The organism is Kitasatospora sp. P5_F3, from assembly GCF_054049135.1.
In genome coordinates, this window is the sequence record NZ_JBFUMY010000005.1 from 1 (window position 1) to 56,173 (window position 56,173).

At 73.0% G+C, this 56,173-nt stretch carries 49 protein-coding genes (1 of these 49 cut by a window edge); 26 read left to right on the forward strand and 23 right to left on the reverse strand.

The window, feature by feature from the left end; translation table 11 throughout:
- Together ACXJMZ_RS03325 and ACXJMZ_RS03330 are read right to left on the reverse strand one after the other, a co-directional pair.
- On the reverse strand, nt 1-896 hold an 896-nt coding region (locus ACXJMZ_RS03325; protein WP_457028652.1), incomplete at its 3' end, for a tetratricopeptide repeat protein.
- A 297-nt stretch (nt 897-1,193) separates the two neighbouring features.
- Nucleotides 1,194-1,787, reverse strand: a complete 594-nt coding sequence (locus ACXJMZ_RS03330) for a uridine kinase family protein (protein ID WP_457028451.1) — start codon at nt 1,785-1,787, stop codon at nt 1,194-1,196.
- Between the two features lie 218 nt (nt 1,788-2,005).
- Here ACXJMZ_RS03330 and ACXJMZ_RS03335 point away from each other — a divergent pair, with 218 nt between their 5' ends.
- The 5 genes from ACXJMZ_RS03335 (at nt 2,006) to fxsA (ending at nt 8,140) form a co-directional block, all read left to right on the forward strand.
- The gene (locus ACXJMZ_RS03335; RefSeq protein ID WP_057238174.1) at nt 2,006-3,169 is read left to right on the forward strand and encodes an acyl-CoA dehydrogenase family protein; all 1,164 of its coding nucleotides are present in this window, start codon (nt 2,006-2,008) and stop codon (nt 3,167-3,169) included.
- A gap of 509 nt (nt 3,170-3,678) precedes the next feature.
- A complete protein-coding gene (locus tag ACXJMZ_RS03340; RefSeq protein ID WP_457028452.1) occupies nt 3,679-4,119 on the forward strand; it encodes an Lrp/AsnC family transcriptional regulator in 441 nt (146 codons plus the stop codon).
- 52 nt (nt 4,120-4,171) lie between these two features.
- Nucleotides 4,172-5,779, forward strand: a complete 1,608-nt coding sequence (locus tag ACXJMZ_RS03345) for an amidohydrolase (RefSeq protein WP_457028453.1) — start codon at nt 4,172-4,174, stop codon at nt 5,777-5,779.
- A 94-nt stretch (nt 5,780-5,873) separates the two neighbouring features.
- Nucleotides 5,874-7,487, forward strand: coding sequence for an apolipoprotein N-acyltransferase (gene lnt, locus ACXJMZ_RS03350; RefSeq protein ID WP_457028454.1), 1,614 nt, complete (start codon nt 5,874-5,876; stop codon nt 7,485-7,487).
- An 86-nt stretch (nt 7,488-7,573) separates the two neighbouring features.
- Complete coding sequence (gene fxsA, locus ACXJMZ_RS03355; protein WP_457028455.1) at nt 7,574-8,140, forward strand: FxsA family membrane protein; 567 nt, start codon at nt 7,574-7,576, stop codon at nt 8,138-8,140.
- Between the two features lie 109 nt (nt 8,141-8,249).
- On the opposite strand, the gene ACXJMZ_RS03360 is transcribed toward fxsA, so the two are convergent.
- The 3 genes from ACXJMZ_RS03360 to ACXJMZ_RS03370 all read right to left on the reverse strand — a co-directional run bounded on the left by ACXJMZ_RS03360 (nt 8,250) and on the right by ACXJMZ_RS03370 (nt 10,777).
- Nucleotides 8,250-8,624: an RNA polymerase-binding protein RbpA gene (locus ACXJMZ_RS03360; protein ID WP_057238166.1), complete on the reverse strand. Its 375-nt coding sequence runs from the start codon at nt 8,622-8,624 to the stop codon at nt 8,250-8,252.
- 242 nt (nt 8,625-8,866) lie between these two features.
- Entirely contained in the window at nt 8,867-10,474 is a 1,608-nt protein-coding gene (locus ACXJMZ_RS03365) for an FtsK/SpoIIIE domain-containing protein (RefSeq protein WP_457028456.1), read from the reverse strand.
- Between the two features lie 108 nt (nt 10,475-10,582).
- Complete coding sequence (locus ACXJMZ_RS03370) at nt 10,583-10,777, reverse strand: hypothetical protein (RefSeq protein ID WP_057238163.1); 195 nt, start codon at nt 10,775-10,777, stop codon at nt 10,583-10,585.
- Nucleotides 10,778-11,024: 247 nt separating this feature from the next.
- Between ACXJMZ_RS03370 and ACXJMZ_RS03375 the strand changes: the two genes are divergently transcribed.
- The 3 genes from ACXJMZ_RS03375 (at nt 11,025) to ACXJMZ_RS03385 (ending at nt 12,822) form a co-directional block, all read left to right on the forward strand.
- Entirely contained in the window at nt 11,025-11,429 is a 405-nt protein-coding gene (locus tag ACXJMZ_RS03375; RefSeq protein ID WP_457028457.1) for an ankyrin repeat domain-containing protein, read from the forward strand.
- Nucleotides 11,430-11,453: 24 nt separating this feature from the next.
- Nucleotides 11,454-11,927, forward strand: a complete 474-nt coding sequence (locus ACXJMZ_RS03380) for a GNAT family N-acetyltransferase (RefSeq protein ID WP_457028458.1) — start codon at nt 11,454-11,456, stop codon at nt 11,925-11,927.
- Nucleotides 11,928-12,027: 100 nt separating this feature from the next.
- Nucleotides 12,028-12,822, forward strand: a complete 795-nt coding sequence (locus ACXJMZ_RS03385; RefSeq protein WP_457028459.1) for a CHAD domain-containing protein — start codon at nt 12,028-12,030, stop codon at nt 12,820-12,822.
- Nucleotides 12,823-12,826: 4 nt separating this feature from the next.
- Here ACXJMZ_RS03385 and ACXJMZ_RS03390 read toward each other — a convergent pair whose 3' ends face one another.
- Nucleotides 12,827-13,552, reverse strand: coding sequence for a uracil-DNA glycosylase (locus ACXJMZ_RS03390; protein WP_457028460.1), 726 nt, complete (start codon nt 13,550-13,552; stop codon nt 12,827-12,829).
- A gap of 79 nt (nt 13,553-13,631) precedes the next feature.
- On the opposite strand from ACXJMZ_RS03390, the gene ACXJMZ_RS03395 reads away from it, so the two are divergent.
- A complete protein-coding gene (locus ACXJMZ_RS03395) occupies nt 13,632-14,516 on the forward strand; it encodes an SPFH domain-containing protein (RefSeq protein ID WP_457028461.1) in 885 nt (294 codons plus the stop codon).
- A 29-nt stretch (nt 14,517-14,545) separates the two neighbouring features.
- Nucleotides 14,546-14,968: a CBS domain-containing protein gene (locus ACXJMZ_RS03400; protein WP_457028462.1), complete on the forward strand. Its 423-nt coding sequence runs from the start codon at nt 14,546-14,548 to the stop codon at nt 14,966-14,968.
- Between the two features lie 346 nt (nt 14,969-15,314).
- Here the strand turns inward: ACXJMZ_RS03400 and ACXJMZ_RS03405 are convergent, their stop codons facing one another.
- The 4 genes from ACXJMZ_RS03405 to ACXJMZ_RS03420 all read right to left on the reverse strand — a co-directional run bounded on the left by ACXJMZ_RS03405 (nt 15,315) and on the right by ACXJMZ_RS03420 (nt 21,525).
- Nucleotides 15,315-15,728, reverse strand: coding sequence for a PaaI family thioesterase (locus ACXJMZ_RS03405; protein WP_457028463.1), 414 nt, complete (start codon nt 15,726-15,728; stop codon nt 15,315-15,317).
- Nucleotides 15,729-15,782: 54 nt separating this feature from the next.
- Nucleotides 15,783-17,045 carry a hypothetical protein gene (locus ACXJMZ_RS03410; protein ID WP_457028464.1) on the reverse strand — a complete coding sequence of 421 codons (1,263 nt, stop codon included), beginning with the start codon at nt 17,043-17,045 and terminating at the stop codon, nt 15,783-15,785.
- A gap of 20 nt (nt 17,046-17,065) precedes the next feature.
- A complete protein-coding gene (locus ACXJMZ_RS03415; RefSeq protein ID WP_457028465.1) occupies nt 17,066-18,604 on the reverse strand; it encodes a S8 family peptidase in 1,539 nt (512 codons plus the stop codon).
- 62 nt (nt 18,605-18,666) lie between these two features.
- Nucleotides 18,667-21,525: an FAD-binding and (Fe-S)-binding domain-containing protein gene (locus ACXJMZ_RS03420; RefSeq protein WP_457028466.1), complete on the reverse strand. Its 2,859-nt coding sequence runs from the start codon at nt 21,523-21,525 to the stop codon at nt 18,667-18,669.
- 73 nt (nt 21,526-21,598) lie between these two features.
- On the opposite strand from ACXJMZ_RS03420, the gene ACXJMZ_RS03425 reads away from it, so the two are divergent.
- Complete coding sequence (locus ACXJMZ_RS03425; protein ID WP_457028467.1) at nt 21,599-22,204, forward strand: hypothetical protein; 606 nt, start codon at nt 21,599-21,601, stop codon at nt 22,202-22,204.
- A 30-nt stretch (nt 22,205-22,234) separates the two neighbouring features.
- Here the strand turns inward: ACXJMZ_RS03425 and ACXJMZ_RS03430 are convergent, their stop codons facing one another.
- On the reverse strand, nt 22,235-23,227 hold the full coding sequence (locus ACXJMZ_RS03430) for a glycosyltransferase family 2 protein (RefSeq protein WP_457028468.1): 993 nt from the start codon (nt 23,225-23,227) through the stop codon (nt 22,235-22,237).
- A gap of 195 nt (nt 23,228-23,422) precedes the next feature.
- Nucleotides 23,423-24,184: an aggregation-promoting factor C-terminal-like domain-containing protein gene (locus ACXJMZ_RS03435; RefSeq protein ID WP_457028469.1), complete on the reverse strand. Its 762-nt coding sequence runs from the start codon at nt 24,182-24,184 to the stop codon at nt 23,423-23,425.
- 536 nt (nt 24,185-24,720) lie between these two features.
- Between ACXJMZ_RS03435 and ACXJMZ_RS03440 the strand changes: the two genes are divergently transcribed.
- The 13 genes from ACXJMZ_RS03440 (at nt 24,721) to ACXJMZ_RS03500 (ending at nt 39,064) form a co-directional block, all read left to right on the forward strand.
- On the forward strand, nt 24,721-26,256 hold the full coding sequence (locus ACXJMZ_RS03440) for a hypothetical protein (RefSeq protein WP_457028470.1): 1,536 nt from the start codon (nt 24,721-24,723) through the stop codon (nt 26,254-26,256).
- On the forward strand, nt 26,253-26,444 hold the full coding sequence (locus ACXJMZ_RS03445) for a hypothetical protein (protein ID WP_457028653.1): 192 nt from the start codon (nt 26,253-26,255) through the stop codon (nt 26,442-26,444). The genes ACXJMZ_RS03440 and ACXJMZ_RS03445 overlap by 4 nt, the downstream gene beginning before the upstream one ends.
- Before the next feature lie 47 nt (nt 26,445-26,491).
- Entirely contained in the window at nt 26,492-27,652 is a 1,161-nt protein-coding gene (locus ACXJMZ_RS03450; protein WP_457028654.1) for a metallophosphoesterase, read from the forward strand.
- 200 nt (nt 27,653-27,852) lie between these two features.
- A complete protein-coding gene (locus ACXJMZ_RS03455; RefSeq protein WP_457028471.1) occupies nt 27,853-28,254 on the forward strand; it encodes a YegP family protein in 402 nt (133 codons plus the stop codon).
- Entirely contained in the window at nt 28,244-28,633 is a 390-nt protein-coding gene (locus ACXJMZ_RS03460; RefSeq protein ID WP_457028472.1) for a hypothetical protein, read from the forward strand. Before ACXJMZ_RS03455 ends, ACXJMZ_RS03460 begins: the two co-directional genes overlap by 11 nt.
- A gap of 316 nt (nt 28,634-28,949) precedes the next feature.
- The gene (locus ACXJMZ_RS03465; protein WP_457028473.1) at nt 28,950-29,978 is read left to right on the forward strand and encodes a substrate-binding domain-containing protein; all 1,029 of its coding nucleotides are present in this window, start codon (nt 28,950-28,952) and stop codon (nt 29,976-29,978) included.
- Nucleotides 29,979-30,080: 102 nt separating this feature from the next.
- Nucleotides 30,081-30,713, forward strand: a complete 633-nt coding sequence (locus ACXJMZ_RS03470) for a hypothetical protein (RefSeq protein ID WP_457028474.1) — start codon at nt 30,081-30,083, stop codon at nt 30,711-30,713.
- 134 nt (nt 30,714-30,847) lie between these two features.
- Complete coding sequence (locus ACXJMZ_RS03475) at nt 30,848-33,355, forward strand: hypothetical protein (RefSeq protein WP_457028475.1); 2,508 nt, start codon at nt 30,848-30,850, stop codon at nt 33,353-33,355.
- Nucleotides 33,356-33,410: 55 nt separating this feature from the next.
- Nucleotides 33,411-34,439, forward strand: coding sequence for a phosphate ABC transporter permease subunit PstC (gene pstC, locus ACXJMZ_RS03480; RefSeq protein WP_457028476.1), 1,029 nt, complete (start codon nt 33,411-33,413; stop codon nt 34,437-34,439).
- Nucleotides 34,440-34,457: 18 nt separating this feature from the next.
- Nucleotides 34,458-35,537, forward strand: coding sequence for a phosphate ABC transporter permease PstA (gene pstA / locus ACXJMZ_RS03485; protein ID WP_457028477.1), 1,080 nt, complete (start codon nt 34,458-34,460; stop codon nt 35,535-35,537).
- A gap of 59 nt (nt 35,538-35,596) precedes the next feature.
- On the forward strand, nt 35,597-37,321 hold the full coding sequence (locus tag ACXJMZ_RS03490) for a substrate-binding domain-containing protein (RefSeq protein ID WP_457028478.1): 1,725 nt from the start codon (nt 35,597-35,599) through the stop codon (nt 37,319-37,321).
- Nucleotides 37,318-38,211: a sortase gene (locus ACXJMZ_RS03495; protein WP_457028479.1), complete on the forward strand. Its 894-nt coding sequence runs from the start codon at nt 37,318-37,320 to the stop codon at nt 38,209-38,211. The genes ACXJMZ_RS03490 and ACXJMZ_RS03495 overlap by 4 nt, the downstream gene beginning before the upstream one ends.
- 31 nt (nt 38,212-38,242) lie before the next feature.
- A complete protein-coding gene (locus tag ACXJMZ_RS03500; RefSeq protein ID WP_457028480.1) occupies nt 38,243-39,064 on the forward strand; it encodes a phosphate ABC transporter ATP-binding protein in 822 nt (273 codons plus the stop codon).
- A 22-nt stretch (nt 39,065-39,086) separates the two neighbouring features.
- On the opposite strand, the gene ACXJMZ_RS03505 is transcribed toward ACXJMZ_RS03500, so the two are convergent.
- From ACXJMZ_RS03505 to ACXJMZ_RS03515, 3 genes are all read right to left on the reverse strand, one after another.
- Nucleotides 39,087-39,959: a lysophospholipid acyltransferase family protein gene (locus tag ACXJMZ_RS03505; RefSeq protein WP_457028481.1), complete on the reverse strand. Its 873-nt coding sequence runs from the start codon at nt 39,957-39,959 to the stop codon at nt 39,087-39,089.
- A gap of 7 nt (nt 39,960-39,966) precedes the next feature.
- Nucleotides 39,967-40,788, reverse strand: a complete 822-nt coding sequence (locus ACXJMZ_RS03510; protein WP_457028482.1) for a GNAT family N-acetyltransferase — start codon at nt 40,786-40,788, stop codon at nt 39,967-39,969.
- A gap of 137 nt (nt 40,789-40,925) precedes the next feature.
- Complete coding sequence (locus ACXJMZ_RS03515; protein WP_457028483.1) at nt 40,926-44,717, reverse strand: hypothetical protein; 3,792 nt, start codon at nt 44,715-44,717, stop codon at nt 40,926-40,928.
- Nucleotides 44,718-44,859: 142 nt separating this feature from the next.
- On the opposite strand from ACXJMZ_RS03515, the gene ACXJMZ_RS03520 reads away from it, so the two are divergent.
- On the forward strand, nt 44,860-45,780 hold the full coding sequence (locus tag ACXJMZ_RS03520; RefSeq protein ID WP_457028484.1) for a GNAT family N-acetyltransferase: 921 nt from the start codon (nt 44,860-44,862) through the stop codon (nt 45,778-45,780).
- 45 nt (nt 45,781-45,825) lie between these two features.
- Nucleotides 45,826-46,275 carry a hydroxyphenylacetyl-CoA thioesterase PaaI gene (gene paaI / locus ACXJMZ_RS03525; protein WP_457028485.1) on the forward strand — a complete coding sequence of 150 codons (450 nt, stop codon included), beginning with the start codon at nt 45,826-45,828 and terminating at the stop codon, nt 46,273-46,275.
- 40 nt (nt 46,276-46,315) lie between these two features.
- On the opposite strand, the gene ACXJMZ_RS03530 is transcribed toward paaI, so the two are convergent.
- The 8 genes from ACXJMZ_RS03530 to ACXJMZ_RS03565 form a co-directional block, all read right to left on the reverse strand.
- Nucleotides 46,316-47,572, reverse strand: a complete 1,257-nt coding sequence (locus tag ACXJMZ_RS03530; RefSeq protein ID WP_457028486.1) for an AMP-binding protein — start codon at nt 47,570-47,572, stop codon at nt 46,316-46,318.
- A gap of 28 nt (nt 47,573-47,600) precedes the next feature.
- Nucleotides 47,601-48,470 carry an SDR family NAD(P)-dependent oxidoreductase gene (locus ACXJMZ_RS03535; protein WP_457028487.1) on the reverse strand — a complete coding sequence of 290 codons (870 nt, stop codon included), beginning with the start codon at nt 48,468-48,470 and terminating at the stop codon, nt 47,601-47,603.
- Entirely contained in the window at nt 48,467-49,759 is a 1,293-nt protein-coding gene (locus tag ACXJMZ_RS03540; protein ID WP_457028488.1) for an MFS transporter, read from the reverse strand. Before ACXJMZ_RS03540 ends, ACXJMZ_RS03535 begins: the two co-directional genes overlap by 4 nt.
- Nucleotides 49,756-50,982: an AMP-binding protein gene (locus tag ACXJMZ_RS03545; protein WP_457028489.1), complete on the reverse strand. Its 1,227-nt coding sequence runs from the start codon at nt 50,980-50,982 to the stop codon at nt 49,756-49,758. Before ACXJMZ_RS03545 ends, ACXJMZ_RS03540 begins: the two co-directional genes overlap by 4 nt.
- Nucleotides 50,979-51,998 carry an ATP-grasp domain-containing protein gene (locus ACXJMZ_RS03550; protein WP_457028490.1) on the reverse strand — a complete coding sequence of 340 codons (1,020 nt, stop codon included), beginning with the start codon at nt 51,996-51,998 and terminating at the stop codon, nt 50,979-50,981. The genes ACXJMZ_RS03545 and ACXJMZ_RS03550 overlap by 4 nt, the downstream gene beginning before the upstream one ends.
- The gene (locus tag ACXJMZ_RS03555) at nt 51,982-53,412 is read right to left on the reverse strand and encodes a KamA family radical SAM protein (protein WP_457028491.1); all 1,431 of its coding nucleotides are present in this window, start codon (nt 53,410-53,412) and stop codon (nt 51,982-51,984) included. The genes ACXJMZ_RS03550 and ACXJMZ_RS03555 overlap by 17 nt, the downstream gene beginning before the upstream one ends.
- A 6-nt stretch (nt 53,413-53,418) precedes the next feature.
- Nucleotides 53,419-55,125, reverse strand: a complete 1,707-nt coding sequence (locus tag ACXJMZ_RS03560) for a class I adenylate-forming enzyme family protein (RefSeq protein ID WP_457028492.1) — start codon at nt 55,123-55,125, stop codon at nt 53,419-53,421.
- 123 nt (nt 55,126-55,248) lie between these two features.
- Nucleotides 55,249-56,173: the 3' portion of a flavin monoamine oxidase family protein gene (locus tag ACXJMZ_RS03565; protein WP_457028493.1), read on the reverse strand. The gene runs 419 nt beyond the window's last position; 925 of the gene's 1,344 nt are visible here — the last part of the coding sequence; its start codon lies beyond the right edge, outside the window; the stop codon is at nt 55,249-55,251.

Consider the following 56,173-nt stretch of genomic DNA (forward strand, 5'->3'; position numbering starts at 1 on the left):
GGCCCGGACCGGTCGGCCGGGCCGACCGCGGCCGGCGCCTCGGCCCGGACCGGCAGCGGGGTGCGCTCGGGGGCCTCGGCCGGGGGAGCGGCCGGGGTCTCCTCGGGTTCGAAGAACGGGAGGAAGTCCTCGTCGGGCATGGGGAGTTCACCGCCACTGTCGTCCACCGGGACCAGCACGTCGAGTACCCCGTCCTCGGTGGCGATCGCGGCCAGCCGGGCGGCGGTGTCCATGAAGCCGGGGTCGGCCCGGTGCACCGCGCGGTAGAGCGGGAGCGCGGCGGCGCTGCGCCCGGAGCCCTCGTAGGCGCGGGCCAGCCAGTAGCGCAGCTCCTTGCGCTGCGGCTGCTCGGACCGGCAGCGGGCCAGTGAGGAGGCCAGCGGGTGCTGGGCCTGGGCGCACATGTCGAGCCGGACCCGGGCCATCCCGGCGAACAGCCCGGCCTCGATGCCGAGCAGCTGGTCGTCGAGCAACTGGTCGGTGTCCCGGATGAGTTGCTCCCAGTCCTTGAGCAGGTAGGAGCGGCAGGCGTGCAGGAAGCGGACCGAGGGGTCCTGCTCCGGCTGCGGGCAGCCGGTCAGCGCGGTGTCCAGCTCGGCCAGGTGCCGGCCGTCCAGCCAGTGCGAGGCGTGCGCCAGCGCGAGGTCGCGGCCGTCCTCCAGCACGGGCTGGACCCACCAGCCCAGCCAGAACCAGGAACTGAGCGGCCGTTGGTGCTTGGCCCGCTGCTCACCGAAACGTTTCTGGTGGCGGTGCATGGCGAGTAACGCGCCCGAGGTGTCGCAGCGCAGTGCGTGCAGGCCGAGCCAGGCGTCGGCCATGCCCGGGTCGAGCTCGACCGCGGTGCGGAACTCCTCCTCCGCGCGGGCGTACGACCCGGCCGCGTACGCGTCCATGGCGCGCAGCCAGGCGCGGTCGGCCAGCCGCTCGGGCCCCGCCGTACCGGAACTGTCCACTGTCACTCAGCCCCCCGCCGTGTGCACCGAAGGCACCCCCTGACAGGAATCGTACCGGCGGCGGGCTGATCCGGAAGGGTGCCGCGCGGAGTCAAATCCGGCCGTGCGGGCGGTGGTTGGGGCACGAAGAACGGCACCTCCGGCTCACGGGGGAACAAGTCGGAGGTGCCGCGTCTAATGTTGCGCGATCAACTAATCTCGCGCTGAGCAGAACCTAAGTCCTGACGACTGCCCAGGTCAAGGGCGTCGCGCAGGCTCACCGTGGGTGCTCCGGACGATCCGCCCGGTGACTCCGTGCACCCGTAGATCGGCGTACGGACGGCTCGGGTCGGCTGCGAAGTGAGCGAGCTCGGCGCGGCTCCAGCCCTCCCAGAACTCGGCCAGTTCCGGTCCGTCCCGCCGCTCGCCGCGCGCCCGGGCGGCGGGCTGGTCCAGCTCCAGCCAGATCAACCGGGCCAGCAGGGGGCGGAGTTCACGCCGCCCGGCGCCGACCCCCTCGATCAGTACCACCGGCGCGGCGGGTGCCCGGCGGCTGCCTGCGAAGCGCCCCAACACCCAGTCGTAGACCTGGTGTTCGGCGCTCTCGCCCCGGCTCAGCGGGTCGAGCAGCTGAGTCCGCAGCCGTTCCGTCCAGCCGAACGGCCGGCTGTGCGTGGCCAGGTCGTCCAGGTGCACCACCGGCGCCCCGTCGAGCGCCGCCGCGAGCCGGGCGGCGAAGGTGGTCTTCCCCGAGCCGGCGTGCCCGTCCACCGCGACCAGCCGCACCGGACCGCAGGACGGCGGCAGCGCGCGCAGCTCGGCGGCCAGCGAAATCAGCTCGGATCGGGTCATCGCCCCACTTTACGGTCGGGCCGGGTCCGACGTTGTGGCACGGGTGCTCGAGTGATGTGCCGAACCGGACCGTGACGGCGCGCCCGGTATCGGGCATACTCACATCGCCAAGCCCAGTGAACGGGCGTTCACCGCAATCCGGTGCCGCCCGGGCAGACCCTGCCGTGCCGTACCCGAACCCCCAGGGCGGCGCCCGACCGAGGAGGCGACGTACCGTCATGACCCCCGCCGCTGCCAAGCCCGTGGATCGCCAGCTGCCCAGCGAGGAGGCCAGGGAGCTGCTCGCCCTCACCAGGGACCTGGTGCGCAACGAAGTGGAGCCGCGCGCCGCCGAGGACGAGGCGGCCGGCCGGTTCCCGCGCGAGGTGTTCAGCACCCTCGGCGAGGCCGGTCTGCTCTCGCTGCCCTACGAGGAGCAGCACGGCGGTGGCGGGCAGCCGTACGAGGTCTACCTCCAGGTGCTGGAGGAGCTGGCGGCCGGCTGGCTGGCGGTCGGGCTCGGGGTCAGCGTGCACACGCTGTCCTGCCACGCGCTGGCCACCTTCGGCACCGACGCGCAGCGCGAGCGCTGGCTGCCCGGCATGCTGGGCGGCGACCAGCTCGGGGCGTACTGCCTCTCCGAGCCGCAGTCGGGGTCGGACGCCGCCGCGCTGCGCACCCGGGCCGACCTGGACGGCGAGCAGTACGTGGTGAACGGCACCAAGGCGTGGATCACCCACGGCGGGCACGCCGACTTCTACAGCACGATGGCCCGCACCGGTGTGGACGGCGCCCGCGGCATCAGCTGCCTGCTGGTGCCCGGCGACAGCGCCGGTCTGTCGGCCGCCCCGCCGGAGCACAAGATGGGCATGCGCAGCTCGCCCACCGCCCAGATCCACTTCGACGGCGTCCGGGTGGACCGCGACCGCCTGATCGGCGAGGAGGGCCAGGGCTTCCAGATCGCGCTCTCCGCGCTGGACTCCGGCCGCCTGGGCATCGCCGCCTGCGCGATCGGGGTGGCCCAGGCCGCGCTCGACCTCGCGGTCGAGTACGCGGGCACCCGGCAGCAGTTCGGCCGCCCGATCGCCGAGTTCCAGGGCCTGTCCTTCATGCTGGCCGACATGGCCACCAAGGTGGAGGCCGGGCGCGCGCTCTACCTCTCGGCGGCCCGCCGCCGGGACGCCGGGATGGCGTTCTCCAAGGAGGCCGCGATGGCCAAGCTGTTCTGCACCGACGCCGCGATGGCGGTCACCACCGACGCCGTCCAGGTGCTCGGCGGGTACGGCTACACCCAGGACTACGCCGCCGAGCGGTACATGCGGGAGGCCAAGGTGCTGCAGATCGTCGAGGGCACCAACCAGATCCAGCGCCTGGTGATCGGCCGTCACCTGACCGGCCGCTGACCGCAGGTCGGCGTGCTCGATCGAGTCGCACTCCGTCAGGTCCTCGGTCGGGGCGCCGGTGCCGGCGCAGAGCGCGGCCGAGAAGGGATGCCAGGCGGTAGGGAGCACCGCGTGCTGCGGCAGCTGCTCCTCGTCGCCCAGCAGGGCGATCGGACGGTCGCACTCGGGGCAGTGCACCCGGAAGATGTCCCAGGTCTCCATCTCGCCCGGGTCCACCCCCGGGAAGTCGTCGAGGTCGAAGCGTTCGTCGTCCTCCGCAACGGTGCGGGAGGGCTGTTCGGCAGCAGGCATGTGATCCCCCTCGGATCGGGCCCGGCCGACGTCGGCCCTGGCCAAGAGCACCATTTCCCGCTGACGGGGCCTCATAACCCTGCACTCGGACGCAGTGTGATGCACGTCATGTGGCGCTCGCCACATTCACGCGGCATGTGCCGGAGCGTGCGCCCCCTGACCCCGGCCGCCACCCCGTGGTCGGCAGCGGGGGTTGCGGGGCAGTAGGTTTGCGCACTGTGGAGGATCTCGACCAACGCATCGTTCAGCTGCTCCTGGAGGACGGCCGGATGAGCTACACGGACCTGGGCAAGGCCACCGGCCTGTCCACTTCGGCGGTGCACCAACGCGTGCGCCGCCTCGAACAGCGCGGGGTGATCCGCGGCTACACGGCGATCATCGACCCGGACGCGGTCGATCTGGCGCTCACCGCCTTCATCTCCGTCAAACCCTTCGACCCCAGCTCCCCGGACGACACCCCGGACCGGCTGGCCGGGCTGTCGGAGATCGAGGCCTGCCACAGCGTCGCGGGCGAGGAGAACTACATCCTGAAGGTCCGGGTCGGCGCCCCGGGCGACCTCGAGGACCTGCTCGCCCGGATCCGCAGCGCGGCCGGGGTGTCGACCAGGACCACGGTGGTGCTCTCGACCCCGTACGAGGCGCGGCCGCCCAAGCTCTAGCCCCGGGGGTCGCGGACCGAGGCCGGTCCGTACGGGTGCAGACTTAAGCCTCATGAGCGCATCCACCACCCCTCGGACCGTGCTGCTGCGCGGCGGTTCCGTCTACAGCCCCGTCGACCCGTTCGCCAGCGCGATGCTGGTCGAGGGGGAACACATCGCCTGGGTCGGCAGCGACGGCGCCGCCGCACCGTACGCGGCGACCGCCGACGAGGTGATCGAACTGGACGGCGCGCTGGTCACCCCGGCGTTCGTGGACGCGCACGTGCACGCCACCTCCGCCGGCCTCGCGCTGACCGGCCTCGACCTGACGGGCTGCCCCTCGCTGGCCGAGGCACTGGCTGCCGTCACCGCCTTCGCCGCCGCTGCGCAGGGCGTGCTGATCGGGCACGGCTGGGACGAGACCAAGTGGCCCGAGGGCCGCCCGCCGACGCTCGCCGAGCTGGACGCCGCCGCCGGTGGCGCCGCCCTCTACCTGTCCCGCACCGACGTGCACTCCGCGCTCGCCTCCACCGCGCTGCGGGAGCTGACGGACGGTCTGGCCGACCGCGCCGGGTACCACCCCGAGGGCCCGCTCAGCCGGGACGCCCACCACGTCGTACGCCGCGCCGCCCTCGCCCACCTGACGGCGGCTCAGCGCCGGGCCGCTCAGCAGGCCGCGCTGGCCCGGGCCGCCGCGCTCGGCATCGGCGCCCTGCACGAGAGCGCTGGCCCCGACATCTCCTCCGAGCAGGACTTCGCCGAGCTGCTCGCGCTGGCCGCCGAGGGCACCGGCCCCGAGGTCTTCGGCTACTGGGGCGAACTCGCCCCCGCCGGGGTCGAGACCGCCCGCCGCCTCGGCGCGCTGGGCGCGGCCGGTGACCTCTTCGTCGACGGCGCACTCGGCTCGCACACCGCCTGCCTGCATGCCCCCTACACCGACGCCGAGCACACCGGCGCCGCCTATCTGACGGCCCAGCAGGTCGCCGACCACGTCGCCGCCTGCACCGAGGCCGGCCTGCAGGCGGGCTTCCACGCCATCGGCGACGCGGCGCTGACCGCCGTCCTGGACGGTGTCCGGGCCGCCGCCGACCGGGTCGGCCTGGACCGGGTCCGGGCCCGGCGGCACCGGATCGAGCACGCCGAGGCACTCGACGAGAAGGCCGTCGCCGCCTTCGCCGAGCTCGGCCTGACCGCCTCCGTCCAGCCCGCCTTCGACGCCGCCTGGGGCGGCCCCGACGGCATGTACGCCCAGCGCCTGGGCGCCGAGCGGGCCGCCGGGCTGAACCCCTTCGCCGCGCTGCTGCGGACCGGCGTCCCGCTGGCCTTCGGCTCGGACGCCCCGGTCACCCCGCTCGACCCCTGGGGCACCGTCCGGGCCGCCGCCTTCCACCGGACCCCCGAGCACCGGATCTCGGTCCGGGCCGCCTTCACCGCCCACACCCGGGGCGGCTGGCGGGCGATCGGCCGGGACCAGGACGGCGTACTGGTCCCCGGCGCGGTGGCCAGCTTCGCCATCTGGGCAGCCGGCGACCTGGTCGTCCAGGCCCCCGACTCCCGGGTGGCCGGCTGGTCCACCGACCCCCGCTCCGGCACCCCCGGCCTGCCCGACCTCACCCCGGGCGAGCCGCTGCCGGTCTGCCTCCGCACCGTGGTCCGGGGCCGCACCGTCTTCACCGGCTGAGACCTTCCCGACCCTGGGCGACGGGGTGTCGAGGATCCGGGGTACCGTCTTCCGAATCAGGATGGACCTGCACAGACAGAGAGGTGGTGCGCAGATGGCACTGCCCGTCGAGCAGGAGCACCCCGTGACGGCACCCGACCCGGAGCCCGTCGCCCCCCGAGCGGGGCGGCCCGTCCGGCTGGTCGCCGGACTGCCCCGGACGGGGCTGGCGGTGCTCTGCGGTCTGCTGCTGGCACTGGCCTTCCCGCCGTACAACGCCTGGCCGCTCTCGCTGCTCGGGGTGGCCGGGCTCTCGCTGCTGACCCGGGGGCGGACGGCCCGTCAGGGGGCGTGGACCGGCTTCGCGTTCGGGCTGCCGTTCTTCCTGCTGCTGCTCTGGTGGCTGCGGGTGATCGGCACGGACGCGACCATCGGCCTGTCGGTGATCGAGGCGCTGTTCATGGCGGCCCTGGGCGCCGGCCTGGCCGCCACCTCGCGGCTGCCCGGCTGGCCGGTCTGGGCGGCCTGCCTCTGGGTCACCCAGGAGTGGGCCAGGGACCGGCTGCCGCTGGGCGGCTTCCCCTGGGGCCGGCTGGCCTTCGCCAACACCGCCACCCCCTTCACCCTGCTGGCCGCCCTCGGCGGGGCGCCGCTGGTGACCTTCGCGGTCGCGCTCTGTGGCACCCTGCTGGCCTGGGCCGCGCTGCGCCTGCGCCGGGGCCCGCGCCGCTCGCTGCCGACCGCCGCACTGGCCGGGGCGGGCGCGGTGGCCGTGCTGCTGGCCGGGTACCTGGTGCCCGTCCCGACGGCCGCCGCCGAGACCGTCAAGGTCGCGGTGATCCAGGGCAACGTGCCCAACCCCGGCATGCACTTCCTCGGCACCCCGATGACCGTGCTGAAGAACCACGCCCGGGAGACCGAGCTGCTCGCCGCCGAGGTCGCGGCCGGCCGGGCCGAACGCCCGGACGTGGTGATCTGGCCGGAGAACTCCTCCGACTTCGACCCGTTCACCAGCCCCGAGGCGTACGAGCGGATCGACGCCGCCGTGAAGGCGATCGGCGTCCCGGTCCTGGTCGGCGCGCTGGTGAACGGCCCGGACGAGCAGCACGTGCTCAACCAGGGCATCGTCTGGGACCCGAAGACCGGCCCCGGCGCCTCGTACACCAAGCAGCACCCGGTGCCGTTCGGCGAGTACGTGCCGTTCCGGGACCAGCTGTCCAAGGTGATCACCCGGCTCCAGCAGGTCGCCCGGGACTTCTTCCCCGGTACGAGCAGCGGCGTGCTGCAGCTCGGCCCGGCCCGGATCGGCGACGTGATCTGCTTCGAGGTCGCGTACGACGAGATCGTCCGGGACACCGTGAACCAGGGCGGCCGGGTGCTGGTCGTGCAGACCAACAACGCCACCTACGCCAACAGCGGCCAGCCCGACCAGCAACTGGCGATGTCCCGGCTGCGTGCGGTCGAGCACGGCCGGGCCGTGCTGATCGCCGCCACCAGCGGGATCAGCGCGATCGTCGCGCCGGACGGCACGGTGACCAAGCAGACCGAGGAGCTGACGGCAGCTCAGCTGAGCGCCGTCGTCCCGCTGCGGGACGGCCGGACGCTGGCCGACCGGGTCGGTGCCGCCCCCGAGTGGGTGCTCGCGATGGGCGGGCTGCTGGCCTGCGGCCTGGTGGTGCTGGACGGGTTCCGCCGTCGCCGGAGCTCTGGAACACGGGCCGAGTCCTAGTCGTTATGCCTGGTGGTGCCCAGTAGCCGGACCGGATCAGCCGGTCGGGCGGTGGATCGGGCACCACGATGGAGTGGATTCGTACCGTGAGCCAGCAAGTTCCCCCGGCCCCCTCGGCACCGCGCGGCCGGGTGCGGCGGGTCCTGCCGTTGTTGATCGCCGCCTGGCTGGTGCTGGAGATCTGGCTGCTGACCGTGGTCGCCTCGGCGACCAGCTGGTTCGCGGTCCTGCTGCTGTTGCTCGGCGGCCTGCTGCTGGGCGGCTGGCTGATCAAGCGGGCCGGGACGAAGGCGATCTCGGCGGCGATCGAGCAGAGCAGGCAGCCGCAGTCCCAGCAGCCGCAGACCGGCACGAGCATGACCGTGCTGGCAGGCGTGCTGCTGATGCTGCCCGGATTCATGTCGGACGTGCTCGGGCTCTCGCTGATCTTCCCGCCGACCCGGGCGCTCTGGCGGGCGCTGGGCCGCCGGTTCGCCGCTACGGCGCTGCGTTCCACCTCGCCGGTCGGCGCCGGCCCGCTGGCGGACGCGGTGCGGCTGCAGGAGCAGATCCGGATCCACCGCCCCGACGGCAAGGTGATCCAGGGCGAGGTGGTCGACCCGGCTCAGCCGTCCGGTCCTGACACCGACCACCGGCCGCCGATCAGCGGCTGAGGCTGCGGTCGTAGCCGGCGTAGCCGAATCGGGAAAAGCCGAGGGGCCCGGGCTTCGGGAGAAGCTCGGGCCCCTTCGGGTTCGGTCGCCGCCCTGGGGCGGCCTGGGGTCAGGCGCTCTTGCGGGTGTCGCGAGGGTGAACCGCGAGGTTCATCCCGCCGGAGCGGAGTACGGCCAGGCGCTCTGCCAGGACCTCCTCCAACTCCTCCCTCGTCCGACGCTCCATCAGCATGTCCCAATGGGTGCGCGTCGGCTTGGTCTTCTTCTCCTCCGGCACATCGCCGTCCAGCAGCATGGCCTCCTGGCCACAGAAACGGCATTCCCAAGCCGAGGGAATCTCCGCCTCAACGGAGAAAGGAACCTCGAATCGGTGTCCGTTCTGACATGCGTACTCAACGGTCTGGCGGGGAGCCAGATCAATTCCACGGTCGGTCTCGTAGCTAGTGGCCCCGAGTCGCGTGCCGCGGAGAGCTCGCTCGCTCATGAATCGTGCCTCCAGGGCTTATGGCCCACAGGACTAGTGGTCGCTGTCATCGTCAATCGGTCAACGCTCGACCGCCGACGAAGATTCCCGTCCGGGGACATGCGTCGCCTGTCGTACCGCCACTGTTTGTACCCATCGTCGCCCGATTTGTCACATCTGAATGGATTTATCACCCTGTGTGTCACTAAATGTGCGGAGAGCGACCCCGGCTACGGGTGGCGCGCCAGCTTACCGCTGTTGGGTCACCAGACCGGACGCGGGCGGACCGCAGGGGGTTCTTTCGGCATTTCAGGGGTGCCGGAGGGGGTGCCGACGGGGGTGCCGGCCGGGGTGGCGGGCTCGGCCTTCAGGTCGACCGCGGAGGCCTCGGTCCTGGTGTCCCGGTGCGGCAACAGGGTGATCACCGCCTCCCGGTGGGCGGCCGGCGCCTCGTCGTCCAGCGGGTCCACGGTGACCGGCACCTGGAGGCGGACCGGCTCGGTCGCGCCGATCCGGGCGTAGCCGCGGCCGGGCGGGGTCCGGGTGGCCGGGGTGATGTCCAGCGGGCCGGCCAGGACGGCCTCGGCGGCGCCGGGGGTGACCGGGCCGAGCACCACCCGGGCCCGGGTGGTGGCCCGGACGGTGGGCGAGATCCGGTCGTAGGCGGTCAGGTCGTCGGCGACCACCACCGTCACGCGTGCCGCCCGGCCGTGCCGCAGCGGCAGCTCCAGCAGCTCCTGCGGGTCGGGGCGGCCCTCGGCGTGGGCCAGCTCGGTCAGCTCGGTGGGGTGGTCGAGCAGCAGCCAGAGCGGGCGGGTGACGTCCTCGGGGGTGGCCACGCCGTGGTGGCGGGCGGCGTTCAGGGCGGTGAGCCGCCGTTCGGTCTCCTGGGCGGCCCACTCCAGGGCGGCCAGCGCGCCGTGCAGGCTGGTCTCCACGGTGTGCACGCCGGGCCGGTTGACCAGGCAGGCGTGCTCGCCGGTGCCGGCCCCGTCGATCACCATCAGGTCGCCGTGCCGCAGCGCCTGGAGGGCGATCGAGCGGATCAGGGTGGAGGTGCCCGAGCCCGCGGTGCCCAGCGCCAGCAGGTGCGGCTCGGAGGAGCGGGCACCGGTGCGCCAGACCACCGGCGGCTGCTGGACGGTGCCGCTGCTCTGGGTGACCGGGATGGTGCGGCGACTGCCGTGGCTGTCGGTGAAGCCGAGCACGATCTCGCCGGGGGTGGTGACGAACGGCTGGGCGGCGATGTCGGTGGCCAGCGGCGCGAGCGCGGTGACCCGCAGCCGGTTGGACTCCTCGTCCCAGTCGAAGCGGTACTCCCTGGACCGGCCGGCCTTGCCCTGGATCACCTGCTCGACCCGGGCCCGGGCGGCGGGCTCGGTGTCGGTGAAGTACGCCGGATAGCCGAGGTCGAGGGTGACCAGCCGGCCCTCGTCGAACTCCCAGGCGCTGAACGCGTCCTGGTAGCGGCCCTCCGGGCCGTACAGCGGGTTCAGCTCCTCGGGGGCGGCCAGATAGGGCGTCAGGGCGGCGTACAGGGCGGTCAGCTTGAGGTCGGCGGCGTCCGGTTCGGGTGCGGCGGGCGGCGCCTTGGGGGAGCGGCCGACCCAGGCGGCGCTGGCCATCAGGGCGACCAGGGCGAGCAGCGGGCCGTTCGGCAGCAGGAAGACGCCTAGCACGGCGGCGGCGGTGAGGAAGATCGTCGGACCGCGCCGCTCCTTCGGGGTGGCGGCCCAGCGGGCCTTCATCCACTCGGAGTGGCGCCGCAGGCCGCGGCCGATCACGGTGAGCGGGGCGAACATGTCGGAGGCGTGGTCGCCTGCGGTCCGGGCCAGGTCGCGGCCGCGGCTGAGATGGCGGGTCAGGGACATTCGGGACTTCTCCCCGGGCAGCTCGGGACGGGTTTGGGGTTGCGTGCGGCCCGGGGCGGTTGGGATCCGCACCCGGGCCGGAGCCGAAACAGAGGGTCTGTGCTGTCGTCAGAACTTCAGGCCGCCGAGCAGGCTGGCCAGGCTCGCGCCGCCCGCCTGGATGCTGGGTGCGATCGAGGACCCCGCGATGTAGAAACCGAGCAGCGCGCACACCAGTGCATGCGAGATCTTGAGGCCGTCTCGCCGGAAGAAGAGGAAGGCGATGGTGCCGAACAGGACGATGCCGGAGATGGAGAGAATCACGCGACTGCTCCTCGATCTGGGGACGGCGGGGACGCAATATGGAAAAAGGCGTAACCGAAAGTGCCCTAATCGTGACAAAAAGTAATAGATGATGGAACGTGGCAAACGGGTGGATCTCACCGAACCGCCTGCCTGGGGCGTATACGAGCGGCAAAATTCGCCCGAACGGCCGCTCGACCATCCCCACCACGTGTCGTCCGCTACGGTGCGGTACGGCACTACCGACCCGATCCGAGAGGGCCCAGTCATGGCCGACTCCGCACCCAAGACCCCGGACGCCGAGGTCATCGCACTCGCCGGCAAGCTCTTCGACGCGGCCCGCACCGGCGACGCCGCGCTGCTCACGGCCTACCTGGACGCCGGGGCACCGGCCGACCTGGCCAACGACCGGGGCGACACCCTGGTGATGCTGGCGGCGTACCACGGCCACGCCGAGACGGTCCGCGTCCTGCTGGCGCACGGCGCCGACCCGGACCGGGTGAACGACCGGGGCCAGACCCCGCTGGCCGGAGCCGTCTTCAAGGGCGAGGCCGAGGTGATCGACGCCCTGCTGGCGGGCAACGCCGACCCGCGCGCCGGTGCGCCGACCGCGATCGAGACGGCCCGGATGTTCGGCAAGGACGACCTGGTGGCCCGGTTCGAACAGCGCTGAGCTGCAGCCTTAGGCTTGGCGACCATGGAGATACGCACCACCGGTTACGGTCACCCCGACGCGGAGAAGCTCGCGGCCGAGGTTCAGCAGGAGTACGTCCAGCGGTACGGCGGGGCCGATGAGACGGTGATGCACCCGGATCACTTCGACTCGCCCGCCGGGCTGTTCGTGGTCGGCTACCTGGACGAGGTCCCGGTGGCCTGCGGTGGTTGGCGGGTCAAGCAGGCCGGGCCCGACGACGTCCGGGACGGCGACGCCGAGCTGAAGCGGATGTACGTCTCCGCGAGCGCCCGGGGCCGGGGCCTGGCCAGGACCGTCCTGCGGCACCTGGAGCAGGCCGCCGCCGAGGCCGGGCTGACCAGGATGATCCTGGAGACCGGCACCGAGCAGCCGGAGGCGATCGCGCTGTACGGCTCCGAGGGCTACCTGCCGATCACCAAGTTCGGCTTCTACCGGGACTCCCCGGAGAGCCTCTGCTTCGGCAAGCAGCTCGGCTGACCGTGCACGTGTGGAGCCGGGCCCGTGACCCGTACGGGCCCGGCTTCGCTGTGTCGGTTCCGGGCCGGGCATAGCCTGGAAGCCGTGCGGAGGTGACGGGATGCCCAAGAGACGCCCACCGACCGGCGAGCTGCTGGCCGCCCGGATCGCCGGGCAGACCGTGGTGCTGGCGGGTCTGGAGCCGCTGGTCCGGGCCGATGCGCCGGACGCGGTGCACCGGATGCGGGTCGCCTCCCGACGGCTGCGGAGCGCCCTGCGCGAGTACGGCGGGCCGGACGGGCCGGGGGAGGCGCTCCGGCGACTGGGGCAGGCGCTCGGGGCGGCCAGGGACGCCGAGGTGCTCGGGGCGGCGCTGGTGGCCGAGGCCCGGGAGCTGCCCGCGGAGTGCGAGCCCGGGCTGATCGCGGCCGAGCTGGAGCGGTGGGCCGAGCAGCGGTTGGTGGCGGCCCGGCCCGAGGTGCTGGCGGCGCTGGACAGTGCCTGGTACCGGGCCCTGCTGGGTGAGCTCGGCGAGCTGTCGACCCGGCCGCCGGACGGGACCGGCCTGCCGCCGTACCGCAGGCTGGCGCGGAAGGCCGAGCGCCGGGTGGCCCGGCGGCTCGCCGCGGCCAGGGGTCTCACCGGCGCGGCGCAGGACGTGGCGCTGCACCGGGCCAGGAAGGCCGCCAAGCGGGCGCGCTACCTCGGGGAGACGGCGGGGGCGGCGGGGCTGACGGCGCGGATGAAGGCGGTGCAGGAGGTGCTGGGGGCGCACCAGGATGCGGTGGTCGCCCGGCAGGCGCTGCGGGAGCTGGCGCGGACGGCGCACCCGTTCGAGTACGGGGTGCTGTACGCGCGGCAGTTGGCGGTCGGGTGCTCTCCCGAGCAGGTGGAGCGGCTGCTGCGGGCGCACTGACGGTTCAGAGACCGGCCGAGCGGGCCGCTTCGGCGAGCAGGTCGCGGAGCATCGGGGTGGTGAGACGGCGGGTGTAGGTGTTGCGCGGGCTGACGTGGTAGCAGCCGAGCAGTTCGAGCGGGGGGCCGCCGTCGGTGGCGGGGAGGGTGACCCGGGCGCCGTGGCCGAAGGCCGGGCGGGGGCGGGGGAGCTGCCAGCCGGCGGCGGCCAGGGCGGGGAGCAGGGCCTGCCAGGCGAAGCCACCGAGCGCGACCACGGTCCGGACGGTGGGCCGCAGGAAGGTCAACTCCCGGGTGATCCAAGGGCGGCAGGTGTCCCGCTCCTCGGTGCTCGGCCTGTTGTCGGGCGGTGCGCAGCGCACCGGGTCGGTGATCCGGACGCCGTACAGCTCGAGCCCGTCGCCGTGCACCACCGAGGTGGGCCGGTTGGCCAGCCCGAGCTCGTACAGCGTCGCGTAGAGCAGGTCGCCGGACGGGTCGCCGGTGAAGATCCGTCCGGTCCGGTTGCCGCCGTGTGCGGCGGGGGCCAGGCCGACCAGCAGCAGCGCGGCGTCCGGCGGGCCGAAGCCGGGGACCGGGCGGGCCCAGTAGTCCCAGTCCTGGTAGGCGCGGCGCTTGACCCGGGCGGCCTCCTCGCGCCAGGCGACCAGGCGCGGGCAGGCCCGGCACTCGGTGACCACCCGGTCCAGGGTGGCGAGGTCGGGGAGGAGGTGGGCCTGCGCGGGGTCCATGCGTCAATCCTAGGGACGGCGGTGCCGGAGTAGCGTTGATGACGGGTCCGTACGGTCAGGGGTTCCCGAGGTGGCGGCGATGATCGTTCTTGACGTCCTGTTGGCGGTGTTCCTGCTGGCGGCGGTGCTGGGCGGGCTCGGGGTGCGGGTCGTGCAGCAGTACCAGCGCGGGGTGGTGTTCCGGTTCGGCCGGGTGCGGGAGGAGATCCGGCAGCCGGGGCTGGCCTTCCTGATGCCGGCGGTGGACCGGATGAAGAAGGTGAACGTCCAGATCATCACGATGCCGATCCCTGCCCAGGAGGGCATCACCCGGGACAACGTGACGGTGCGGGTCGACGCGGTCGTCTACTTCAAGGTGGTCGACCCCGTCCAGGCCGCGGTGAACGTGCAGGACTACGAGTTCGCCATCTCGCTGGTGGCACAGACCTCGCTGCGTTCGATCATCGGCAAGAGCGAGCTGGACGACCTGCTGGCCAACCGGGAGCCGATCAACCAGGGGCTCGAACTGATGCTGGACAGCCCGGCGCTGGGCTGGGGCATCGAGATCGACCGGGTGGAGATCAAGGATGTCGCGCTGCCCGAGTCGATGAAACGCTCGATGTCCCGGCAGGCGGAGGCGGAGCGCGAACGGCGGGCCCGGATCATCACCGCGGACGGTGAGTTCCAGGCCTCCGCCCGGCTCGCCGAGGCGGCCACCGTCATGAGCCGGGCGCCGGCCGCGCTCCAACTGCGGCTGCTGCAGACCGTGGTGGAGGTGGCGGCGGAGAAGAACTCCACCCTGGTGCTGCCCTTCCCGGTGGAGCTGCTGCGGTTCCTGGACAGTGCGACCCGCCGTGCGGAGGCCGCGGAAGAGCCGCCGCCGAGCGCGGTACGGAACGTGGAGCAGCTCGAACTCCCGGACCTCAAGGAGGTGCTGGCCCACCCGCTGCTGGGTGGCGGGGCCCCGGACGGCGGCCCAGGATGAGAGGAAGACCGAGGTCAGGAGGCGGGACGATGACCACTGCAGGTGACATCATGCACAGCGGAGCCGAATGCGTCAGGGAGCAGCAGACGCTGGCCGACGCGGCCCGGATCATGAAGGAACGCGACGTCGGCGCACTGCCGATCTGTGGGGAGAACGAGAAGCTGCTGGGGATCCTCACCGACCGCGACATCGTGCTCAAGTGCGTGGCGGAGGGCCTGGACCCCAGCACGGTGTCGGCCGGCGAACTCGCCCAGGGCAGGCCGATGGTGGTCGAGGCGGACGAGGACGTCGAGCAGGTGCTGCGGGTGATGGAGCAGCACCTGGTGCGACGGCTTCCGGTGATCAATCACCCGGACCACAAGCTGGTCGGGATGATCAGCGAGGCGGACATCGCGCGGGGGATGCCGCAGGAGCGGGTGGCGGAGTTCGTGACGACGATCTGCGCGGAGTGAAACCCTCGGAGCTCAGATTGGTATAGACCATGCTCTGGCTGCTGTGACAGAACGTCAGCTCTGTCCCGCAAGTGATCCCGTGGCATGCGCCCCTCCGGTGTGGAGGGGCGCCGGGGGGAGCAGGGGATGGCACTGCCCGAGGCGGTCGCCGACCGGCCCGACCCGGCTGCCGCCGCGATCGACCGTCAAGTGGTCCCGGCGCTGACGGTCCAGGAGTCACCCGGTCGCTGGGCCTGGCGGACCGCGTGCGGCTGGTGCTGGAACGCGACCACCTCACCGTCTGGCCCGACCACGACCGTCCGCCGCCGGGCGCCGGGGCGGAGCGAGCCGTGGGGCCTTCTGCCGGTCAGCCCGGGAAGGCGTAGACGGTGCTGGCGCGGGCGGAGGGGGATTCGGTGCCTTCGGCGGTGAGGGTGATGTCCAGGAAGGCCAGGCGGCGGCCGAGTTTGGTGAGGCGGGCATCGACCAGGACGTCGGCGCCGAGCACCGCGCGGTGGAAGGTGATGTTCTGCTGGACGGTGGTCATCGGGCCGAAGGCGCCGAGGGCGGCCGAGACGGCGATGACGCTCGCGGTGTCGGCGGCGGCCATCAGGGCCTGACCGGAGAGGGCGCCGCCTTCGCGGGCGAGCTGGTCGGACCAGGGGAGCCGGAGTACGGCGTGGCGGTCGCCGGTCTCGGTGACCGAGAGGCCGAGCGCCTGCACCCAGGGGGCGAAGTTGTCGGCCAGGATCTTGTCCGCCTCGGCGGGAGTGAGAGTCACCGGGCCATTGTGGCGCCCGAGTTGGCCCGGGCGCCAGCACCCCGCCCGGGCGGGTCAGGCGGCGAGTCGTACGCCGGTGGTGGCGCCGGCCAGGGCAGGCCAGACCACCTCGGGGTGCCTGATGTCGCTGTGGGCGCCGGAGAACGGGGACTGGTCCTCGGCGATGATCTCGTCGCCGCGCAGTCGGTAGAAGTGCCCGGCCTGCAGGGGGTACGCCGTCCCGGCGGGCTTGAGGTCGAACTGTTCGGCGCCGTCCTGCTGGAAGCCGTCGTGCCCCATGCCGCCCCAGCGGTAGGTGAGGTCGGAGGCGGCCTGGTCGTCCTCGTTGCTGAGCATCGAGGCGGCCGGGTACCACCAGCCGACCGCTCGGTCGCCGAGCGAGAAGGTGGACTGGAGCGGGCCTGCCACCCGGTCGAAGTACGGTGCCAGGAAGCCGTGGTGGCCCTGGTCGACCGGGATCGGTGCGGCGAAGCTGAAGTGCGAGAAGGCGCCCTGGACGAGCAGCAGCGAGGCGACCGGGCTGCCGATGCCCTCGGGCAGGCCGGGGAGGGCGAAGGAGACCAGCCGGGCGCCGAAGCTGTGGCCCATCAGGTGCACCCGCAGGCCGTTGCCCGCGACCTTGCCGAGCAGCGGACCGAGGCCGTCCCGGCCGATCACGCCGGCCCGGTTCTTCATCTCGTAGTAGCTGGCCGTGCGCAGGGCCTCGCGGGCGCCGTGCCAGAGCACCTTGAACGGGTTGGGGAAGCCCTGGGCGTCGCCCTGTTCGCTGGCCAGTCCGGCCAGTGCGCTGAACACCTCGCCGGTCGGCTTGGTCAGCACCGCCTGCTGGCCCTTGTCCTCCTCGGCGAGTGCCGGGGAGGTGACCAGCTCGGCCACCAGGCGGTGACAGTTCGTCAACTGCACCGGCTCCTGAGGCTGTTGCGCCAGTAGTGCGGTGATCTCGGCGAGCTGGGCCTGCTGCGGCGGGGCGAAGGCCGGGGCGAGCGCGATGGCGAGCTCGGCGGGGGTGGAGGGCGTGGAGGGCGTGTCGGGGGCGTCCTCCGGGAAGAGCAGTGAGGGCCAGAGGATGCCGACCACGCCGACCTTCCCCTGCCAGGCCGGGGCGAACTGCCCGATCTGGTGGGAGAGTTCGTCGAAGGTGTAGGCGTAGAGCTCCCGGGCACCGGTCTCCGAGTTGTTCCAGCCGTGCGAGAAGACGAACAGCTCGCTCACCCCGGTGCCGGGCAGTCCGGCGACCAGGCCGTCGTCGTCCAGCAGGTGCCCGTCCTGGTCGAACCTGACCTCCCAGTACGGGAGCCCCGCGATCGGATCAGCCATGGTCAACTCACTCCTCGGTACTAGACGTTGGACATCACACGCATCAGATCGAGCAGGCCGTGCCCCTCCAGGTAGCGGTCCCGGCCGAGCGAGGTGGCGTTGGCGCAGAACAGCTCCTTGATCTCGCGCGGGCGTCCGACGAACTCCTGCCGGACCGACAGGAAGGCGGCGATCGCGCCGGAGACGTGCGGGGCGGCCATCGAGGTGCCGCTCTGCTCCACGTAGGTCGGCAGGGTGGCCGGATCGGCGTCCGGCGGGAACAGGGTGGCGAGTTGGGTCCTGAGCTCGCCGGTCGCGCAGGAGGTGATCCGCTCGCCGGGGGCCAGCAGGTCGGGCTTGAGGCGGCCGTCCAGGGTCGGGCCCTTGGAGGAGCTGTAGGTGACGCCGTACTCGTGCGGGCGGTCGCGGTGGGTGGAGCCGACGGTGATCGCGCCGTCCGCGTTGCCGGGGTCGGTGATGGTGGCCAGCACGGCGCGGTTGTCGGCGCCGCCCTCGCCGGGCAGCCGGCCGGCGAAGCCGCCGTTGCCCGCGCTCACCACGACCACCACGCCGCTGGCGGCCAGCAGGTTGACCTCGCGGCAGAGCGGGCTCTGGCCGCAGGCGTACTCGCGGGCGTCCCAGGCACAGCCGAGGCTCAGGTTGACGCCGTGGATCACCAGCAGCCGGCCGCCGGTGTTGACCTTCTCCCGGATGTAGTAGAGCGCCTGGATCACCGCACTGGAGGAGGTGACCAGGCCGGGGCCGCGTTCGGCCAGCACCTTGAGGCTGACCAGTCCGGCCTGCGGGGCGATGCCGGTGAGCGCGCGGCCGGCGTCCAGCGTGCGGGTGTGCCACTCGGGCAGGCCGCCGCCGGTGAGTTCGACCTGGCCGATCAGCGGTGGCACCCGGGCGGGCAGGCCGCCCGCGATGATGCCCGCGACGTGGGTGCCGTGCCCGGCGGGGTCGGTCAGCGGGGACTCCGGCGGATCGGGCTGCGGGCCGCCGGCCACCAGCGCGGTGAAGTCCCGGTGCAGCCCGGCGGTCGGGCCGGTCAGGGTGCCGTCGGCGAAGTGCGGGTGCTGCGCGTCGACCCCGCTGTCCGCCACCGCCCAGACGATGCCCTGGCCGGTGGCGGCGTAGGCGCGTAACACCGCGTCAGCCTTGATGGTGGCGGCCGAGCGGTCGATGTGGGCGTCGAGGGTGTAGTCGGGCCAGACCCGGAAGACGGTCGGCGTACCGTCCCGGTCGAGCTCCAGCAGGCGCTGGATCTCGGGTGGGCTGAGCACGCAGCGTACGTAGCTGGCGGCCACCGGGACCGGCTCCGGCAGGCGCGGGAAGGTGGCCCGGAAGAGCTGCAGGAAGTCGGCGCGGGTCTGCTCGGTCTCCGCGTCCCGGGTCAGGTTGAGCTCGACCAGCACCGGGCTGCGGTTCTCGGCCAGGACCGGGACGACCTCGCTGCGCCGCTCCGGCGGCAGGCCGACCTGGAGCATCGGGCTGACCGCGTCCCGGGCGACGCCCGGCTGGTCGACCCGGGCCTGGCCGGTCGGGGAGTCGGCTCGTCCGCCGGGACTGCTGGTCATCGCGGGGCCTCCCGTCAGCGCTTACGCTCCAGGGTCCACGATCCGCCTGCCCGGTGGGCCTGTCATCCGCGCTGGGCGCGCAGCGCGTCCCGGAGCAGCTCGGCCAGGTGGACCGCCCGTCGCCCGCCGCCGAGTTGGCTGATCTGGGTCCGGCAGCTGAAGCCGTCGGCGAGCAGCACGGTGGCGTCGTCGGCGGCCCGGACGGCGGGCAGCAGGATGCGTTCGGCGACGGCGGCCGAGACCTCGTAGTGGCCGCGTTCGAAGCCGAAGTTCCCGGCCAGGCCGCAGCAGCCGTCGGCGAGCACCTGGTTGTCCAGGCCGGTCCGTCGGTCCAGGCGGCGGTCGGCGGCGGTGCCGAGTACGGCGTGCTGGTGGCAGTGGGTCTGGGTGATCGCCCGGACGCCGTCCAGCCGGGGCAGTTCGACGCCCTCCCGGTCGAGGAACTCGGCCAGCGTGTGCACCCGGCCCGGGACGTCGCCGGCCGCCGCGCCGAGCAGCCGGGGCAGCTCCTCGCGCAGGGTGGCGGTGCAGCTCGGGTCCAGGCCGAGCACCGGCAGGGTGGGCGGCAGGGCGGCCAGGCTGCGCCGCAACACCCTTCGAGCGATGCCGAGTTGGCCGGTCGAGTGCCAGGTCAGCCCGCAGCAGACCGGGCCTTCGGGCAGCCGGACGGTGTAGCCGAGCTGTTCGAGCAGTTCGACGGCGGCGCGGGCCGGGGCCGGGTCGAGGTGGTTGGTGAAGGTGTCCGGCCAGAGCAGCACCTCCCGACCGGCGGCGGGCGCCGGCTCGGCGGTCCGGCGGCGGAACCAGCGTTCGAAGGTCTCGGTGGCCAGTGGTGGCAGCCCGCGCCGGGGGTCGATACCGCCGATCCGCTTGAGCAGTGCGGCGGCCGGTGAGCGGAACAGCCGGTTGAGCAGGCGGCGGGCGAAGGCCAGCCGTAGGGTGAGCGGCAGCCAGCCCATCGAGTAGTGCGCGGCCGGGCGCAGCCGCCGCCGGTAGTGCTGGTGCAGGAACTCGGAGCGGTAAGTCGCCATGTCGACCTGGACCGGGCAGTCACTGGCGCAGCCCTTGCAGCCCAGGCAGAGGTCGAGCGCCTCCCGGACCTCCGCCGAGCGCCAGCCGTCGGTGACCAGATCGCCCCGGAGCATCTCGGCCAGCAGCCGGGCCCGGCCCCGGGTGGAGTGCCGCTCCTCCCCGGTCGCCAGGTAGCTCGGGCACATCACCCCGGTGCTGGTGTCGACGCACTTGCCAACCCCGACGCAGCGGTGCACGGCGGTCAGCAGACTGCCACCGTCGCGCTCGTACGGGAGGGCCAGCGGCAGCAGGTCGCGGCCGGGGAAACGCAGGTCGGCGTCGAGTGGGCGGGGGTCGACCACGGTGCCGGGGTTGAGCAGGCCGGACGGGTCCCAGATCCGCTTGAACTGCCCGAACAGGTCGATGATCTCCGGCGGGTACATCCGGGTCAGCAGCTCGCCCCTGGCCTGCCCGTCGCCGTGCTCGCCGGAGAGCGAACCGCCGTGCGCCACCACCAGGTCGGCCGCCTGCTCCATGAACTCCCGGAACTCCGGCAGCCGTTGACGGTCGGTCAGTGGGAAGTCCAGCCGCAGGTGGATGCAGCCCTCGCCGAAGTGGCCGTACGGGATGCCGCGCAGGTGGTGGCGCCCGAGCAGGGCGCGCAGCTCGCGCAGGTAGTCGCCGAGCCGTTCGACCGGGACGGCGGAGTCCTCCCAGCCCGGCCAGGCCTCGCCGCCGTCGGGCAGTCGGCTGACGATGCCCGCGCCCGCCTCGCGGACGGCCCAGAGCTGGCGCTGCTCGGCGGGGTCGGTGACCACGGCGACGGTGGCGCGGGGCTCGCGGCGGACGACGTCGGCCAGGTCACGGGCGGCGGCCAGCGCTTCGGCCGGGGTGGCGCCGCCGGTCTCCAGGAAGAGCCAGCAGGCGCCGTCGGGCAGCCGGTCGAGGGCGGGGGGCCGGCGGCCGGCCGCGAGCAGTGCGGCGATCAGGTCGGCGGCCATCCCCTCGGCGGTGAGCGGGCGCAGCGGCAGCAGTGCGGGGACAGCGTCGGCGGCGGCCGTCTCGTCGGGGTAGCCCGCGACCACCAGGGCGGTCGCGGCGGGGGCCTCGACCAGCCGGACGGTGGCGCCGAGCAGGACCGCGCAGGTCCCCTCGGTGCCGGTGACCGCCCGGGCCAGGTCGTAGCCGCGCTCGGGCAGCAGCGCGTCCAGGTCGTAGCCGGAGGTGCGGCGGGACAGGTCGGGCATGCCCTGGCGGAGATCACCGAGGTGAGCGGCCGTCAGGTCCTGCAGTGCGCGGTGCAACTCGCCCTCGCGGCCCGGGCGTTCACGCAGTGCGGCGCGCTCGGCAGGGGAGCGCGGGCCGGTGACGGTGAGTTCGGTACCGTCGGAGAGCAGCAGGTCGAGAGAGTGGAGGTTGTCGGCGGTGCGGCCCCAGGCGATCGAGTGCGAGCCGCAGGCGTCGTTGCCGATCATGCCGCCGAGCGTGCACCGGCTGTGCGTGGACGGGTCGGGCCCGAAGCGCAGCCCGTACGGGGCGGCGGCCCGCTGGAGGTGGTCGAGTACGGCGCCGGGCTCGACCCGGGCGGTGCGGGTGTCCGGGTCCACCTCGAGCACCCGGTTGACGTGCCGTCGGAAGTCCAGCACCACGGCGCCGGGGCCGATCGCCTGGCCGCCGATGCTGGTGCCCGCGCCGCGCGGCACCAGCGGGACGCCGTACTCGCGGCAGAGCCGGACGGCGGCGCGGACGTCGTCGGTGTCGGCGGGTTTGACCACGCCGAGCGGTGGGTGGCGGTAGTTGGAGGCGTCGTAGCCGTAAACGGCGCGTTCGGCGGTGTCGAAGCGGACGTCGCCGCGGAGTTCGCGTCGGAGTTCACGGCGGAGTGCGTGGGCCGGGTCGCTGCTGGGCATGGGAGAGATGATCTCAGTGCATCGGTCACCCCGGTGGGAGGTGACGCCATGTCATATGGCACCCTCTGGGGGCATGAGTGATGATCACGTCAAGCCGAGCCCGTACGTCGCCGGACTGCCGTTCGGTCAGGACCTGCCGCTGCCGGAGTGCGTGGAGTGGGAGACCTTCCCGTTCGCGGGGGAGATGACGGTCCGCCCGCTGGAGCAGCCGGTGCTGCCCGAGCCGCCCCGGCACGGCGAGGACGGTCCGGAGAGCTGCGACATCTGTCTCCGGGCCGACGAGACCTACCTGTGGACCGACGAGCACTGGCGGTTGAGCTCGCTGCGGGAGCCCAGCGGGCTGCCCGGCACGGTGCTGCTCTGGTCGCGGGAGCACCACGACCTGATGGACCTGCCAGCCGACCGGGCCGCCGAGATCGGCCCGATGCTCCAGCGCGCTGAGCGCGCGGTGTCCGCGCTGGGCGGGATAGCCCGGGTGCACATCAGCCGGTGGGGCGACGGGGCCGCGCACCTGCACTGGTGGCTGTTCGGCCGACCGGAGGGCATGCTCCAGCTGCGCGGCAGCGACATGCCGTTGTGGGCCGAGACGCTGCCGTCGCTCCCGGAGGCCGACTGGCTGGCCAACAACAAGGTGATCGCCGCCGCGATGGCCGAGGGCGGCGGCACCGCGCACGTCTGACCTGCCGTCACGCCGCCGTCACACCTGCTGTCAGCGCCGCCCGGCCACGGCGGTGCGGGCGATCTGGCCCAGCTTGGCCACCTCGAACGCCGGGTACGCCCCGCTCGCCAGCAGCGAGAACTTCACGCCCTCCCGGCCGTCCGGGCGGCGGTAGCCCTCGGGCAGGAAGGCGCGGTAGTACTCGGTGGCGCGGTGGAAGAACTGGGGGCGCTCGGCGCGCGGCACGCACCCAGCCAGTTCCAGGACGAACAGCAGGTGCCGCACCATCCGGGTGAACAGGTACGGCCGCAGCGGCGCCAGCTCCAGCCGGGCGTCCAGCAGTTCGAAACTGCTGCGGTACTGCTCGAACAGGTCGAAGTGGCTGCTGCCGGGCGAGCCGGCGGGGTGCACGGTGTGCCGACGGCGGATCCGGACGCAGTCGCGGTCCAGCACCGCGATCCGCTCGGCCGCCAGCATCGCCCGGTGCACCACCGGGATCTCCTCGTAGCGGCCGTCCGGGAACTCCGGGGCGCCGGTGCGACGGATCAGCCGGTCCCAGACCAGGGGCGGCGCACCGAGCAGTTCGGGGTGGTCGAGCGGTCCGAACACCCCGGCGCCGACCCCCGCCAGCAGCTGGGCCGAGCCGCCCGGCCAGACCTTGCCGCCGTGCTCCCGGCTGTGCCCGAACAGCAGCACGTCCACCGGTCCGGTCCCGGCCAGCCGCTCGGCCATCGCGGTCAGTGCCTCCGGGTCGAGCAGGTGGTCGCTGTCCAGGAAGAGCAGGTACTCGCCGGTGGCGTGCGCGGCGCCCGCGTTGCGGCTGCGGCCGATGCCGACGGCGGCGTTCAGCCGGAGCATCCGCACGCGCGGGTCGCGCAGCTCGTACGCCGCCGCGACCCGCTCGGGCGACTCCGGGGAGCGGTCGACGACCAGGATGATCTCGACGTCGGGGAGCGACTGCGCGAGCAGCGAGTCCAGACAGTCCGTCAGCTGGTGGTGCCGGTCGTAGACGGGGAGGACCACGGAGATCAGCGGGTTGTGCATGGGCGGGAGGCTAAGGGCGTGCACACGGTCAGGCAAAGGCGCGAAAGGGGTTGAACCGGTGAATCAGCGGACAGAACCGGAGCATCGTGCCCAATACCTTCACCGCACGCCCACCACCTGCGTGAACGCGCCGAAGGGCGGTCACACCCGGCTGGGGTGACCGCCCTTCGGCGTGAGGATCTCTTCCGGTGAGGCTCAGTACCAGTTGTGGGACTGCCAGAAGCTCCAGGCGGCGCACGGGCTGCCGTAGCGCTCGTTCATGTAGCTCAGGCCCCACTTGATCTGGGTGGCGGCGTTGGTCCGCCAGTCGGCGCCGGCCGAGGCCATCTTGGAGCCCGGCAGGGCCTGGACCAGGCCGTACGCGCCCGAGGACGGGTTGGTCGCGGTGACGTTCCAGGTGCTCTCGTGCTCGACGATGTTGCTGAAGCACTGCAGCTGGCCGGCCGGGACGAGCTGCGCGGCGATCTCCTTCGGCGAGCCGGTCGGCGCGGCCAGCGCCTGACGCTGCTGGCTACGGGAGGCGGCCTCGGCGTCGGCCTTCGCCTTGGCGTCCGCCTTGGCCTTCGCGTCGGCGGCGGCCTTGGCCTTGGCGGCAGCGGCAGCGGCAGCGGCGTCCGCGTCGGCCTTCGCCTTGGCGTCGGCGGCAGTCTTCGCGTCCGCAGCGGCCTGGGCGTCGGCGGCGGTCTTGGCGTCGGCGTCCGCCTGCGCCTTTGCGGCGTCCGCAGCGGCCTGCGCCTGTGCGGCGTCGGCCAGAGCCTTGGTCTGCGCCTCGCCGGCCTGCTGGGCCTCGGCGGCGGCGCTGGCGGCGGAGGAGACCGCCACGGTCTGCGGTGCGGCCTGAGCGGTGGAGGTGTCCTGCGGCAGTGCCAGGGCGAGGGTGGCGGAGCCCGCCACGGCCAGGGTGGCGACACCGGTGATGATGGCGTTACGGCGGTTCTTCAGCTGCTGGAACTGCACGGGGGACAACCTCTTCCGTCGGGCGGGGCCGGAGCGAGGCACACGGGTACCGCGAAGCGTGTTCGGAGTGAACAGGCCCGGGTGCCGTGGACTCGGACGGCCGGGACGCCCCGTGGTGAGACGGGGCTGGCGGGGGAGGGCGGGCCGGCTCTGCAGGACCGGTTGCTGCCTTGGGACTCGACATTCTTGGCAGACGGCTCCGGCGGAGGCAATGAGCCCTGGTACGACTGCCGGTAGTAGACACGGCAGTGCGCCCGGCCTCGACCGGACGCTTCAGGAGCCCTTACCCCGTCTTCACCCCGGCGAAACCTATTGGCTGCCATTCCGGCTCTGACCAGCGGTGATCCGGACCGGTCCGACACCTGGACGGTCGGTCGGACCGGGACGAGCGCCTTTACCCCACGTTTATCAACTATCGGTGGCAGTAGATGCCGGAACCCCTGTGGGCGGGCTCACAGGTACCGGGTGGCGAGGTCTGCGCAGCGCGACCGGGTCGTCACCGGAAAAGGCTTTGCCGCCCCGGAGAGGATAGGGAGATGATCACTGCTCGCTTGGAAGCCGACGCCCGCCTGGCCCGGGCCGGCCACCCCGACGCCGTTGCCGCCCTGCTCGACCAGCTGGCCGGTGTCTCCCGGGCGGCCGAGCTGCGACCGCTGTCCGAGCGCCCGGCCCTGCTGCTCACCCTGGACACCGTCGGCCGGATGAACCGGCGGGCCGGTGGTTCGCTGGACCGGGTCGGTGGCGTGGCGGTGCTCTCGCTCGACCGCGACGGGCGGCAGCGCGAGGCGGCGGTCCGTCGGATGGTGGACTGGGGCCTGCCCGAGCTGATGCCCTTTCTGGTCCTGCGCACGGCCGACTGGGCCGCCCCCGTCCGCGAGCGGGCCCGGGCCGGGCTGGTCCGGCTGCTGACCGAGGACCCGCGGAAGTACGCGGCCGCCATCGCCCCGACCGCGCTGCTGCTGGCCCGCCGCAGCCGGGGGGAGTTCGCCCGCACTCAGCTGTTCGCCGCGCTGTTGACCGATCCGCGTCCGGCCTTCGAGCCCGTACGGTCCGACGGCCGCCGCGCCGAGCCCAGGGTGGATGCCACCGACGCCCTGCTCGCCGAGCTGCTCGCCTCACCGTTCGGCGGGGTCCGGGTGCTTGCCCTGCGGGCCGGGATCGAGACCGGTCGGCTGCGGGCCCGGGACCTGGTCGCGCCGGCCACGACCGACCCGGCTCCGGCCGTCCGGACCAGGGCCGCCGAGGCGGTTGCCCGGGAGGCGGTCTGGACCGGGCAGGTGGAACTGCTGGAACGGTTGGCGACCGCCAAGCAGGCGGGCGTGCGTGTGCTCGGGCTCACCGGGATGCTCCGGATCGGGCAGACCCAGCGGGTCGCCGAACGGCTGGCGGACCCCTCCGCCCTGATCCGGTCCCTGGCCCGGGAGGCTGCCCGCCGGCTGGGCACCGACCCGGCCGCGCACTACCGCACCCTGGTCACGGGTGACGCCCCGTCAGCCGGGGCGATCGACGGCCTGGCCGAGATCGGCAGCCCGATCGACCTGCCCCTGCTGACCGGTCTGCTCGCCCACCCGAGCGGACCGGTCCGGGCCCGGGCAGTGCGGGGGCTGCGGCTGCGCGGGTTCACGTCGTCGGCCGAGCTGGTGCCCCTGCTCCGGGACGAGGACGCGGGGGTGGTCCGGGAGGCCACCCGCGCGCTGCGCCCGGGCCGGGACCGGCTGCCCGCAGGGCTGGCGGTGGAGTTGCTGGCGGACTCCGGCCGCGCCGAGGTCCGGCGGGCGGGTTACCGGCTGCTGCCCGGGGACGATCTGGCGCTGCGCCTGCGGTCGGCCTTGGTGCTGAGCACCGACCCGGACCGTGGGCTGGCGGCCCGGGGCGCCGCCGACGCGGCGGGCATCGTCCGCCGGCTCGAGCGGGACGGGCAGTTGACGGAGCAGGAGCGGGCCGAGCTGCGGGCGCTGCTGGCCGACGCGGTGCTGACGCCGCGCGGGGCCGGGAGAGCCTGGATCGGGCGCTGGACGCGCGGGCTTAGGATCGCCGGGTCTCGTACGAACGAATCCGGGTGGGGAAGATGACCGTGCTGCTGGTCGGAGCCTTTGCGCTGGCCGTCGGGGGATGCGTCTGTGTGGTGTGGGCGGACCGTGGTGGTCCCCGCTGGGTGCAGCGGGTGGCGCGGGCGACGCTCGGGGCGGGGGAGCTGGTGCGATTCGCGCACAAGCACCGGCCGCGCGGTGTGAACCGGAGCGGCGACAGCGGCGACTAGGCCCTGGTGCGAGGGCCGGTCGGGCGGTCTCCGATACTGGGGCGGTGATCATCGTGCCGATCCTGCTGACTGTTCTCGCCCTGCTCGTCCTGGTGCACTGGTACCTCTGGCGGCGGCTGGTCCGCGACGTCTCCGTGCCCGGGGGGTGGTACCGGCGGGTCGGGACGGTGCTGGCGGTGCTGCTGCCGCTGCTCTCGGTCGGTGCGGTGGTCGGCGGCCGGTTGCTGCCGCTGGCCGCCGAGCGGTGGCTGGCCTGGCCCGGGTACCTGTGGCTGGCGGTGCTGCTCTACCTGACCATGGCCGTGTTGGTGGGCGAGCTGGTCCGGGTGGTGTGGCTGCGGGTCGCCGCGTCCCGGGCCTCCGAAGCGGAAGCGCCCGACGACCCGTCACGGCGGCTGTTCGTCGCCCGGACGGTGGCGATCGGCGCCGCCGGGGCGGCGGTCGCGGTGGTGGGCAACGGTGCGTACGGGGTGCTGCGCGGGCCGGGCCTCAAGCGGGTGACCGTTCCGCTGGCCAAGCTGCCCCGGCGGGCGCACGGCTACCGGATCGCGGTGGTCAGTGACATCCATCTCGGGCCGATCCTCGGCCGCTCGCACACCCGGCGGATCGTCGACACCATCAACAGCACCCAGCCTGACCTGATCGCGATCGTCGGCGACCTGGTGGACGGCAGCGTGCCCGAACTCGGACCGGCCGCCGTCCCGTTGGCCGACCTGCGGGCCCGGGACGGGGCGTTCTTCGTGACCGGGAACCACGAGTACTTCTCGGGCGCCCAGCCGTGGGTGGAGTTCGTCCGCTCGCTCGGGGTGTTCCCGCTGGAGAACGACCGGATCGAGCTGCCCTGGTTCGACCTGGCCGGGGTGAACGACATCGCGGGCACCGCGCAGGGCCAGGGGCCGGACTTCGAGCTGGCGCTCGGCGACCGGGACCGGCTGCGGGCGGCGGTGCTGCTCTCGCACCAGCCGGTGACCGTGCACGACGCCGTCCGGCACGGTGTCGACCTCCAGCTCTCCGGGCACACCCACGGCGGACAGCTCTGGCCGGGCAACTACCTGGCCGAGCTGGCCAATCCGACCGTGGCCGGGCTGGAGCGGTACGGCGACACCCAGCTGTACGTCACCCGGGGCGCCGGGGCCTGGGGACCGCCGGTCCGGGTCGGCGCTCCGTCGGACATCACGGTGCTGACGCTGGCCTCGCTGCAGGCCTGACCCGGCTGTCCGAGGGACCGTCAGAGAGCAGACCAGGCAACCCAGTTGACCGTGTCCGGCCCATTGATCGTGAACGAGGGAGAACATCGGGACCAACAGCCCTGCCGAAGGATGATTGTTCCTTCAATGACTCCCGTGTGCACACGTAGCGTTGGGGTGCGCTGCCGGGGCGGCTCCGGTGCGAACGGGGAGGCACTCGGATGGCAGGGCAGCGGGTACGCGACGACGGGGTCGCCGAGCCGGTACGCCGGGGTTCGGTCCAGGCCGAACGGGACGCGAACGGACGGTACCGCTGGTCGTTGAAGGCCCCGAACGGCCGGATCGTGGCGGTCTCCGCCTCGGTGTACGAGACTCCGGAGCAGGCCCGGCAGGTGTTCGAGAACTTACGTGGCTCGGCGCCCGGCCTGGTCGTCCGGATCACCCACGTCCGGGACGGGATCGGCTGGATCTGGGTGGTGCCGGGCCAGCGCGGGGTGCCGGACGCCCGGTCGCACCGGACCTACGAGCGGTACGCCACCTGTCAGAACGCCTTCCGCCGCTTCGTGGCGCTGCTGGAGCGCTCGGGGGCTGTCGAACTCTCGGTGCCGCGCGATGAGCTCTGACAGCGGGGCGGGCCCCCGGAGAGGCCCGAGACTGCTCACCGTCCGGCTCGGTGGCGGGCGGATCGGCTGGCTGCTGGCGGCCACGAACGGCCGGCAACTGGCCCGGTCGGCGGTGACGTACCGGAGCGAGGCGGAACTCGACGAGGCGGTCCGCCAGTTGTTGGTGGAGCGGGCCGCGCTGCGCTACCTCGTGCAGCAGGACGGCGACCGGTCCTGGGGCTGGTCGGCGCTGCTGCCGGTACGCAGCACCGGGCAGGTGGCGGGTGCGGCGGTGGCCCGCAGTGCCCGGGGGTATCTGCGGCAGGACCAGTGCCGGCAGGGAATGGCGAGCTTCCAGACGATGCTTCAGCAGCTGCGCGCGCTCCGGGGCGCCGGGTGACCGGCAGGTTGCCGATCGCTCCCCGAACCGCCACCTGGAGAAGAACGATCCACTGGCGCAGGGACGTTGACGGAGTCGCGGCGAACCCGGAACCACCCGGCCGGGCCTCGAACTAAACCTCCGATACGCGATCGGTTCGGATCGGTGACCCGAAGGTGACCGGTCCGGGCGGACCTTCCACCGGCACGTGCCGCCCGGCAAGTATCTGAGCCGCCGGACAGACGGCCGCCGAGTGCGGTCGCCGCCGGTGCTCCCGACCGGGCCCCGGGCCGGGAGCAGGCAGGACCGATGCTCACTCCCACCGGAGGAACACCAAATGCGTCACACCGCCGCCAAGTTGGTCGCCGCCGTCGCGGTCACCGCCGCAACCGTCGCCCTCGCGGCATTCCCCGCCCAGGCCGACCCCGCCGTCACCCCGAACGCCGTGGACATCGTCGGCACGGGTTCTGACACCACCTCGACCTACCTGGCCAAGGTCTCGGCCGACTACAACGCCTCGATCGTCGGCGCGCCGGCCAGCACCCCCCGGCTCTACAGCTGGGACCCGACCGGTTCCGCGACCATCACGCCGAAGACCGGCGCGGCCACCATCGCCCGCCCGAACGGCTCCAGCGCCGGCGTCACCGCGCTGAACAACAACACCAGCACCACCGTGGACTTCGCCCGGTCCTCCCGTGGCCCGCAGACCGGTGACACCACCGACGACCTGTTCGTCGCCTTCGCCAAGGACGCGGTGACCTGGTCCGCCAAGAACGCCGGCCACGCTCCCGCGAACCTCACCACCGCCCAGCTCAAGGGCATCTACGAGTGCACCATCACCAACTGGAGCACCGTCGGCGGCACCGCCGGCACCATCAAGCCCTTCCTGCCGCAGAACGGTTCGGGCACCCGGACCTTCTTCCTCAAGGCCATCGGTGGCGCCACCCCGGTCACCCCGGGCGCCTGCGTGACCAGCGGCCCGCAGGAGAACACCGGCACCACCCCGGCGCTGGACGACGTCGACTCGATCTTCCCCTACTCGGTCGCGCACTACATCAGCCAGGTCTTCGGCGGCCACGGCACGCCCACCGACAACCCGGGCAACCTGACCCTGCGCAACGTCAACGGTGTGGCCCCGGTCAACGCCACCAACACCATCAACGCCCCGTTCGCGGCCAGCGCCTACGGCCGCGTGGTCTACAACGTGGTCCGGGCCGCCGCCTGGAACACCCCGGGCACCTACTCCACCGCGCTGAAGAGCGTCTTCAGCTCCACCGGCTGGATCTGCACCCACCCGGCCACCATCACCAACTACGGCTTCCTGGCCCTGCCGGGCGCGGCCTGCGGTACCACCACCACCATCTGATCCACCGCTTGCGCAGGACCCGACGGCCGCGCCCGCAGGGGCCCGGCCGTCGGGCTGTCCGGCCCATCTCGTAGATCCGTCCCGTCTTTCAAGGAGCCCGAAATGAACCGCCTCCGTACCCGTCTCGCCCTGGCCGGCGCCGCCGCGCTGACCGCCGTGACCGTGCTGACCGGCCTGACTGGTACCGCCGTCGCCACCGAGACCCCGGCCACCCCCGACGCCGTGACGGCCACCGTGCCGGTCGCCTCGATCGGCACCGCGGTGGTCCGGGAGGACAGTGACTTCCTGCGCCGCAGCGCCGAGGCGGGCATCTTCGTGGTGCCGCTGCCGCCGGGCACCGCCGCGTACGACAGCGCCGCGGGCTTCTCCGGCAGCTTCCCGGTCACCGGTGCGACCGGCGTGCTGCGGGAGTACTACGGCAACGTCCAGCTCGGTGGCAGCCTGCTGGCGGTCAACGTCCGGACCGGGAGGACCGCGCTGTTCCAGCAGTTGGCCTTCGACATCGACAACTGGCAGCTGACCGGCTTGCCGCTGGGCGCCACCGCCCCGGTCGCGCTGCTGGAGCCGACGGACAGCACCGTCGCGCTCACCGCCGGGGTCAGCTCGCTGACCTCCACCGGGCTGACCGTGGACGCCGAGGCCGCGCAGTACCTGGACAGCAAGCTGGGCACCTCCTTCTTCACCGCGGGCGGCCAGGTCGGTTCGTTCGCGCTGAGCTACACCCAGGGCTCCTGACCCACCGCACACCGACGGCCCGTGGCGCGCTCATGGCCATCAACTGTCATATCCACATGGGGAAATACCGGAGTCTCGATCCGGGTGGGTCCGGTTCCGGACGGCCGTGATCGGCACATCGAAAGGGCACCCTCATGAGGCTCCGCAGACCGGGCAGTTCCGCGCGTCGGCGGTGGGCGAAGGTGTTCGCCGCCGCGACCCTCGCCTGGGCGGCGGCAGTCACCCTGGCCGTGCTGCCGAGCGGCCTCGGTACGGTGCCGGAGGCGCACGCGGCGGGCGGTGTGACGGTGCCGGGACCGCCGGTCTGGCACCCCGAGGACTGGACCACCGGGGAGCGCGGCTCGGTCACCCTGGAGAGCGCGTCCAACCTCGGCAACGAGCGGGTCCGGGTGCGCTGGTCCGGCTTCACCCCGACCGTCTTCACCTGGGGCGGCCCGGTGGACGTGGCGGTGGTCGGCTCGGCCGACATCCTGTACTCGGTCCGGGTCTACCAGTGTCGGGGCACCGACCCCAAGCCGACCGACTGCTACGGCAGCACCGTCTACAACGGCGACTCGGCCAAGGGCTTCGAGCAGGAGATGGCGCAGGGCGCCACCACCCCCGAGTTCCCCAGCAACATGGTCATCGCGGCCACCCGGCCGGACGGCACCGGCGAGGCCGAGATCGAGCTGTGGACCGCCCAGCAGAGCCAGACCCTGGGCTGCGACGCCGCGCACGCCTGCTCGATCGTGGTCGAGCCGCAGTACGGCGGCGACTCGATCGGCGCCTACCAGACCCCGGTGGGGACGGTGAACTGCGAGGACCACTCGCCGGACGGCGACGGCTTCTTCAACACCGCCTCGGACGGCTCCTTCCGGAAGAACGCGGGCGGTCGCTACCAGACCGGCGAGAGCTGCGCCTGGAATCAGCGGGCCGTGGTGCCACTGCAGTTCGCGGCCACGCCGAGCGACTGCAAGGCCGCCGACGCCGAGTTCGCGATGGCCGGCCTGGAGATGGCCAACCGTGCGGTGCAGCAGTGGCGGGCCGGGTTCTGTGCCGGTGACCAGCCGCTCAACCTGCAGTACGTGTTCGGTGGCGGCGAGCCGCAGGCCCGGGCCGCCTTCCTCGAACGCCGGGGCGCCGACGTGGCGTTGACCGCCCGGGCCGAGCGGGCCCCGGCCACCCGGCCGTACGTCTACGCGCCGCTCGGCACGACCGCGGTCTCCGTGGTGTACGTGGTCGACGACGCCACCAACCGTCGGCAGGTCCGCCAACTGCGGCTGAACGCCCGGCTGATGGCCAAACTGCTGACCCAGTCCTACGACCTCCAGTACGGCGCCACCATCCCCTCGGTGGACGGCAACCCGAAGTGCGTCTTCCTGGACCCGGAGTTCCTCAAGCTCAACCCGGTGGACGTGGTGAACGGCCCGGTCTGGCCGGACTGCGGCTCCGGCGGCAACAAGGCCGAGACCACCCCCGTGGTGGTCGGCGGCACCTCCGACCTGGTGTACCAGGTCACCGCGTGGATCGCCGCCGACCCGGAGGCCGCCCAGTTCCTCGGCGGCGCCAAGGACCCGTGGGGCATGCGGCTGAACTCCTTCTACCTGCGCTCCAAGTTCGGCGGCTACCCGGTCGACACCTTCCAGCCGCAGGACTTCAGCGGCCCGGACCACTGGAAGCAGTACGAGTGGAACCCGCTGATCGGCGGGCTCGGCCAGGTCGCCCGCAACGTGCTGGAGGGCCGGGCCACCTGCAGTGACCCGAACATCGACAACACCGGCAACCACCCCAAGTGCGGGGCCCAGCCGGTCGGCCAGCGCGCACTGTTCGCCATCATGGACGCGGGGCAGGCCAAGGCGTACTCGCTGCCGGAGGCGGCGCTGGCCAACCCGGCCGGGGAGTTCGTCACCCCCTCGCTCGGCGCGCTCCAGGCGGCGGCCTCGGTGATGGCGGCCGACCCGGTCACCGGCACCCAGCAACTCCCGTATGGGGACGGCGGATCGGCCTTCGCGAGCGCCAAGGCGGCCTACCCGCTGACCACCGTCCAGTACGCGATGCTGCCGACCAGCGGTCTGGACAGCGCCAAGGCGGGGGCGATCTCCCGGTTCGTCCGGCAGGCCACCGACCTGGGCACCGGTCAGGTCTACGGCACCGCCCCCGGTCTGCTGGCGCCGGGCTTCCTGGCGCTGACGGAGGCTCAGTCGGCCCAGGCCAAGGCAGCGGCCGGCCACGTCGCCGCGCAGGACTCAGCGCTGCCGGGCAACCAGGTCGCGGTGGCGCAGCCCGGCAGCCCGGTCACGGCGACCGCGGGCGGCACGACCGGCGGCTCGACCGGCGGCGGGCAGAGTGCCGGGGGCAGCTCCTCGGGCGGCACCACCGGTGGCGCCAACCAGGCCGGGACGACCGGTGGTTCGGGAGCGGCCCCGGCGGCGGCCCCGGCCGCCAAGTCCCCGGCCGCCTCGAACTCGCCGGTCGCCGCCGTCCCGGTAGCGGCCGGACGGCCCGGACAGGACCGGGCCGGCGTGGCCCGGCTGCTGCTGCCGGTGCTGCTGGTGATCGGCGCGGTGCTGCTGGTCGGCGGCCCGACCACGCTGCTGCTGAGCGGTACCGCGCTCGGCGGGCGGGTCGCCGCCGGCTTCCGTCGGCTGTTCGGCCGGAAGTGAACCGGCCGTTCCCACACGCCAGTTGCCCGTGCCGAACGCAGCGGAGAACCCTGCCATGACAAGCACCACCCCCGTACCGCCGGAGCCGTACCAGGACCAGGGCCTCGACCAGGACCAGGAACACGACCGACCGCGCCGGATCAGCTCGCCGGTCTCCCGGGGCGACCGGGTGTTCCGGGCCGGGCTGACCGCGGCCGGACTCTCGGTCTTCCTGATCATGGGGCTGATCGCCTTCTTCCTGCTGCTGCGCGGCGGGGAGGCGCTGAAGGTCACCGGCTGGTCGTTCCTGACGGAGCAGCGCTGGAACACCGGTGCGCACCAGTTCGGCATCGCCTCGGTGCTCCCGAACGGCGCGCTGATCGCGCTGGTCGCACTGCTGATCTCGGTGCCGGTGGCGCTCGGCACGGCGGTCTTCATCTCGGAGTACGCGCCGGTCCGGCTGCGGGCGGCACTGATCTCGCTGATCGACCTGATGGCCGCGATCCCCAGCATCGTCTACGGCCTCTGGGGCCTGGTCTTCCTCCAGCCGAGGATCGTCGGGCTGTCCCGGTGGCTCTCCAACCACCTGGGCGACTGGGTGCCGTTCCTCAAGGTCAGGCGCGGGGACATCACCGTCTCGTACACCTCCTCGACCTTCATCGCGGGTGTGGTGGTGTCGCTGATGATCATCCCGATCGTCACCTCGCTCAGCCGGGAGGTGTTCTCGCAGGCCCCGCAGGGCGAGCGGGAGGGGGCCTACGCGCTGGGCAGCACCCGCTGGGGCATGGTGCGCACGGTGGTACTGCCGTTCGGCAGGGGCGGGGTGATCGGCGCGGTGATGCTCGGCTTCGGCCGGGCGATGGGCGAGACCATCGCGGTCGCGCTGATCATCTCGCCCGCCTTCGTCTTCAAGGGTCACCTGCTGGAGAACGGCGCCAACTCGATCTCGGCGCTGATCGCCCTGCGCTACAGCGAGTCCGACGAGCTGTCACTCTCCGCCCTGATGGCGGCCGGACTGGTGCTCTTCGCCCTGACGCTGCTGGTCAACCTGGCAGCCGGCGTCATCATCAACCGCTCGCGCTCCGGCGCGGCGACCTCCGACTGAGCACCGAGGACACGGCCGATGACCGACACCCTTGAGAAGACCTCCGCCGCGACCGCCCCGGACGAACCGGAGACCCGGATCCGCACCGGCGGCGTCACCCGCGCCGAACTCACCACCCTGGCCGGAGCGTTGGGCGGATCGCTGGGCCTGGACTGGCTGTTGTACGAGCGGCTGCTGCCGTTCAGCGGAGCGTTCGGCTTCCTGCTCTGCTGGTACCTGCTGTTCCTGGCCTTCTTCGCCGGAGCCACCGCCCTGCAGTGGGACGGCCGGCTGGTCCGGGAGCGCCTGGTCACGGTGCTGGCCTGGACCTCGGGCCTGCTGGTGATCGGACTGATCGTGGAGCAGATCGGCTACCTGCTGCTGCGCGGGGTGAGCGCGGCCAGCCATCCGAACTTCTTCACCGAGTCGATGGCCACCACCGCGCCGCTCTCCCCGATCACCTCCGGCGGCGCGCTGCACGCGATCATCGGTTCGCTCGAACAGCTCGGCCTGTCCACCCTGTTCGCCGTCCCGCTGGGCATCGCCGCCGCCGTCTACATGTCCGAGGTGGGCGGCCGGTTCGCCCGGCCGGTGCGCACCCTGGTCGAGGCGATGACCGCACTGCCCTCGATCGTGGCCGGGCTGTTCGTGCTCGGCGTGGTGATCCTCACCCTGGGCGTGGACCGGTGCGGTTTCGCTGCTTCGCTGGCGCTCACCGTGATGATGATGCCGATCGTCACCCGGGCCGCCGAGGTGGTGATCCGGCTGGTGCCCGGCACCCTGCGGGAGGCGTCCTACGCGCTCGGCGCCAGCCAGTGGCGCACGGTGTGGAACGTGGTGCTGCCCACCGCCAGGCCCGGCCTGGCCACCGCCGTGGTGCTCGGCATGGCGCGCGGCGTCGGCGAGACCTCGCCGGTGCTGCTGACCTCCGGCATGACCGCGTACTTCAACAACAACCCGTTCTCCGGGCAGCAGGTCAGCCTGCCGCTGTACATCTGGAACTACGTCCGCCAGCCCTACCCCGACATGGAGGCCCGGGCGTTCGCGGCCGCGCTGGTGCTGATGGTCGTGGTGCTGGTGCTGTTCGTCATCGCCCGGGTCATCGGGCGGGCGCGATGAGCCGGCCGACAGACACCCCTTCCGCTCCCGTACCGACCGACCACCCCAGAGGAGTCCCCATGCCGTGGGCATCCGCTCACCGGCCGCACCGGGCAGCCGCCCTGCTGCTCGCCCTGCTGCTGCTCGCCGCCTCGGCGGCGCTCGGCCGGGCGACCCCGGCGTACGCCGCGACCTCGCTCAACGCGGAAGGCTCCAGCTGGGCCGGCCCGGCCATCGACCAGTGGCGCCAGGACGTGGTGCCGCAGGGCATCCAGATCAACTTCAATCCGTCGGGGTCGGCGGCCGGCCGGAAGACCTGGGCGGCCGGGCTGAACGACTTCGTCGCCTCCGACGTCCCGTTCCGCTCCAAGCCGGACACCGGTGCGGGCGGGGCGATCGGCGGCTCGGGTGCGGCCGGGGCCGAGCGGGCGGTGTACGGCTACTCGTACGTGCCGATCACCGCGGGCGGTACCGCCTTCATGTACAACCTGGTGGTGGCCGGGAAGCGGGTCACCGACCTGCGGCTCTCCTCGGACACCCTGGTGAAGATCTTCACCGGCAAGATCACCTACTGGGACGATCCGGCCATCACCAAGGACTACGGCCGGGCGCTGCCGCGCCTGGAGGTCAGCCCGGTGGTCCGCTCCGACGGTTCCGGTGCCACCGCGCAGTTCACCCGCTGGATGCAGCACACCCACCAGGCCGAGTGGGAGGGGTACTGCAAGGCGATCAACGGCATCAGCTGCGGTGACTACACCGAGTTCTACCCGACCGTCCCGGGGATGACCGCGCAGAACGGCTCCGACGCGGTGGCCAACTTCATCAAGTCCCCGGGCAACGTGGGCACCATCGGCTACGACGAGTACGCCTTCGCCAAGCGCAGCAACTGGCCGGTCGTCAAGGTGCTGAACGCCGCCGGGTACTACACACTGCCGACCGCATCGAACGTCGCCGTCGCGCTGACCGCCGCCCGGATCAAGGGAGTTGACGACGCGACACCGGCCAGCGACCCGAACTTCCTGCAGCAGAACCTGGACGGCGTCTACAGCATGGCCGACCCCCGGGCCTACCCGGTCTCCAGCTACAGCTACCTGATCGTGCCGCGCCAGGGCGTCGCCGACCCGGTGCCGCCCCGGTTCAACGACGCGAAGGGCAACGCGCTCAGCAAGTTCATCTCCTACGTGCTGTGCGCGGGCCAGGGACAGGCCGACAGCCTCGGCTACTCGCCGATCCCGCGCAACCTGGTGCGTGGCGGGATGCTTCAGGTCGGCCACATCCCGGGCAGCGCCAGCCCGGTGAACCCGGAGACGCTGGCCAACTGCGGCAACCCGACCTTCGACAGCTCCGGGCAGCTCACCGTGCTGGTGAACGCGCCGCAGCCGAGCCCCTGCGACAAGGCCGGCGCCCCGCTGGACTGCGTGGTCAGGGACGGCAAGCCGGTCAGCTCCGGAACCGGCGGTACGACCGGCGGCAACTCCGGTGGCAGCAGCGGCGGTTCGACCGGTGGCGGGAGCGCCGGCGGGGGCACGGGCGGTACCGCGGGTGGTACCGCCGGCGGTACCGGGGGCGACCCGGACGCGGCCCCGCCGGTGATCGACCCGCAGACCGGACAGGTGGTCGGCTCGGGTGGCTCGGGCAGTGGTTCGGGCAACCTGACGGCGAGCACGGTGGAGGTCGGCAACCGCAAGGACGAGTGGCTGCTCAGCACCCTCACCGCCCTCGAACTGCTCGCCGTGGTCGCGATACCGCCACTGCTCGGCGGCTGGCTGGCGGCCCGCCGCCGCAACCGGGGAGTGGCCCGATGAGCGCCCCGACGCTGGACCGGCCGGTCGGCACCACGGAGCCGGCTCCGCCGCCGCGGGCCGCCCGCCCGCCCGTGTCGGCGGCCCGCCGCCGGGTGGTGCAGGCGGGCTGGGCGACCAGCTCGCTGGCCGGTCTGGTGCTGGGCTTCGCCGTCTACCTGCCCGCGCTGTCCGGGTTGCAGGAGCAGCACTCGCAGGCCGCCGCGTACAAGACGCTGCGCGACCAGTTCGCCAAGGCGGTCGCGCCCACCGGTCCCACCACCGACGGTGCGCCGATGGCGATGCTGGACATCCCGGCGCTGGGTCTGTACGAGACCGTGGTGGTCGAGGGCACCACCGGCCGGGACCTGATGCGCGGCCCCGGCCACCGGCGGGACACCGTCCTGCCGGGACAGCACGGCGTCACCGTGCTGTTCGGCCGCCGGTTCAGCTTCGGCGCCCCGTTCGCCCGGATCGGTGAACTCCGGGACGGTGACCGGATCGAGGTGACCACCGGTCAGGGCCGGGCCAGTTACGTGGTCAACGAGCACGGCGACGCCGGCCACCCGCTCACCGACCAGGCCAAGGACCGGCTGGTGCTGGTCACCGGCGACTCGGACTGGATCTCCTCCTCGACCGTGATGGTCGGTGCCCGGCTGCTCGGCGACCCGCAGCCCAACTCCGGTACCCGGGGCGTGCTCCGGCCCACCGACAAGGCGCTGGCCGCCGACCGGGCCGCCCTGCCCGCGCTCCAGCTCTGGGCGCTGGCCCTGCTCGCGGGCGTCACGCTGTCCACCCTGGCGGTCCGGCTCTGGCACCGCTGGGCAGCCTACCTGTGCGCGGCCCCGGTGCTCGGGACGCTGCTCTGGAGCTGCTACGAGAACGCCGCCGCCCTGCTGCCCAACCTGTACTGAAGCGCCGAACCTCTACCGAAGGACCACCGGGATGACCGACGCCATCGACACCGCCGTACTGCCCAGGATCGAAGACTCGCTGTACGGCATCGAGACCCGGGGCGTCTCGGCCTGGTTCGGTGACCGCAAGGTGCTGGACCGGGTCTCGCTGAGCATGACGGCCGGTCAGGTCACCGCCCTGATCGGCCCGTCCGGCTGCGGCAAGTCCACCTACCTGCGGATCCTCAACCGGATGCACGAGATGGTCCGCGGCTCGGGGCTGGCCGGTGAGGTGCTGCTCGCGGGCACCGACATCTACGCCGCCGGGCGGCGCCCCGCCGACGTCCGGCGGCGGATCGGCATGGTCTTCCAACGGCCCAACCCGTTCCCGGCGATGAGCATCTACGACAACGTCGCCAGCGGGCTCAAGCTGGCCGGGGTCAGGACCGACCGCGAGCACCGGGACCACCTGGTGGAGAGCAGCCTGCAGGCCGCCGGACTCTGGCAGGAGGTCAGCAACCGGCTGCGCTCGCCCGGTGGTTCGCTCTCCGGCGGGCAGCAGCAGCGGCTCTGCATCGCCCGCTCGCTGGCCGTCTCGCCGGACGTCCTGCTGATGGACGAGCCCTGCTCCGCGCTGGACCCGACCTCGACCCGGCGGGTCGAGGAGACCATCGCCGAGCTGCGGGGCCGGCTGACCATCGTGATCGTCACGCACAACATGCAGCAGGCGCAGCGGGTTTCGCAGTCCTGCGCGTTCTTCCTGGCCAGCCACGACACCCCGGGCCGGATCATCGAGGCGGGCCCCACCGACCGGCTGTTCGGCGCTCCGGCCGACCAGCGGACGGCGGACTACGTGAACGGCCGGTTCGGCTAGGCGAGTCGGAGCCGACTGCGGATCAGCGCCAGGCGGCGGACCCGGCGACCTGCGGGCGCTGCTGGGCGGGGACGTGCGGGCGGTCGACCTGGTGGTCGGCGCCGAGGTGGCTGCCGACGGCGGCCTGGGCCCGGCGGGCCAGCAGGCGGCGGTCGGTCCCGTCGGTGGGCATCGGGGAGTGGAAGACGAGTTCGGCGACCAGGCCCCGGGTGCCCAGCACCCGGCGGATGGACGGCAGCAGTTCGTCGTCGCCGACATAGCCGGGGGCGGTGCAGATCCGGCCGTCGGCCAGCCGGTAACGGACCGTCACGGGTTGGACGGGGACCGCCGCGTCGATCGCCGCCTGGAACGCCGCCCGGCGGAACCGGCCGCCCGCCGCGCCGCACCAGGTGCTGCCTTCGGGGAAGGCCGTCACCGGGCGTCCGGAGCGCAGTACGGCGGCCATCTCGCCAACCGTGCCCGGCAGTTGGCGCAGGCTCTCGCGTTCGATGAAGACCGTCCCGCCGCGCCCGGTGAGCGACCCGAGCACCGGCCAGGTCCGGACCTCGGTCTTGGCCAGCATCGGCCCCGGCCGGACGGCGGTGAACAGCACGATGTCCAGCCACGAGATGTGGTTGGCCACCCGCAGCACGGCGCCCGCGGCGGGCGACCCGACTACCCGCAGCCGGACGCCCATCCCGGCCAGGACCGACCTGGTCCAGAACCGGAGCAGGCCGTCCCGGAGCCGGGGCGCCCGGTCCCAGCCCCGGGTCAGCACGACCACGGCGATCCCGGTCAGCAGCACACCGACACAGCCGATCCCGCGCAGCAGGCGCAGCGGTGCGGGCACCGTCGGCCCGGGATCGGCCAGACAACTCTCCGGCGTACAGGGCGCGGTGGGGAGCCAGCTGCTCATGGCGTGCTCACGCGCCCGTTCCGGCCGACAGGAAGTGCCGCAGGTAGCGCGGGTCGGTGCGCTCCAGCGAGAGCAGCACGTAGAGGTCGGCCACCCCGAAGTCCGGGTCGTACGCGGGCTCGCCGCAGACCCAGGCGCCGAGGCGCAGGTAGCCGCGGAGCAGCGCCGGGATGGTGGCCCGCTCGGGCCGGACGACGCCGGTCGGGTCCCAGGGGCGGTGCGGGGTGACCCGGTACTCGGCCGGGGCCAGGTAGCGGGCGGCCATGGTGTCCCAGACCCCGGCCGCGGTGGCGCCGCCGTCGGCGAGCGGGACGGAGCAGCAGCCGGCCACCCAGGTGTTGCCGGTGTCGACCAGGTAGCGGGCGATGCCGCCCCACATCAGGTTGATCACGGCACCGTTGTCCCGGTGCCTGATGTCGATGCAGGACCGGCCCACCTCGACCAGGCCGGGCCGGACGGCCGCCAGGTTGCTCAGGTCGAACTCGGTCTCGGAGTAGAGCCGCCCGGCCCGGGCCGCCGCCTCCGGGCGGAGCAGCCGGTAGGTGCCGACCACCTCGCCGGTCTCGTTCTCGCGCACCAGCAGGTGGTCGCAGTACTGGTCGAACGGGTCGATGTCCAGGCCGGCCACCGGGGTGTCCAGGAGCGCACCCATGCCGCCGGCGAAGACGTCGTGCCGCAGCCGCTGGGCGGCGCGGACGTCCGCCTCGTCGGTGGCCAGCGAGACCGAGTAGGCCGGGGCGGCGGTGCTGCCGGCCGGTCGGGGGGAGGCGGGTCGGGTGACGGTGGGTCGGGTCACGGTGGGGGAGCTGAGAGCGGTACCAAGGGCCATGACGGGGTTCTCCCAGGGCTTGGGTCGAGCGTGGCGATCGGTGCTGCCCTATGTCTCTCCAGATTGGTTGGCGTTCGTATGGCCAGCCGGGAGAGTGGAGATGTGGACCTGTTGAATGCACCGGTGCGGCCTGCCGTTCAGCGCGTCCGTTCAGCGCGCCCGACGGCGGCGCGGAGAAGCAACATTCGTGCCAGAAACAGTAGTTTGCGTACGTCGGGGCCGTCCGGGAGGGTGGCGTCGGCGCGGTGGCCGGCCAGCACTGCCGACTCGGTGCGGGACAGGGTGCCCGGCGGCCGGTGCAGCAGCGCGCCCGGGTGGTGCAGATCGTGCAGCAGGCCGGAGCCGCCCCCGGGGCCCGACACCGGCCGGCCGGCGTACGCGACGAACCGGCCGTCCGGCGAGCAGCGGAGCACCCGGGGCCATTCGGCCGCGGTGGCCAGATGGGGCGGTACGGGCACCGGGGCCAGGCTGAGCTGGTCGTAGAAGTGCACCCGGCCCTCGCTCGGGGCCAGCCCGCCGACCACCTGCCAGGCCGGTACGGCGAACAGGTTGCGCAGTCGGGGGGTGTCCCGCCGGACGGTCGGCCGGGGTAAGGCTCCGTCCAACTCCCAGAGCGTCAGGCCGCCTTGGCGGCCCGAGCCGAGCAGTCGGCCGGTGCCGGCGAAGGTCAGGTCGAGCAGGCGGCCCGGCTCCTCGGGGACGGTGGCCGTGCCGAGCACCGTCCGCAGGCCGGTGTCGGCCAGGACCAGCCGACGGCCGTCGGAGAGCACCAGGCGGTCGCCGTCCGGCGCCACCGCGAGCAGCTCGGCGTTGGCCAGCCCCCACGGCTCCAGGCCGACCTGACGCAGCTGCGAGTGCCCGCCGTCCACCAGTGCACCGTCGTCCACCAGTGCCCCGGGGCTGAGCCGGAGCCCCGCCACGTACCCGGTGCGGGTGGGCACCAGCCGGGCGGCGGCCACCGCCGTGCCGGCCGCCAGCAGTTGCGGACCGGCGGCCGAGTGCCGGACCAGCTCGAAGTGCGGGTCGTCCCCGCCGACCCGGCGGGCGGCGACCACCTGGCCGGGCCCGAGGCAGGCGACGGAGGAGTGCCCGGCCGCGCCGTGGTGCAGGGCGGCCCGGCCGTCGCCGACCAGGTCGAGGGTCTCGATCACCTCCTGCCGGGTGCCGTGGCCGGGTGTGGCCAGCGCGAGTGCGGGGTTCCCGTGGGCGAACGAGACGTGGTCGGCGTCGAGCAGCTGCCACCCGGCGGGGAGCCGGACGGTGGCTGGCGCGACCGCGCGGGCGGCGGCCGCCGCCGCCCGGKGGGCGTCGAGCACGGTCAGCCGGTGCAGCAGCTCCCGGTCGGCGGGGTCCGGCGGGCTCCAGCCGGCCGACGGCAGTCGCGACGCCAGCGTGACGGCGTCCACCACCGGTGCGGCGCAGGTGAGTTCCCAGTAGGCGGGCCAGTCCTGCTGCCGGGCCAGCTCGGCGGCGCGGACCTCGACCGGCACGGGTGGCGGGGACCAGAGCCCGCCCGTGGCGGGGGCCGGGACCGGCGGCGTGCGGTCGGCTGCCCGGAGCGCCTGCCGCTGCCCGTCCAGCGCGCGGAGCAGAGCGACCCGGTAGGTCTCCGGGGCGCTCTGGCCGAGTCGCTGCCAGAGTGCCACCGCCGCCGCTCCGGCCTGCACGGCCTCGGCGGGTCGGCCGGCCTCGGTGAGCAGTCTGCGGAGCTCGGCCAGGGCAGTGGCCTGCGCCTCGGACGCGGGCTCGGCCGTCGTCCGGTAGAGCGCCACCAGCTGCTGGCCGGCGACCACCGCCTCGTTCCAACGTCCGGCCCTGGAAAGGTCGTTGCGCAGACCGAGCAGTGCACGAGCCAGGTCCGTCCGGTGTGCGGCCGGGCCCTCGGCCGCCAGGTCCCGCCAGTGCGCCACCGCCTCCCGGGCCGGGTCCAGGTCGTCCGCCTCACCGATGCCGCGCAGCGACAGCCCGGCCGCGTCGGTCAGTGCGGCCGCCAGCCCGACCCGGTGCGCGGGGTCCTGCTCCGCGAGGCGGCGGTAGCGCTGGACCGCCTGCCGGTTCGCCCGGTGCGCCTCGCCCCAACGTCCGGCCCGTTCCAGGTGGTTGGCGTGGGCCGCCAGTGCGGCGGCCAGTCCGGGTTCGAAGTCGGCTCGCTGCCGAAGCAGTTCGACCGCCTGGGCCTGGGCGGTGACGGCCTCGTCGGCCCGCCCGGCCACGCCGAGCCGGTCCGCCAGCGCGGCGAGCGCCCGCGCCAGCCGGTACTCGTACCGGGCCGGTGCGGCGGCCACCAGGTGGCCGAGCAGTTCCACGGTCCGCCGCGCGGCCTCCACCGCCTCCGGGTCCCGGCCCAGCTCGCCCAGGTGGTCGGCATGCTCCGCGTGCAGCCGGGCGTGCGTGGTGAGGTCGTCGGTGCGGGTCAGGCGGTGGGCCAGCAGACGCACCGTCACGGCGGCCCGGCCCGGGATCAGGTCGGCCGGTGTCGGGAACGGCAGCTCGGCGAGGATCTGCTCGAGTAACTCCGGGTCGATCTCCGGGAGTTCGGCCAGTGCGGCGAGTCCTGGGCTGCCCGCCGCGACCGCCAGGCCGGGGTCTGCGGCCAGCAGTGGGAACAGGCAGTTCGGGCCGACGTGCGGCCAGCGGGCCGCCGCCGCAGCCAGCACGGTGACGGACCGGCCGGGCCGCCACCCGCCCCGGGTGAGCGCCACCGCGGTGGCCGGAGCCCACGGCTGGGCAGGGTGGTCGGCCGGGTGGCCGGGCAGGGTGAGGGCGAGGAAGTCCTCGGCGAGGCGGTCCGGAGCCAGTGCGTTAAGGACGCTGCCGGGGCCGGGCGGCGGGTAGCAGGCCGCGTGGTCGGCGAGCAGCGCGGCGGTCGGATGTCCCAGACCCAGCGACTCGATCAACTCGGCGCCGGTTCCGTCGGGTTGAGGGCCGGTCAGGGTGGCGGCGAAGACGGTGCGGTTCATCACCCAGGGCGGGGAGCTGAACCGCCCGGGTCTGAGCTCCCGGTGCAGCCGGGCCCAGTTGAACTGCTCGCGGTCGAGCAGGTAGACGGAGAGCCCGGCCGGATCGGCGGGCGCCCGGCGGCCGGTGGCGTACGCGTCCACGGCGACCAGCGCGGCCATCTGGACGGCCAGGGTCAGCCCGAAGTCGGGGTGGTCCAGCTGCACCGGATCGGCGGGCGGCCGGACGCCGTACCGCTCGGCGAAGGCGGCCCGGGCCGCCCGGAACACGGTGACCCGGTCCGCGGGCGGCAGCGGGGCCAGGGTCTGCCGTGAGCTGTCCGCGAAGGCGGACCGGAGCGCGGACGGGGTGTCGGCACCGCGCGCCAGCAGCAGCACCCTGGTCGGCAGGCCGTCCTGGTGCAGCAGCGCATTGCCGAGCAGCAGGGCGAGCCGGCTCGGAGTCCAGAGGTCGGCCCGGTCGACCAGCAGCAGCAGGCCGACGGCGCCGGCCGGCCGCAGGTCCGTCCGGCCCGGTGGCGGCAGGACGGCGGCCGGGCCCTCGACGGCGGTCAGTACCCGCCAGCCGGACTCTGCCAACTCACCGGCCAGCCGGTCGGCGATCCGGGTCTTCCCCTGTCCGCCCGGGGCGTGCAGCCAGCGGGCCGCCGCCGGGGGACCGGCCGTGCACCACTGCCGTAACTCGGCCAACTCCCGCTCCCGGCCGGTGAATCCGACCACGGCGGACCTGGCGTCCAGCAGCCGGCTCGGCTGCGCACCCAGCCAGGCGTCGTCGAGCCGGGCCGCCGGGCGCCAGTGGGCCGGCAGGTACAACGGAACGCCCTCGGCGGACACGTGGACATCGGCGCCGAGCACCCCGTACGCGGTCCCGCCGGTGAGGGTGCTCGTGCCCGGCAGGAGATCCGGCCCGGCCGAGCGCGCAGCATGCTGCAGCCCGGCCGCCACCGACAACACGGACGATTCAGTCAACATCTGGGCCCCGATCAGATGTGCACGTGCGACCCGCCCCATGCTGCCACCCGGCACCCGCCGTCGCAGGCGAATGGGACGCCTGGTGCGGGGCGGTTGCCGGACCGGTGGACAGCAGGGGCCGCGATGGCGGAGGGTGCACTGCATGTCAGATCACTCGCCGCAGGGCCTGCCCGCCGGATACCGAACCCGCGCCGCCACGACGGCCGACCTCCCGGCGATCCATCAGCTGGTGGTGGTCTGCGAGGAGGCGCTGTACGGAGCGGCCGAGACCGACCTCGACACGGTCGCCGCCGACCTGGCCCGTCCCGGTCTGATCCCGGAGCTGGACACCGCGCTGGTGCACGGTCCGACCGGCGAACTGGTCGGCCGGGCCTGGGTGGACCGCCGCTCCGAGGTGGACGTGCACCCCGCTCACCGGGGTCTCGGCATCGGCGCCGCGCTGCTCGACTGGGTCGAGGCGCGGGCCCGCGCAGCGGGTACGGAGTGGGTGGTGCAGACCGTCCCGGACAGTGATCTCGCCGCCGTGGTGCAGGTGCGCGCCCACGGGTACCGCCCGATGGTGATCAACTGGCTACTGGGGATCGAACTGCCCACCGAGCCGATGGTCCCGGAGCCCGCGCCGGGCATCACGGTGCGGCCTTTCCGGCCGGGGGACGAGCACCCGGCGTACCTGCTCACGGAGGACGCCTTCGACGAGTGGCAGGCCCGGCGGAAGTCGTACGAGGAGTGGGCCCTGCTCGCTGTCGACCGCGCCACCTTCGCACCGGCGATGTCCTCGCTGGCCTTCGCGGACGGCGAGCTGGTCGGCGCGGTCCTCGCGTTGGACGTGCCGGACTCCGACGAGGGGTACGTGGAACGGGTCGCGGTCCGGCGCGACCAGCGGAACCGGGGGATCGCCCGGCTGCTGCTCCAGCACACCTTCCGGGAGTTCCACCGGCGGGGCAGGCGTGGTTGTACGCTCTGGACGCACTCGAAGACCGGTGCGCTGACGCTGTATCAGCGGGTGGGGATGACGGTCCGTCGCAGCTCGACGGTGTACCGGAAGCAGCTCGTCGGCGAGTAGCTGCGGCTGCGGTTGCCGGGCTGCCCAGGGGGAAGGCAGGAGAGCATGGGAACACTTGTCGGAGCGGCCGTCGCGGGCCATCCAAGGATCGCCGCGCTGTACGAGCGCGACCTGACCTGCCAGACGCTGGGGATCGCCCTTGACGAGGTGTCGACAGGCAGGGCGCTGATGCGGATGCGGGTGACCGCGAGCATGGTGAACGGCCACGGGATGGCGCACGGCGGCTACCTGTTCCTGCTGGCCGACGCGGCGTTCTCGTACGCCTGCAACAGCTACGGCCCGGTCACCGTGGCGCAGGCGGCGCAGGTCACCTTCCTGGCCCCGGCCGCCGTCGGCGACGAGCTGGTCGCCGAGGCGGTGGAGCGGGTGCGGTCCGGGCGCACCGGCATCTACGACGTGACCGTCCGTCAGGCCGATGGGAAGGCTGCCGGGAAGGCCGTCGCGGAGTTCCGTGGGCAGAGCGTGATCCTGGCCGGGAAGCCGCTCGGGGACTGACTGAAGCCCTCGCCCTGCCAGCAGGGCGAGGGGCGCGCGGTCAGGAGGGCGGGCGCTCGTCCAGGACCTGCTGGAGCTTGCCGGTGCGCGGGTTGGTGACCAGCTCCGACGTCGGCACCCACTCGATGCCCAGGTCGTGGATGGCCCCGGCTGCCACCTCGGCCGGGAAGACCGGGCGGGCGGCGTAGACGGCCTCGACCAGTTGCCGGCTCAGCTCGGCGGGCGGCTCGTTGACGTACCCCAGCCGGAGGATCAGACCGTCCCGGCCGTCCCAACGGCGGTGCACCATCTGCATGCCGACCATGAAGTGCTCCGGGTCGTTGTCCACGAGCACCGCGCGGACGTCCTCGATCGGCATCGCGACCATCCCGACCCGGCCGCCCTCCAGGGACCGCCCGAGCAGCCGGAACCGCTGCCGCTCGGGGTCGACCCACTCGGCGCGGTCGCCGGCCGGATACCGCAGGATCGGCATCAGGGTGCGGAACAGGTTGGTGACCAGCAGCCGTCCCGGCACACCCGGGGCGGTGATCGGTTCGCCGGTCACGTCGTCGACGAGCTCCACCAGGGTGCGGTCGGGGAACGCCTCGTGCACCCGGACGTCGTCGCCCGGCACCGGCTGCCCGACCAGCCCCGCGTCGATCGAGGCGTAACCGATCGAGGCGACGGCCGCCTTGGGGAAGGCCCGGGACAGGATCGGCCGCAGGTCGGTGAAGAGCAGATCGCCGCCGAAAAGAAGCAGTTCGACGGAGTCGAGGACCTGGCCGCGCTCGATGAGATGTTCGGCGACGGCGGCCAGCTTCATCGGCACCCCCGCGAGCACGTTCACGCCGAAGCTGGTGATCAGGTCGACGATGTACTCGCTGGACGCGGCGGCGCCGACCGGCAGGCGGACGTTGTCCACCGGAGCGTGGTGCAGGGCGCCCTCGATGTAGAGGAACCCGCCGTAGAGTTCACCGGCCCAGAACAGGTTGGCCACCCGGTGACCCGGCTTCAGGCCGGCCCGGACGATGCCCGCGCCGAACGCGGTCACCGAGTCGGCGTGCTCCGCGCGGGACCAGACCGAGAGCTTCGGGGTGCCGGTGGTGCCGCCGCTCTTGTAGACACCCGCGTCGGTCAGCGGCCCGGTCAGCAGGCGGTTGTCCGGCCAGCAGTTCGCCTCCCAGAAGGCGGTCTGGTCGATGATGGGGAGCTGGGTGATGTGCGAGACCACCTGCGGTACGTCGCGGTACGCCTCCGCGTAGAACGGCGAGTGGGTCCGGGCGTGGTCGACCAGCTGTTGCAGCGATTTCGAGGGCACGGTCTCTCCTGTCCAACGGGCTCGGTGACTAACGGACTTCGGGTCGGCCGACCCAGGTGCGGGCCAGCGCCTGCACGGTCGAGCCGTCCCGGTCGGCGACCTTGTGGTCCAGGTACTCGGCGGCCCACTCGTTGGCCGGCACCCGGAACGGCGGCCGCTCGGCGCGCAGGGTTCGGACCACGACCTCCGCCACCTCCTGGGACAACTGGCCGGCAGCCGCCCAGCCCTGGCTGCCGATCCAGGCGACGTAGTCCGCGAAGGTGGCTGCGTACGGTCCCGAAGCGGCCTGTACGGTCTTGCGGTTGATGTCGGGGAAGATCCCGAACGAGGTGTCCCGGACGAAGCCCGGCACCACCACGGACACTCGTACCCCGTGCGCCTCGGCGACCGGTGCCAGACTCTCCATGAACCCCTCGACGGCGAACTTGGCTGCGCAGTAAGCCTCGTTGAACGGCTGGCCGACGACCCCGTGCACACTGCCGATGGTCACCAGCCGCCCCTGGCCGGCCCGCAGCAGCGGCATCGCGGCCCGGCTCACCTCGACCACGCCGAAGAAGTTCACGTCCAGGTTGGCCCGCAGCGCCGCCATGGTGGACATCTCCATGGTGGGGTCGAAGTTGGAGATCCCGGCGTTGTTGACCACCGCGTCCAGCCGCCCGTACGTCTGCTCCACGCCGTCGATGCAGGCGGCGACGGAGTCGGCGTCGGTGACGTTCAGGCGACGGACGTCCAGCGTGACACCGGCGTGCTCGGCCGCTTCCAACAGCCGCTGGGCCCGGTCGGGTTCACGCATGGTCGCCACCGTGGTGAAGCCGGCCCGGGCCGCCGCGACGGCGGTGGCGAGGCCGATGCCCGAGGAGGTCCCGGTGATCAGCACGATCCCGTGTTCGGCCGTCATGACGCGTTGTCAGCCAGGGCCGGGGCGGTCCCGGCCGCCTGGTCCTGCTCCCGGGCGGCCGCGTCGAGCAGTGGTTGGACCCTGATCGCGGGCAGGAACGAGCAGGCCGCCAGCAGGGTGCCGCCCGCCATCGTGACCCGGGCCGCGTCGAGGATGCCCAGCGGGCCGGTGAGCAGCGTGACCGCCACGCCGCCGACCAGCGCGGCCAGCGGGATCACGCCCCAGGTGAAGGTCCGGAAGGCCGCGTGCATCGCGCCCTGGTGCTGGGCGGACATCCGGGACTGCCGGATCGGCGCGCTGCAGACATTGATGCACGACATGAAGAAGCCGTAGCAGCCCATCGTCACGGCGATCACCGGCCCGGTCGGCAGTGCAGGCGCGGCGAGCACGCCGAGGCCGACCAGGCAGTGCAGCAGCAGTGCCCAGGCCAAGGTCCGTCCGGTGCCCAGCCGTTCACTGATCTTCGGGGCGACCACGGCCCCGACCAGTGCGCCCACCGCCGCGACCGACATGGCCGCGCCGAAGACGGCGACCGAGGCGCCGAGGCCCCGGTACGCGAGCACCGGGAGCACGGTGACGAAGATCGGCCCGCCACAGTTCAGCGTGATGGCGGCCAACACCACCCGCCGCAGCACCGGGTCCGACCAGTTCAGCCGGAAGCCGATGGTCAGCCGCTGCCAGACCGAGCCGGTCGCGACGGTCTTCTCGCCCCAGGACGGCATCGAGCGGAAGCACAGCGCCGAGACCAGGTAGCTGGCCGCGTCGACCAGCAGGGCGGCCACGCCGAGCGCACTGTAGAGACCGGCCGCGATCGAAGGCCCCGCTACCTCGGAGACCGAACGGCTGCCCTCCAGCCGGGAGTAGGCGCGGACCAGGTGCTCCTTCTCCACCACGGCGGGGACGGCGACCAGGTAGCCGACCGTGAAGAAGATCGTCGCGCCGCTGATCACCGCCACGCAGCCGAACAGCAGCGGCGTGGACAGCCAGTCCAGCCAGTACGCCAGCGGGATGACCGCCACCGCGAGCAGCCGGACGAAGTCGCAGCCCAGCATCGTCCAGCGCTTGTCCCAGCGGTCCACCAGGACACCGGCGACGGGCCCGAGCAGCGGGATGCCGAGGTACTGGGCCATCGCCACGATGCCGACCTGGAGGGCGCTCGCGTGCAGCACGAAGATCATCACGGTCGGGACCACGAAGACCGTGATCCGGTCGCCGACCGTGCTGATGGTCTGTCCGAACCAGTACAGATTGAACCCGCGTCCCAGCGAGACCGGCAGGTGCGGCTTCACGAGTCCTCCCGGAGAACGAGGTTGGCGGTCTTGCCGGTCCGGTCGTTGCTGATCAGCGCGTCCACCGTGCGGACCCGGAAGGACTCCGGGTCGTGCTGGAAGGCGGTGCTCAGCGTGAAGGTCGCGGAGAGCAGCTCGGTGCGGATCCGCTCGACGTCCGGCGCCGCGCCTCCGCCGGTCAGCAGCAGGAGGTCGACTCCGGTGGCCCGGCCCTGCTGCTGGGTGAGCAGGATCTGAGCCCGGGTCACACCCGGCTCCTGCTCCACCCGCCCGATGATCTCGTCCACGTGCAGCCCCAGGCCGCGCACCTGCACCACGCTGTCCCGGCGGCCGAGCACCCGCATCGCCCGGCCCGGACGGCCGCACGGGCAGGCCGTCAACTCCCCGGCGTCGCCCGTCTGGTAGCGCAGCACCGGGTTGAGCATCTCCGGGTTGAGGGTGGTGAAGTCCAGCAGTCCGTCCGGGCCGACGTGCACCAGCTGCTCGGGCAGGGTGTGGAAGGTGTCCTCCGGGCAGTCCGGGGAGTTGGTGCCGACCACCCAGGTCTCGGTGCTGCCGAACATGCCCCAGCGGCGTGCGTCCGGCGCCACCGCGGCCATGTCCTCGTCCAGTTGGGGCTGCCAGGCCTCGCCCAGCCAGAGCACCTTGCGCAGGGCCGGGAGCTTCACTCCGGCGGCCCGGGCGTTGGCGAACCACAGGCGCAGTACGCTCGGCGTCCCGCCGATCGCGGTCACCCTGCGCGCCGCGAAGAAGGTCAGCCAGTCGGCGTACTCGTCCTTGGTGACCGAGCCCACGGCGAGCACCTGGCAGCCGCACAGGTCGGCCAGCGCGGCGGCGAGGAAGTGCGCGCCCCACATCCGGCCCGCACCCCAGGCGTTGACGAAGACGTCGTCGCGCTCCAGCGGCCGCCACCGGGCGTACACCCCGGCCATGTAGAAGCCGGTGGGGGCGTAGCCGACCTTGGGCGCGCCGGTGCTGCCGCCGCTCTGGAACAGCCAGGTGGCGCCGGTCTCGGCCTTGGGCTCCAGGTGCGCGAGGGCGACGTTCAGGTCGTCCTTCATCATCGGTGGCAGCGCGGCGAGGTCGCCGAGCGTACGCAGCCGGCCGACACCGGCGTAGCGCGGCGCCAACTCGGGCACCGTCCGCAGCAGTTCGAGCGAATGGCGGGCGACGCGCAGCTGCGGTTCGGCCGCCTCCGGCGTCAGTGAGAACAGCTCGGTCATTTCGGGTCCGCCTCTGCGGTGCGGTTGGCCGACCACTTCGCGTGGGCATCCCGGTAGGCGGCGAACCGGGCTTGGGTGATGCCCCGTTGGATCGTGCGGTGCGGATCGTCGAGGTCCGGGGCGATCACCCCGTCGGGTTCGAGCTCGGAGAACCAGAACCGCTCCCCGTCGTGCAGGAAGTCGACGCAGAAGAACGGCATCGGCAGCCGCTCGGCGAAGTACGCGGTGGCCTCGGCCAGTTCGGCCGGGATCTCGGCGAACTCCATGGTGCCGCCCCGGCTGGCGTTGGCCACCGGCGAGCCGGCCTCCGGGGTCCGCTTCAGCACGGCGTACGGCCGGCCGTCGATGACGTAGACCCGGTAGTCCACCGTGCCGTCGCCGAGGTAGGGCTGCACCACCAGCGTGGTGTCGCCGCCCTGGGCCAGGCTGGCCAGGCCCCGGATGTCCTCGGAGCTGCGGGCCAGGTTGATCCCGCCGCCCCCGCACCAGCCGGCCGGTTTGACGATGGCCGGGTAGGTCATGTTCGCCAGCGCCACCTCGTAGAGATGCTTGCCGACGTCCCGGCCGGTGCCGATCCGGATCGACGGGATCGGGGGCACCGGGGAGCCGTCCAGGTGCAGCAGGGTGGCCAGCTTGTCGTTGCCGATCAGCGACATCTTCGGCGGGAAGGGCAGGTAGAAACCGGCCTCCTCCAGTACCGCGTACAGCGCGTACTGGTTGAAGATGTCCATCGACTGGTAGGGCAGCGAGTAGAGCGCGGTGACGAACAACGTGTCGTGCGGGCTGACCGGTTCGTCGTCCACGTAGACCCGGGGCGCGCCGCGTACCGTGCCGTCCACGGTGATCGCGTCGGGGGAGTGTCTGGTCCAGCGCATGCCCTGCTGCTCGGCGACCTCCTCGTAGAGGTCCCAGAAGTAGTGCTTCCACATGGCGCCCGTCCGGGTCGACTCCCGGTCGGGGAAGATCCAGCACATCCGGCGCAGCGGGCCGGTGTCGTGCTCAGGAGTTGGGTTCACCGAGGGTCCTTCCGGGGGTCGGGGAGAACGATCCGCCGGGCTGCTCGGACCACCAGCGGCGGCCGGGCTCCGGGAGGGTGTCCAGCGGGTCGTAGTAGGGGTGGCGCCGGTCCAGCGGTGCGTCCAGGCCGGCGTCCCCGGCCTGCCGGACCTCGAGTTCGGTGCGGTAGTTCTTCGTCCAGTACGAGATGCCGCGGAGCCGGTCGTACGCCACCGCCTGGTGCACCCAGCGCTTTCCGACGTCCGGTACGTCGCAGACGATCCGGGGTGTGGCGTAGCCGGGCAGGTAGCCCATGATCGCCTCCTGCAGTCGCTGCGCCTCGTGCATCGAGGTGCGCCAGTGCTCGGAGTTGGGGATCATGTCGCACAGGTAGAAGTAGTAGGGCAGGATGTTCGCCTCGCCCTGGAGGGCGAAGCAGAGGTCGAGCAGGTCCTCGGGGGTGGCGTTGACGCCGCGCATCAGCACACCCTGGTTGCGGACGTCCCGGATGCCCACGTCCAGCAGCGCCCGGGCCGCCTCCGCGACCAGCGGGGTGACCGACTGGATGTGGTTGGCATGGGTGTGCACGGCCAGGTTGACCGACCGCCGGGCCGCGACCCTCGCCACCCGGCCCAGCCCGTCGAGCACCTGCGGCTGCAGCCAGTGCTGCGGCAGGCCGACCACCGCCTTGCTGGCGAGCCGGATGTCGCGCACCGAGCCGAGCTCCAGCAACTGCATGAGGAACGACTCGAGTTGGGGCCAGGGCACGTTGGCGAGGTCGCCGCCGGAGACCACCACGTCGCGCACGACCGGGGTGCGCTTGAGGTAGTCGAGGATCTGCTCCTGCCGGTCGGCCGGCCGGAGCACTAGTCTGGTCTTGGTGACCTGGGGCGTGGAGTTGCCGACCAGGTCCATCCGGGTGCAGTGCCCGCAGTACTGCGGGCAGGTGGAGACCAACTCGGCCAGCACCTTGGTGGGGTAACGGTGCGTCAGGCCCTCCACCACCCACATCTCGGCCTCGTGCAGCGAGTCCCGTTCGGCCTTGGGGTGACTCGGCCACTGGGCCTGCCGGTCCGCACGCACGGGCAGCATGTAGCGGCGGACCGGGTCGGCGAAGAACGCCTCGGTGAACGACACCGGGTCGGTCGGCGCGTACGGCGCCATGGTGTTGAGCATCTGCGGCGGCAGCAGCATCGACATCATGGCGAACTCGGCCTGGTCGGCGGCCAGTTCCTCGTAGAACCGGTCGGTGAGCAGCTCGCCGACGACAGCCCGCAGCTGCCGGGCGTTCTTCACACAGTGCGCCCGCTGCCACTGGGCGTCTCGCCACTGCTGTGCGGTGACGTGGCGCCAGCCCGGCAGCCTGCGCCAGTCCGGCTCGGCCAGCACGGTCCGTACGTACTGGTACGGCTGCCGGATCGTCTGGAGACCCATCGGGATCTACCGGCCGGTGAGGAGTGTGGCGAAACGGGTCCGCAGTTCGCGCTTGAGCACCTTGCCGGTGGGCCCGAGCGGGAAGTCGGCCGGTGTCCGGACGATGCTCACGCCGGCCAGTCCGGTGAGCCCGGCCCCGGACAGTGCCTTGTTGGCCGCGTCCTGGACCTCCTCGGCGGTGCACTGGTCGGCTTCGGCCTGCAAACGGACGACGGCGAAGGGCAGTTGGCCCTGGCCGGCCGGCCCCGGCAGGCCGATCACCGAGCAGTCCTGCACCAGCTCGGCGCAGTCGGCCAGCAGCACCTCCTCGATCGGCAGGCTGTAGACCGGGCCGGCGGCGGTGTCGATCACGTCCACCGTGCGGTCGAGGTGGTAGAAACTGCCCTCGGCGTCGCGCCGGGCCAGGTCGCCGGTGAGCCAGTAGCCGGCCAGCTCGAAGGTGCCGGTGAGCTTGGGGTTGTTCCAGTACCCGGGGGTTCTGGACGGGGTGACCACGCCGAGCATGCCGACCGTGCCGTCCGGGACCTCCTCGCCGTCCTCGTTCAGCACGGCGGCCTTCAGCACCACCTCGAGCGGCTTGCCGACGCAGCGGTCGTTACGGGTGCTCTCCGGCGTGGTGACCTGGCCGAACAGTGCCATGCCCATCTCGGAGGAGCCCAGGCCGTCGATGAACTGGGAGCCGGGCAGCGCGGGTTGCCCGTCCTGCTGCTGTGGCAGCAGCCAGGGCTTGATCAGCCCGGCCGGCCGCTCACCGAGCCGGACCAGCCGGCGGATGTGCCCGTAGTGCGCACTGTCCCCGGTGTTGAACCAGGAGTGCACCTTGGCCGCACCCTCGACCGGCAGCTCACCGGTGGCCAACTCGACGAAGGTGCGCGGGAAGGAGGCGACCATGGTGGGCCGGAAGGCCCGCATCACCGGCTCCACCACCACGCGCCGCCAGTCGGACATCACCACGGTCGGCAGGCCGAGCAGGGTGGCGGTGAGGAAGTAGCTCAGACCGCCCGCGTGGGTGTGCGGCATCAGTGACATCAGCCGGTCGTACGACTCGGCGGGGAAGCGCACCATCCGCGGCTGCTTGCCGTCCCAGAACTGACGGTGCGCCAGCATGGTGGACTTCGGCGTGCCGGTGGTGCCGGAGGAGTGGATCAGCGCGACCACGTCCTCGGCCGCGTGCTCGTACGGGTAGACCTCGGGGAGCTGGGCCGACTCGGCGTCGAAGGCCTGGATCTCGGCCGCCATGGCGATGAAGCGCGGGCGCGAGCGCGGGTCCTCGCGGTAGGCGGCGGCGAGCCGGGTGGGGTCGTCCGCGACGATGCCGACCACGCCCACGTGGTTGAGATAACGGACCATCACGTCGTGCCGCATGGCGTCGTTGATCAGCGCGGGGACGGCGCCCAGCGCGGTCAGCGCGAAGAAGTGCAGCAGGGGCTCCAGGCCCTCACCGACGACCACCCCGACCGGCTCGCCGGGGCGCACGCCGTTCGCCCAGTACCACTTGGCGTAGCGGTCCCGCAGGGCGGCGAGGTCGAGCAGGCTGTGGCCGCGCAGCACGACGGCGCCGCGATGGTCGGTGTGGTGGCTGTAGGCGAACGGGACCGCGCGGTTGGGGTTGACCGCGATGGCGTGGTCCAGGAAGTTGCCGGCACCGAGGGTGGGCTCGGTCATCAGCTGCTGCCGGGCGGCGAGGGGTGCGATGGAACTCTGATCGCTCATGGCGGTCTCCCGGTGCGAGTCGCCCGGCGCGCGCTCTTGTGGAACGGCTGCCGGGTGAACTGGTCGACGAGGTCTGGTTCTCAGCGGAACGGGGTGGTTCGGGTGAGGTGTGTCCGTGGAGCTCTAGAGCTGGGCGAGGATCTCCGCGACCACGCGGTGGCCGGAGCGGATCGCGCCCTCCATCAGGCCGAAGTACTCGGTGCTGGTCTCGGTGCCGGCCCAGTGCACCCGGTGGTGCGGCGTGGTCAGCGTCGGGCCGAGCCGGAGCCAGTCGCCTGGTCCGAGCAGCGCGGCGTAACAGCCTTGGCTGAACTGCTCGTTGACCCAGTCGGTGAGATGGAAACCGATCGGTTCCGGCAGCATCGGGAACAGCCGGGCGGCCTGCTCGACCGCCGTCGAGCGCTGCTGCTGCGGGGTCAGCGCCGCGTACCGGTGCGCCTCGCTCCCCGTGACGAAGCCGGTCAGCACGCCGACCCCGCCCTCGGGCGGTGAGTCGTCCACGGTGGACAGCAGCGGGCCCTCGGCGTTCACCGACCAGCCGGAGAGCCCGTGCTCGCGCCAGAGCGGCCCGGGGTAGACCAGGTTCACCTTGACCGCGCAGCCACGGGCGGTCCGCTCGCTCGCCCGGCGGACCGGCAGCGCGGGCCGGTAGTCGACGGCGTCGGCCAGCAGCGGCGGCAGTGCCATCACCACCACGTCCGCCCGGTGATCGCCGTGCGGCGTACGGACGGTGACCCCGTCGTCGTCCTGGTGAACCGTCAGGACCGGCTCGCCGAGCCGTACCCGGTCACCCAGCCGCCCGGCCAGCAGCTCGCACGCCTGGTGGGCGCCACCGGCGATCCGGTCCTGCTGGGCACCGCCCTCGAAGGCGTTGAGGTACCGGAGGCCGCCGCCCGAGCGCAGGTAGAACGCCAAGTGCAGGACGGAGACGTCGGCCGGGTCGGCGGCCATCATCTCGCCCAGGAACAGCGGGAAGAACAGCCGGGCGTCCGGGTGGGTCAGGTGCTGATCGGCCCACTCGGCGGCGGTCAGGGTGTCCAGCCGCTCG

Coding starts and splice junctions, on each gene's coding strand:
- ACXJMZ_RS03330 (WP_457028451.1), bottom strand. CDS start 1,787: ATGACCCGATCCGAGCTGATTTCGCTGGCCGCCGAGCTGCGCGCGCTG.
- ACXJMZ_RS03335 (WP_057238174.1), top strand. CDS start 2,006: ATGACCCCCGCCGCTGCCAAGCCCGTGGATCGCCAGCTGCCCAGCGAG.
- ACXJMZ_RS03345 (WP_457028453.1), top strand. CDS start 4,172: ATGAGCGCATCCACCACCCCTCGGACCGTGCTGCTGCGCGGCGGTTCC.
- lnt (WP_457028454.1), top strand. CDS start 5,874: ATGGCACTGCCCGTCGAGCAGGAGCACCCCGTGACGGCACCCGACCCG.
- ACXJMZ_RS03360 (WP_057238166.1), bottom strand. CDS start 8,624: ATGAGCGAGCGAGCTCTCCGCGGCACGCGACTCGGGGCCACTAGCTAC.
- ACXJMZ_RS03365 (WP_457028456.1), bottom strand. CDS start 10,474: ATGTCCCTGACCCGCCATCTCAGCCGCGGCCGCGACCTGGCCCGGACC.
- ACXJMZ_RS03375 (WP_457028457.1), top strand. CDS start 11,025: ATGGCCGACTCCGCACCCAAGACCCCGGACGCCGAGGTCATCGCACTC.
- ACXJMZ_RS03380 (WP_457028458.1), top strand. CDS start 11,454: ATGGAGATACGCACCACCGGTTACGGTCACCCCGACGCGGAGAAGCTC.
- ACXJMZ_RS03385 (WP_457028459.1), top strand. CDS start 12,028: ATGCCCAAGAGACGCCCACCGACCGGCGAGCTGCTGGCCGCCCGGATC.
- ACXJMZ_RS03390 (WP_457028460.1), bottom strand. CDS start 13,552: ATGGACCCCGCGCAGGCCCACCTCCTCCCCGACCTCGCCACCCTGGAC.
- ACXJMZ_RS03395 (WP_457028461.1), top strand. CDS start 13,632: ATGATCGTTCTTGACGTCCTGTTGGCGGTGTTCCTGCTGGCGGCGGTG.
- ACXJMZ_RS03400 (WP_457028462.1), top strand. CDS start 14,546: ATGACCACTGCAGGTGACATCATGCACAGCGGAGCCGAATGCGTCAGG.
- ACXJMZ_RS03410 (WP_457028464.1), bottom strand. CDS start 17,045: ATGGCTGATCCGATCGCGGGGCTCCCGTACTGGGAGGTCAGGTTCGAC.
- ACXJMZ_RS03415 (WP_457028465.1), bottom strand. CDS start 18,604: ATGACCAGCAGTCCCGGCGGACGAGCCGACTCCCCGACCGGCCAGGCC.
- ACXJMZ_RS03420 (WP_457028466.1), bottom strand. CDS start 21,525: ATGCCCAGCAGCGACCCGGCCCACGCACTCCGCCGTGAACTCCGACGC.
- ACXJMZ_RS03425 (WP_457028467.1), top strand. CDS start 21,599: ATGAGTGATGATCACGTCAAGCCGAGCCCGTACGTCGCCGGACTGCCG.
- ACXJMZ_RS03430 (WP_457028468.1), bottom strand. CDS start 23,227: ATGCACAACCCGCTGATCTCCGTGGTCCTCCCCGTCTACGACCGGCAC.
- ACXJMZ_RS03440 (WP_457028470.1), top strand. CDS start 24,721: ATGATCACTGCTCGCTTGGAAGCCGACGCCCGCCTGGCCCGGGCCGGC.
- ACXJMZ_RS03445 (WP_457028653.1), top strand. CDS start 26,253: ATGACCGTGCTGCTGGTCGGAGCCTTTGCGCTGGCCGTCGGGGGATGC.
- ACXJMZ_RS03455 (WP_457028471.1), top strand. CDS start 27,853: ATGGCAGGGCAGCGGGTACGCGACGACGGGGTCGCCGAGCCGGTACGC.
- ACXJMZ_RS03460 (WP_457028472.1), top strand. CDS start 28,244: ATGAGCTCTGACAGCGGGGCGGGCCCCCGGAGAGGCCCGAGACTGCTC.
- ACXJMZ_RS03465 (WP_457028473.1), top strand. CDS start 28,950: ATGCGTCACACCGCCGCCAAGTTGGTCGCCGCCGTCGCGGTCACCGCC.
- ACXJMZ_RS03470 (WP_457028474.1), top strand. CDS start 30,081: ATGAACCGCCTCCGTACCCGTCTCGCCCTGGCCGGCGCCGCCGCGCTG.
- ACXJMZ_RS03475 (WP_457028475.1), top strand. CDS start 30,848: ATGAGGCTCCGCAGACCGGGCAGTTCCGCGCGTCGGCGGTGGGCGAAG.
- pstC (WP_457028476.1), top strand. CDS start 33,411: ATGACAAGCACCACCCCCGTACCGCCGGAGCCGTACCAGGACCAGGGC.
- pstA (WP_457028477.1), top strand. CDS start 34,458: ATGACCGACACCCTTGAGAAGACCTCCGCCGCGACCGCCCCGGACGAA.
- ACXJMZ_RS03490 (WP_457028478.1), top strand. CDS start 35,597: ATGCCGTGGGCATCCGCTCACCGGCCGCACCGGGCAGCCGCCCTGCTG.
- ACXJMZ_RS03495 (WP_457028479.1), top strand. CDS start 37,318: ATGAGCGCCCCGACGCTGGACCGGCCGGTCGGCACCACGGAGCCGGCT.
- ACXJMZ_RS03500 (WP_457028480.1), top strand. CDS start 38,243: ATGACCGACGCCATCGACACCGCCGTACTGCCCAGGATCGAAGACTCG.
- ACXJMZ_RS03505 (WP_457028481.1), bottom strand. CDS start 39,959: ATGAGCAGCTGGCTCCCCACCGCGCCCTGTACGCCGGAGAGTTGTCTG.
- ACXJMZ_RS03510 (WP_457028482.1), bottom strand. CDS start 40,788: ATGGCCCTTGGTACCGCTCTCAGCTCCCCCACCGTGACCCGACCCACC.
- ACXJMZ_RS03520 (WP_457028484.1), top strand. CDS start 44,860: ATGTCAGATCACTCGCCGCAGGGCCTGCCCGCCGGATACCGAACCCGC.
- paaI (WP_457028485.1), top strand. CDS start 45,826: ATGGGAACACTTGTCGGAGCGGCCGTCGCGGGCCATCCAAGGATCGCC.
- ACXJMZ_RS03535 (WP_457028487.1), bottom strand. CDS start 48,470: ATGACGGCCGAACACGGGATCGTGCTGATCACCGGGACCTCCTCGGGC.
- ACXJMZ_RS03545 (WP_457028489.1), bottom strand. CDS start 50,982: ATGACCGAGCTGTTCTCACTGACGCCGGAGGCGGCCGAACCGCAGCTG.
- ACXJMZ_RS03555 (WP_457028491.1), bottom strand. CDS start 53,412: ATGGGTCTCCAGACGATCCGGCAGCCGTACCAGTACGTACGGACCGTG.
- ACXJMZ_RS03560 (WP_457028492.1), bottom strand. CDS start 55,125: ATGAGCGATCAGAGTTCCATCGCACCCCTCGCCGCCCGGCAGCAGCTG.